The organism is Gudongella sp. DL1XJH-153 (assembly GCF_049310905.1).
Classification (GTDB): domain Bacteria; phylum Bacillota; class Clostridia; order Tissierellales; family Tissierellaceae; genus Gudongella.
The window spans coordinates 1-57,671 of the sequence record NZ_JBMEMN010000015.1 but is presented as its reverse complement, the minus strand read 5'-3'; the positions used below and the strand labels follow the sequence as shown (position 1 = coordinate 57,671).

The 57,671-nt window shown below is 40.7% G+C and carries 48 protein-coding genes, 4 tRNA genes and 2 riboswitches (1 of these 54 running past the window's edge); of the genes, 4 read left to right on the top strand and 48 right to left on the bottom strand.

Annotated elements, in window-relative coordinates; translation table 11 throughout:
- The 7 genes from ACOEN1_RS07495 to panB form a co-directional block, all read right to left on the bottom strand.
- A protein-coding gene (locus ACOEN1_RS07495) for a TAXI family TRAP transporter solute-binding subunit (protein ID WP_422486134.1) crosses the window boundary here: on the bottom strand, window positions 1-170 show its 5' portion. Its footprint begins 799 nt before the window's first position; 170 of the gene's 969 nt are visible here — the first part of the coding sequence; it begins with the start codon at window positions 168-170; its stop codon lies off the left edge, out of view.
- Between the two features lie 31 nt (window positions 171-201).
- On the bottom strand, window positions 202-2,208 hold the full coding sequence (locus tag ACOEN1_RS07490) for a TRAP transporter permease (RefSeq protein ID WP_422486133.1): 2,007 nt from the start codon (window positions 2,206-2,208) through the stop codon (window positions 202-204).
- 133 nt (window positions 2,209-2,341) lie between these two features.
- Window positions 2,342-2,527, bottom strand: coding sequence for a 4-oxalocrotonate tautomerase (locus ACOEN1_RS07485; protein WP_422486131.1), 186 nt, complete (start codon window positions 2,525-2,527; stop codon window positions 2,342-2,344).
- 33 nt (window positions 2,528-2,560) lie between these two features.
- Window positions 2,561-3,835 carry a radical SAM protein gene (locus tag ACOEN1_RS07480; RefSeq protein ID WP_422486130.1) on the bottom strand — a complete coding sequence of 425 codons (1,275 nt, stop codon included), beginning with the start codon at window positions 3,833-3,835 and terminating at the stop codon, window positions 2,561-2,563.
- A gap of 13 nt (window positions 3,836-3,848) precedes the next feature.
- Entirely contained in the window at window positions 3,849-4,775 is a 927-nt protein-coding gene (locus ACOEN1_RS07475; protein ID WP_422486129.1) for an AEC family transporter, read from the bottom strand.
- Window positions 4,776-4,826: 51 nt separating this feature from the next.
- Window positions 4,827-5,849 (bottom strand): alpha-hydroxy-acid oxidizing protein, encoded by a 1,023-nt coding sequence (locus ACOEN1_RS07470; RefSeq protein ID WP_422486128.1) that lies wholly within the window; start codon window positions 5,847-5,849, stop codon window positions 4,827-4,829.
- A 169-nt stretch (window positions 5,850-6,018) separates the two neighbouring features.
- Window positions 6,019-6,870, bottom strand: coding sequence for a 3-methyl-2-oxobutanoate hydroxymethyltransferase (gene panB, locus ACOEN1_RS07465; RefSeq protein ID WP_422486127.1), 852 nt, complete (start codon window positions 6,868-6,870; stop codon window positions 6,019-6,021).
- Between the two features lie 415 nt (window positions 6,871-7,285).
- On the opposite strand from panB, the gene ACOEN1_RS07460 reads away from it, so the two are divergent.
- Entirely contained in the window at window positions 7,286-8,713 is a 1,428-nt protein-coding gene (locus ACOEN1_RS07460; RefSeq protein WP_422486126.1) for a hypothetical protein, read from the top strand.
- A 56-nt stretch (window positions 8,714-8,769) separates the two neighbouring features.
- Here ACOEN1_RS07460 and ACOEN1_RS07455 read toward each other — a convergent pair whose 3' ends face one another.
- From ACOEN1_RS07455 to ACOEN1_RS07315, 29 genes are all read right to left on the bottom strand, one after another.
- Window positions 8,770-9,576: a metallophosphoesterase gene (locus ACOEN1_RS07455; protein ID WP_422486125.1), complete on the bottom strand. Its 807-nt coding sequence runs from the start codon at window positions 9,574-9,576 to the stop codon at window positions 8,770-8,772.
- 125 nt (window positions 9,577-9,701) lie between these two features.
- Complete coding sequence (locus tag ACOEN1_RS07450; RefSeq protein WP_422486124.1) at window positions 9,702-10,178, bottom strand: HAD family hydrolase; 477 nt, start codon at window positions 10,176-10,178, stop codon at window positions 9,702-9,704.
- 149 nt (window positions 10,179-10,327) lie between these two features.
- Window positions 10,328-10,411, bottom strand: a tRNA-Leu gene (locus ACOEN1_RS07445).
- 3 nt (window positions 10,412-10,414) lie between these two features.
- Window positions 10,415-10,490, bottom strand: a tRNA-Lys gene (locus tag ACOEN1_RS07440).
- 11 nt (window positions 10,491-10,501) lie between these two features.
- A tRNA-His gene (locus ACOEN1_RS07435) sits at window positions 10,502-10,578 on the bottom strand.
- Between the two features lie 12 nt (window positions 10,579-10,590).
- Window positions 10,591-10,664: transfer RNA gene (locus ACOEN1_RS07430), tRNA-Gly, on the bottom strand.
- A 115-nt stretch (window positions 10,665-10,779) separates the two neighbouring features.
- The gene (locus ACOEN1_RS07425) at window positions 10,780-11,850 is read right to left on the bottom strand and encodes a DNA polymerase IV (RefSeq protein WP_422486123.1); all 1,071 of its coding nucleotides are present in this window, start codon (window positions 11,848-11,850) and stop codon (window positions 10,780-10,782) included.
- Window positions 11,851-11,861: 11 nt separating this feature from the next.
- Window positions 11,862-12,347 (bottom strand): YfcE family phosphodiesterase, encoded by a 486-nt coding sequence (locus tag ACOEN1_RS07420; protein ID WP_422486122.1) that lies wholly within the window; start codon window positions 12,345-12,347, stop codon window positions 11,862-11,864.
- Window positions 12,340-12,933: an RdgB/HAM1 family non-canonical purine NTP pyrophosphatase gene (gene rdgB / locus ACOEN1_RS07415; RefSeq protein WP_422486121.1), complete on the bottom strand. Its 594-nt coding sequence runs from the start codon at window positions 12,931-12,933 to the stop codon at window positions 12,340-12,342. The genes ACOEN1_RS07420 and rdgB overlap by 8 nt, the downstream gene beginning before the upstream one ends.
- A gap of 12 nt (window positions 12,934-12,945) precedes the next feature.
- Window positions 12,946-13,677: a ribonuclease PH gene (gene rph, locus ACOEN1_RS07410; protein ID WP_422486119.1), complete on the bottom strand. Its 732-nt coding sequence runs from the start codon at window positions 13,675-13,677 to the stop codon at window positions 12,946-12,948.
- A gap of 99 nt (window positions 13,678-13,776) precedes the next feature.
- On the bottom strand, window positions 13,777-14,298 hold the full coding sequence (locus tag ACOEN1_RS07405) for a DUF2179 domain-containing protein (protein WP_422486117.1): 522 nt from the start codon (window positions 14,296-14,298) through the stop codon (window positions 13,777-13,779).
- Window positions 14,299-14,352: 54 nt separating this feature from the next.
- On the bottom strand, window positions 14,353-16,485 hold the full coding sequence (locus tag ACOEN1_RS07400; protein ID WP_422486115.1) for an N-acetylmuramoyl-L-alanine amidase: 2,133 nt from the start codon (window positions 16,483-16,485) through the stop codon (window positions 14,353-14,355).
- A gap of 113 nt (window positions 16,486-16,598) precedes the next feature.
- Window positions 16,599-17,588, bottom strand: a complete 990-nt coding sequence (locus ACOEN1_RS07395) for an AIR synthase family protein (RefSeq protein ID WP_422486113.1) — start codon at window positions 17,586-17,588, stop codon at window positions 16,599-16,601.
- Window positions 17,589-17,665: 77 nt separating this feature from the next.
- A complete protein-coding gene (locus ACOEN1_RS07390) occupies window positions 17,666-18,919 on the bottom strand; it encodes a dicarboxylate/amino acid:cation symporter (protein WP_422486111.1) in 1,254 nt (417 codons plus the stop codon).
- Between the two features lie 73 nt (window positions 18,920-18,992).
- Window positions 18,993-20,423, bottom strand: coding sequence for an Asp-tRNA(Asn)/Glu-tRNA(Gln) amidotransferase subunit GatB (gene gatB, locus ACOEN1_RS07385; protein WP_422486109.1), 1,431 nt, complete (start codon window positions 20,421-20,423; stop codon window positions 18,993-18,995).
- On the bottom strand, window positions 20,423-21,862 hold the full coding sequence (gene gatA / locus ACOEN1_RS07380) for an Asp-tRNA(Asn)/Glu-tRNA(Gln) amidotransferase subunit GatA (RefSeq protein WP_422486107.1): 1,440 nt from the start codon (window positions 21,860-21,862) through the stop codon (window positions 20,423-20,425). The genes gatB and gatA overlap by 1 nt, the downstream gene beginning before the upstream one ends.
- An 11-nt stretch (window positions 21,863-21,873) precedes the next feature.
- Window positions 21,874-22,158 (bottom strand): Asp-tRNA(Asn)/Glu-tRNA(Gln) amidotransferase subunit GatC, encoded by a 285-nt coding sequence (gatC, locus tag ACOEN1_RS07375; RefSeq protein WP_422486105.1) that lies wholly within the window; start codon window positions 22,156-22,158, stop codon window positions 21,874-21,876.
- 20 nt (window positions 22,159-22,178) lie between these two features.
- A complete protein-coding gene (gene ligA, locus ACOEN1_RS07370; protein ID WP_422486103.1) occupies window positions 22,179-24,167 on the bottom strand; it encodes an NAD-dependent DNA ligase LigA in 1,989 nt (662 codons plus the stop codon).
- 17 nt (window positions 24,168-24,184) lie between these two features.
- A complete protein-coding gene (gene pcrA / locus ACOEN1_RS07365; RefSeq protein WP_422486101.1) occupies window positions 24,185-26,377 on the bottom strand; it encodes a DNA helicase PcrA in 2,193 nt (730 codons plus the stop codon).
- Between the two features lie 244 nt (window positions 26,378-26,621).
- Window positions 26,622-28,322: an FMN-binding protein gene (locus ACOEN1_RS07360; protein ID WP_422486099.1), complete on the bottom strand. Its 1,701-nt coding sequence runs from the start codon at window positions 28,320-28,322 to the stop codon at window positions 26,622-26,624.
- 235 nt (window positions 28,323-28,557) lie between these two features.
- Window positions 28,558-30,459 (bottom strand): glutamine synthetase, encoded by a 1,902-nt coding sequence (locus ACOEN1_RS07355; protein ID WP_422486098.1) that lies wholly within the window; start codon window positions 30,457-30,459, stop codon window positions 28,558-28,560.
- 114 nt (window positions 30,460-30,573) lie between these two features.
- Window positions 30,574-31,263: a HesA/MoeB/ThiF family protein gene (locus ACOEN1_RS07350; RefSeq protein WP_422486096.1), complete on the bottom strand. Its 690-nt coding sequence runs from the start codon at window positions 31,261-31,263 to the stop codon at window positions 30,574-30,576.
- 13 nt (window positions 31,264-31,276) lie between these two features.
- A complete protein-coding gene (locus ACOEN1_RS07345) occupies window positions 31,277-33,139 on the bottom strand; it encodes an aldehyde ferredoxin oxidoreductase family protein (protein ID WP_422486094.1) in 1,863 nt (620 codons plus the stop codon).
- A 522-nt stretch (window positions 33,140-33,661) separates the two neighbouring features.
- The gene (locus ACOEN1_RS07340) at window positions 33,662-34,660 is read right to left on the bottom strand and encodes an ABC transporter permease (RefSeq protein ID WP_422486092.1); all 999 of its coding nucleotides are present in this window, start codon (window positions 34,658-34,660) and stop codon (window positions 33,662-33,664) included.
- Window positions 34,661-34,671: 11 nt separating this feature from the next.
- Window positions 34,672-35,709: an ABC transporter permease gene (locus tag ACOEN1_RS07335; RefSeq protein ID WP_422486090.1), complete on the bottom strand. Its 1,038-nt coding sequence runs from the start codon at window positions 35,707-35,709 to the stop codon at window positions 34,672-34,674.
- Window positions 35,709-36,563, bottom strand: a complete 855-nt coding sequence (locus ACOEN1_RS07330; RefSeq protein WP_422486088.1) for an ABC transporter ATP-binding protein — start codon at window positions 36,561-36,563, stop codon at window positions 35,709-35,711. The genes ACOEN1_RS07335 and ACOEN1_RS07330 overlap by 1 nt, the downstream gene beginning before the upstream one ends.
- A gap of 228 nt (window positions 36,564-36,791) precedes the next feature.
- On the bottom strand, window positions 36,792-40,766 hold the full coding sequence (locus ACOEN1_RS07325) for an FtsX-like permease family protein (RefSeq protein ID WP_422486086.1): 3,975 nt from the start codon (window positions 40,764-40,766) through the stop codon (window positions 36,792-36,794).
- Window positions 40,760-41,464 (bottom strand): ABC transporter ATP-binding protein, encoded by a 705-nt coding sequence (locus ACOEN1_RS07320; protein ID WP_422486084.1) that lies wholly within the window; start codon window positions 41,462-41,464, stop codon window positions 40,760-40,762. Before ACOEN1_RS07320 ends, ACOEN1_RS07325 begins: the two co-directional genes overlap by 7 nt.
- Before the next feature lie 14 nt (window positions 41,465-41,478).
- On the bottom strand, window positions 41,479-41,898 hold the full coding sequence (locus ACOEN1_RS07315) for a MarR family winged helix-turn-helix transcriptional regulator (protein ID WP_422486082.1): 420 nt from the start codon (window positions 41,896-41,898) through the stop codon (window positions 41,479-41,481).
- A 157-nt stretch (window positions 41,899-42,055) separates the two neighbouring features.
- Between ACOEN1_RS07315 and ACOEN1_RS07310 the strand changes: the two genes are divergently transcribed.
- On the top strand, window positions 42,056-43,339 hold the full coding sequence (locus ACOEN1_RS07310; protein ID WP_422486081.1) for an MFS transporter: 1,284 nt from the start codon (window positions 42,056-42,058) through the stop codon (window positions 43,337-43,339).
- An 11-nt stretch (window positions 43,340-43,350) separates the two neighbouring features.
- Window positions 43,351-44,160 (top strand): glycerophosphodiester phosphodiesterase family protein, encoded by an 810-nt coding sequence (locus ACOEN1_RS07305; protein ID WP_422486079.1) that lies wholly within the window; start codon window positions 43,351-43,353, stop codon window positions 44,158-44,160.
- 39 nt (window positions 44,161-44,199) lie between these two features.
- Here the strand turns inward: ACOEN1_RS07305 and ACOEN1_RS07300 are convergent, their stop codons facing one another.
- The 12 genes from ACOEN1_RS07300 to ACOEN1_RS07245 all read right to left on the bottom strand — a co-directional run bounded on the left by ACOEN1_RS07300 (window position 44,200) and on the right by ACOEN1_RS07245 (window position 57,068).
- Window positions 44,200-44,505: a YerC/YecD family TrpR-related protein gene (locus tag ACOEN1_RS07300; RefSeq protein ID WP_422486077.1), complete on the bottom strand. Its 306-nt coding sequence runs from the start codon at window positions 44,503-44,505 to the stop codon at window positions 44,200-44,202.
- A gap of 99 nt (window positions 44,506-44,604) precedes the next feature.
- Entirely contained in the window at window positions 44,605-46,275 is a 1,671-nt protein-coding gene (locus tag ACOEN1_RS07295) for a formate--tetrahydrofolate ligase (RefSeq protein ID WP_422486075.1), read from the bottom strand.
- A gap of 174 nt (window positions 46,276-46,449) precedes the next feature.
- Window positions 46,450-47,703 carry a phosphoribosylamine--glycine ligase gene (gene purD, locus ACOEN1_RS07290; protein ID WP_422486073.1) on the bottom strand — a complete coding sequence of 418 codons (1,254 nt, stop codon included), beginning with the start codon at window positions 47,701-47,703 and terminating at the stop codon, window positions 46,450-46,452.
- 11 nt (window positions 47,704-47,714) lie between these two features.
- Window positions 47,715-49,247, bottom strand: coding sequence for a bifunctional phosphoribosylaminoimidazolecarboxamide formyltransferase/IMP cyclohydrolase (purH, locus tag ACOEN1_RS07285; RefSeq protein WP_422486070.1), 1,533 nt, complete (start codon window positions 49,245-49,247; stop codon window positions 47,715-47,717).
- Entirely contained in the window at window positions 49,228-49,857 is a 630-nt protein-coding gene (gene purN, locus ACOEN1_RS07280) for a phosphoribosylglycinamide formyltransferase (RefSeq protein WP_422486068.1), read from the bottom strand. Before purN ends, purH begins: the two co-directional genes overlap by 20 nt.
- On the bottom strand, window positions 49,845-50,879 hold the full coding sequence (gene purM, locus ACOEN1_RS07275) for a phosphoribosylformylglycinamidine cyclo-ligase (RefSeq protein ID WP_422486066.1): 1,035 nt from the start codon (window positions 50,877-50,879) through the stop codon (window positions 49,845-49,847). The genes purN and purM overlap by 13 nt, the downstream gene beginning before the upstream one ends.
- A 22-nt stretch (window positions 50,880-50,901) precedes the next feature.
- The gene (gene purF, locus ACOEN1_RS07270; RefSeq protein WP_422486064.1) at window positions 50,902-52,248 is read right to left on the bottom strand and encodes an amidophosphoribosyltransferase; all 1,347 of its coding nucleotides are present in this window, start codon (window positions 52,246-52,248) and stop codon (window positions 50,902-50,904) included.
- Between the two features lie 14 nt (window positions 52,249-52,262).
- A complete protein-coding gene (purE, locus tag ACOEN1_RS07265; RefSeq protein WP_422486062.1) occupies window positions 52,263-52,742 on the bottom strand; it encodes a 5-(carboxyamino)imidazole ribonucleotide mutase in 480 nt (159 codons plus the stop codon).
- A 163-nt stretch (window positions 52,743-52,905) separates the two neighbouring features.
- Window positions 52,906-53,005, bottom strand: a riboswitch (purine riboswitch).
- Window positions 52,992-53,675 carry a phosphoribosylaminoimidazolesuccinocarboxamide synthase gene (locus tag ACOEN1_RS07260; RefSeq protein ID WP_422486060.1) on the bottom strand — a complete coding sequence of 228 codons (684 nt, stop codon included), beginning with the start codon at window positions 53,673-53,675 and terminating at the stop codon, window positions 52,992-52,994. It overlaps the preceding riboswitch by 14 nt.
- An 11-nt stretch (window positions 53,676-53,686) precedes the next feature.
- Window positions 53,687-54,988 (bottom strand): NCS2 family permease, encoded by a 1,302-nt coding sequence (locus ACOEN1_RS07255; protein ID WP_422486058.1) that lies wholly within the window; start codon window positions 54,986-54,988, stop codon window positions 53,687-53,689.
- A gap of 150 nt (window positions 54,989-55,138) precedes the next feature.
- A riboswitch (purine riboswitch) is annotated at window positions 55,139-55,240 on the bottom strand.
- Between the two features lie 154 nt (window positions 55,241-55,394).
- The gene (locus tag ACOEN1_RS07250) at window positions 55,395-56,045 is read right to left on the bottom strand and encodes a class I SAM-dependent methyltransferase (protein ID WP_422486057.1); all 651 of its coding nucleotides are present in this window, start codon (window positions 56,043-56,045) and stop codon (window positions 55,395-55,397) included.
- Window positions 56,046-56,063: 18 nt separating this feature from the next.
- The gene (locus ACOEN1_RS07245; protein ID WP_422486055.1) at window positions 56,064-57,068 is read right to left on the bottom strand and encodes a hypothetical protein; all 1,005 of its coding nucleotides are present in this window, start codon (window positions 57,066-57,068) and stop codon (window positions 56,064-56,066) included.
- 313 nt (window positions 57,069-57,381) lie between these two features.
- Here ACOEN1_RS07245 and ACOEN1_RS07240 point away from each other — a divergent pair, with 313 nt between their 5' ends.
- Entirely contained in the window at window positions 57,382-57,579 is a 198-nt protein-coding gene (locus ACOEN1_RS07240) for a cold-shock protein (protein WP_422486053.1), read from the top strand.
- The last annotated feature ends 92 nt before the right edge of the window (window positions 57,580-57,671 follow it).

Sequence of the window (57,671 nt, the reverse complement as noted above, 5' to 3'; positions counted from 1 at the left end):
ATATTCTCATTCCAAAGATTTGAGATAGCAGCTCCAATTGGATAGATTGCTCCTGTGGTGGATGCTGTAGGAAATTTTAGATATGTGGTTTCACCTTGCTCGTTGCTGCACCCAGAAATGATAGCTACGGTAAGTGCAATCATCAATGCTATTGATAATATTTTTTTCATTATGGTCTCCTCTCTAAAACTTGTATATATTCTAGGCATTAATATTTTTTGCCTTGTCGCCTTTGTTTTTCTGTAGCTGATATATGGTAAGAACTATCCCAATTCCAACTCCCACTGCATCTGTTCCTCCAGCAGGATGTATTAAAAGAAGCCCTATAAGTATTGATAATATTCTTTCGACCATTCCACTCTTTCTAATATACCATCCTTGCGTTCCCGATGCCAGGAAGTAAATTCCAATTACTGCACCTGCTATGGCAATGGTCGTAGCACCTATTCCAGTGCCCTCGGGAGCTGCTCCCAGAAGTAGTATCGGGTTAATCAGGAAAAAGAATGGAAGCAAAAATCCTGACAAGCCAACCAAAACCGCCTGTGTCGCAGTTTTTCTAAAGTCCGAATCGGCTATTCCCGATGCAACATAGACTGACATTGCAACAGGTGGTGTTATATTTGAAAGTGATGCATATATAAGGCAGAAAAGATGGGCCGCTATTGGAATTGCTCCAACCTCTACCATCACCGGTACCGCCACTGCCGTTACTATTACATAGGCGGCTATTCCCGGTACTCCCATACCAAGAATTATACTCATAAGAGCCACCATTACTCCAGCCTTTAGAAGCTCCCCAGGTCCAACTACTTTAAGCATAAGGTATCCAAACTTTAGACCCAGTCCCGTCAGTGATACTGTTCCCACGATAATACCTATTATAACACAGCTAACACCTACACTGATAACTCCCTTTACTCCATCTTCACACGCCTCTACTATTGTCTTTATTCCCATTCTGGTGTGCCTTCTCAACCAGCTTGATGCTATTACAACAAATATTGAAATTACACAGGCATAAAGCGGAGTATAGCCTATTACCATAAGTCCCAGAAGGGAAATCAGTGGCGCAACAAGATGTCCTTCTGTTTTAAGTACTTTGAGTGCATCTGGAATATTCTCTCTGTCCAGTCCCTTAAGACCAAGTCGTTTTGCTTCAAAGTGAACAGCCATAAGGAGACCAAAGTAATACAAAACAGCAGGCACTGAAGCCGCCAAGGCTACTACTGCATATGATACACCTATGTACTCTGCCATTAGAAAGGCTACAGCTCCCATAACCGGGGGAAGAAATTGTCCTCCTGTAGAAGCGGCTGCCTCAACTCCAGCTGCAAATTCCTTCTTGTATCCGCTTTCCTTCATCATGGGGATGGTAATAATCCCTGTTGTCGCAACATTTGCTACAGCAGATCCATTTATCATTCCCAGAAAACCTGATACAACCACGGAAACCTTGGCTGGTCCTCCGGCTGTTCTCCCTACAAGTGACAGGGAAATATTGTTTACCAGTCTGCTGAATCCACTTAGGTTTAAAAATGCCCCGAAAAGTATAAATATGAAGATATATGTTGCTGCCACACCGATACCACTTCCAAATATGCCCTGGCTACCCCAAAACATATGGCCAATGATTCTTGAAACTGAAAATCCGCCATGCCCCAATTGTCCCGGAATCATCCTTCCAACAAAATTGTACAGAAGAAATATCAGAGAAAACCATACAAGTCCACCGGATGCTCGTCTTGCAGCGAGAAAAACCAATACTATTGCAAGGAATCCAACGAGGTTTTCAAAGTCTGTTACAAAACCACCGGTCATGGCTATTCTATTATAGTTTACTACAAAGTACCCGAACACCAATATATTGAGTCCGATCAGAATATAATCAAGTAGTGTTGGACTGGTCCTATCCCTGTTTTCATTTTTCCATGCAGGATAAAGAAGAAATGCAAACAAGAGCAACACTGATGCGTGTATTGCCCTGAATGATATTGCCTCCATGGTTCCGATTGTTGTGAAGTAGAGCTGGAAAATCACCCAAAGTACTGACAAGACCGTTATGATCCTTGCCCATGGTCCTTTGTAGGTTCGTATTCTGCTCCTTCTGTCCACATCTTCTACTATGTGGTGGACTTCCTTTTCCAGCCTTTCAATCTCCTCATGGGTCAAATGTGAAATTGATTCAAGATCACTGTAATTCTTGCTCATTTTCAGCACCTTCTCGTCCTTTGATACATTCTTAATTCTATTTCACTATAGAGATTAAATCAATCGAAAATTTTAGTCTATAAACTCATTAAACGAAAAGACTACTGTTATTATTCAACAGTAGCCTTCATCATTACATGTCTGATTTTAATACTCCAGCAATTGCAAAGTTCTCGTCTTCCATTTCTCTGATTATAATTCTTACGGCATCCCTTTTGCAATCGACTGTTTCTACAAGTGCATCTGTCACCTTTTCTACCATCGCTCTCTTTTGCTCAACAGTTCTTCCTTTAAGCATTTCAACTTGTAGTATTGGCATCTGTATTCCTCCTTGATATTTTTTAGTAGTTCCCTATGGACACTGTATTACTCCCTGTGCCCAGAGACATCCTCCACATGCAGGAAATGTATTTGACAGACAATCCTTATCATTGCTGTCTACATCTTCGCAACCTCCGCAAAGAACACACGGTGAGAAATCAAAGTCATAGACCGTTTGTCTGAAATCCCTGAAATCCTCCTGTTCCCATATTTCTATTAGTGATTTATCCTTGATATTGCCAAAGGTGTGCTCTTTCATTAACCTTTTATTTCCATTCAAAAAGGTTGTGTAGGAGTGAAGTAGTCCCATACATGGCGATACTTCTCCATCCCACCTTACAAATACAATACCTTCGTTTACAAATCTGCAGTAGTCGTTGTATTCGTTGAAAGCCTCTCCAAGCAGTTTTGTCTTCATCATTGAGGAATATATATCGTATAGTCCTTCCTTTGTGTACTTATTGTAGTCGATTCTAGGAAGGCTTATCTCAGGAATCATTACTTCCTTGGTTCCTTTTCTAATAACATCCTGGCTTCTGTATGCCAGTGGTTTGAAAAGAGTCTTTTTACAGAGCATCTTCTCTTCCATTTCCTGATCGTATGGTATTACGTTGCTGACCGAGATCTTCTCAGCCCAAACCTTGGATGCAAAGCTTTTCAAGCTTGAAAGGTCCTCTGCATTGTCCTTTGTAACTACAAAGGCTATACCCAGTGTAAGCTTTTTATTTTTGCCTCTGTTAAGCCTTTTCAAGGTCATCAGGTTATCATAGACATGAGCAAAATCAGCACCTTCACGGATTTCATTGAACTTGTTCATATCCATGCTATCAACAGATACCCAGACATTTTTCAGTCCCGAGTCCATAAGTTTTTTTATGTTCTCCTCGGTGAGATTGGTTCCATTAGTTGTGATTTCAGTCTTTATTCCCAAATCGCTGATGCTTTTGATCATATGGTAGATATCGGGATGATGTGTCGGCTCACCAAAACCACCAAACATAACTGAATCAATGGTCTTGATTTCCTTTATGTCTTCGACAAGCTTGTCAAATTCTTCCCTCTCCATAAATCCCAGCGTCTCAGTCCATGTCTTTCTTATGCATGTGACGCAGTTAAGATTGCATGCATCTGTTGGTTCTATGTATAATCTCTGAACTGAGTGTATTGACGGAGCCAATATCAGCTTTCCATTTTCCTCGTAAAAGATATATTCCCCGTGTCGCCCCTGATGCTCATTTTCTAAGGCATCCTTGGGTATCTTAAGGGATCCGTCCTTATTCTTTTCAATAAACAGATGATTCTTCATTTTTATCACCTTTCTAAATAGGCATGGCTACTTGTACAAATATTATTATCAAAGTTAAGGTAACTGCACTTAATACTGTTGAAGTCAATACAGCCTGGGATGCAAACTCCGGTCTGTTGTCAAACTCAATTGCCATAAGTGCAACATTTACTGCAGTTGGTGCCCCCATTGCTATTACAATTACCTGAGCTACAATTCCTTCAATTCCCATTACTGTAACTACTGCAAAGGCAATTGAAGGAGCTAGCAGAAGTCTAATGATATTTGAAAGGTAAATCCTCATATTTCCAAAACTGAAATTGGTTTCTCTTAGCTGGGCACCAAGTGTTAGCAAAGCCACTCCAGTATAAGTTGTTGTCAAGAGGCTTATTGACTGCCAAATGGGATCCCAGATTGTCATATTGAGCCTCTTAAATATTATACCTGTAATCATTACATAAATAAAGGGCATCTTGAATATACTGCTTATTGCTCTTCTCAAATTTCCACTGCTGTTTCCAACTGTGAACATTCCTATTGTAAAAAAAGCAATGTTATGTACTATAATAATAATAGCCTGGATTGAAACTGCAATTGGGTTTGTATAGAGCAGATTCATCAATGGAAGACTTAAGTTGGCAGCGTTATAGAAGGTATTTGAGTTGATAAATACACTTGTATCCTCAGATGAGTAGCCTCTTAGCCTGGCAATAACAAATGATAGCACGTAGATTACAGTCATGACAAAGGCAATTGACAAGGTCACTGAAGTCAGGATTTCCCCGCTTAACTCGCTTTCATAAACCTTTACGAATAATAGCGCGGGTAGCAGAAGATAAAGCTGAATCTTGACAAGACTTCGCACATCTATTGGAAATCTTGACCTAAATGCATAGCCTGCAAAAATAGTTATAAATATTGGAAATATTATATTGAAAAATGTATATAAGAAAATATCCATATGTCCACTCCATCTATGTATTCAGGGAACAGCCTGGCTGCTCCCTTTTCATTATTTTGGCAAAACGATTCTTTCTTTGCTAATATCTGAAATGCTGCTGCATCCAGTCATAAGCATGGTATCCTTAAGCTCAGCAATAAGTTTTTCAGCATGGAGCTGAACACCCTCTGCTCCACCTCCGATTGCCATAATTGTAAATGTTCTTCCTATAAGGACGGCGTCTGCACCAAGGGCAATGGCTTTGAATACATCCGCTCCTGTACGGATCCCACCATCAACAAATATCTTGATCCTGTCACCTACGGCTTCCTTAATTTCAGGCAGTAGCTCTGTTGTGGCAGGAGTATTGTCAAGAACCCTTCCCCCATGGTTTGAAACCACAATTCCATATGCGCCGGAGTCTGCTGCTTTTTTTGCTCCTTCGGCCGACATTACGCCCTTTATGATAAATGGTAGCCTTGTACCATCAACGATTTCCTTGAGATCTTGAACTGACTTTGTAAAAACAGGTTTGCCTGATTTCGCCAGATGCACCAGACCTGCTGAATCAATGTCCATTGCCAAGGCTAAAACATCCAGTTCTTCAACAAGTTTTATCTTTTCCAGTACTTTGTCAACGGCCCATGGTTTAAGTGTTGGTATTCCCCATCCATGGACTTCCTTCAGGGGTACCAGTGGTTCATTGAAATATGTATCATTGGCGCCATCACCTGTAAATGCTGCTATACCAGCGTTTTTTGCGCCTACAAGCGTTCTTCTGTTATACTCGCCTTCAGCTATTCTACCACCGTAGTTTATGTCCATTCCACCTATGGGGGCTACAAAAATTGGTGCTGAAAACACTTTTCCGAATAAACTGATGGATGTATCCTGTCCTTCTCCCTTGTATATCAAATCCATTACTACTTTTACACGTTGCAAATAATCGTAGTTCCTTATAAAGCTGTTGCCGGTACCCTTGGCTCCAACACCAGGGACCCAACCTCTGCAGGCCACTCCGTTGCATTCCTTGCACACCAAACACAGCGGTGAGAGAATCTCTTTTGCCTTTTCTCTGATTTCATTATAATCCATAGTCATCCTCCTTCTTTTGATTCTACTAGTTCCTATTATAACATTAGAGCATTAAATATAAAGCACAAATAACTTTCTATCGATATATGCTTAAAAACTCACATTATCTATTGTAGCTTATAGACATCTGTGAGTTTTTAAATAATAGATTATGGAAATAAACTAAAGTCTATCTGAACTCGTCAAATAGTTTCTGGAAGTCTTCAACACTATCTTTTACATGATAAACGTGTTTGTTCTCGGGAAAGTTTCCGCTATCCACATCCTCAATAAATTCCTTGAATGCAGTGACTACTATTTCCGCAAGATTTGTATATTTCTTGGCGAATTTGGGCGTGAAGTTTTGGAACATACCCAACAGGTCTCCACATACAAGAACTTGCCCATCGCATGGTGCTCCTGCACCGATTCCATAAACGGGTATTGCCAAAGTGTTCGCAATAAATTCAGTCAACTCTGGTGGGATTCCTTCCAATAATACTGCCAGGGCTCCTGCTTCCTCTACTGCCAAAGCATCCTTAATAATATCTCTGGCACTGTCCACATGTAATCCTTGCGCCTTGAATCCTCCCATTTGCCCAGAACTCTGAGGTGTCAATCCAATATGTCCAAAAACTATAATTCCTGCATCTGAAATCGCCTTTATCTTACTTGCAACTCTGACCCCACCTTCCAGCTTTATTGCATCACAATTTGCTTCCTTCAGGAATCTTACTGCATTCTTTACCGCATCATCGTCGTTGACCTGGTATGATCCAAAAGGCATATCTCCAATAACAAATGTATTCGGAGCTCCCCTTCTTACTATTTGAGAGTGGTAGATACATTGATCCATGGTCACTGGCACAGTACCATCAAGACCTTGAACTATCATCCCCAGTGAGTCCCCAACTAGAATCATGTCCATCCCGGCTTGTTCTGCAAATGATGCCACGGGAAAGTCGTATGCCGTTACCCATTTTGCTTTCTCTCCATTGTTTTTCATCTTGTGTAAATCTAAAATACTTTTCTTCTTTGACATTTTATCACGCCTCCTTGTAATTTCCATATTTGCAGTTACAGGCCATCATTACAATTCTCTTTATTTCATCTTAATCAAGATAAGTCTAAAAGTCCAGTTCATCTGCAAGCTAGTCAATAATAATTCTGTAATGAAACTGTAACTTGAAAAATGAACATTTTCCCTTAAAAAGGGTATAATTAAATAGTTGATACTTATTCTTCAATTCCGGAAATAATGTGCGAATAGGAAGGAATTACTGGTATTGACCTGGAGCTAAAAGGAGATCTTAATCTTAAGGTTAATGTCCATGGAAGAGATTAGCTGCTATGGCATATAACTCTTTAAATGTGCGGTATAAGGTATCATAACATCAAAAAAAGTAGTTTGATTCAATTTTTTATTGACAAACTTTTTTGCAAAAGGAGGATATTGGATGGAAAAAGAATCATATATTTCTAATTTAAAATTTCCATTATTGATTTTATTAGTCTCAATTTCACTAATTTTTAGTATCAATTCCAAAGCATCAGCATCCAGTTTCAATGAATATTATCAAAAGGTCAATGATCATGTTGCCTATATACAGACAAACAACAGCTTACCTGACAAGGGAAGCTTCTTCTTGAGAAGGATTGTATCAAAGACAGACTATGCTTACTGGACAAGTTTTAGAATTCCAGGTGATTCAGGAACCTTAAGGTACTTTGACAGTGAAAACAATCTTGTACAATTGCCCTTGGTTGATGGTACTCTTCCACAGGGGAGGATCCTTTTTTTATCGACAGATAGATACAATTATATAATCGGTCAGCCTTACACATACAGGGACCTTGGAACTGGTACAAAAGAAGCACTTTCAAGTCAACCCATACATTTAAGGAAGGATGGGGATGGCTGGGTTGCTACATTCCGTTATAACTTAAGCTCAGGAGTTCACGGGATACTTTGGGGAGCCGGGTCAAGTAGTGAGCTTATTGATTTCAACGACGAAGATCAGCTAAGAATGTGGTCAACCTATGACCTGGATAGGAATGCGCGATTGCTTTATGATGGCTACCATTACAAAAGCCCTTCAACATACTATCCTTCAACTCCAAATTCCTACTGGAGGATTCCAAGTGATTACTTAACCAACTCTCTTGTAGGAAGTGGTGGAAGTCTTGCTTCGGAAATAATCGGACGGTCACTACTTATGGTAGCACAAAAAAATATAAATAATGAGGGATTTCTTCCAACTCTTCCACGGAGCAACTGGCTATTTGGTGATTATGGTATAGATGGTGGATTCTTTGATACGAGATTCAATGGAGATACAATTGAAACAAACATAATCGCTTACAGAAAATTTGGGGATGAGGTCTTTAGGAATTATGCAACAAGACTTGCTGATTATTATATGGAGCATGGGAAAAACAAACATTTTCTGGTCAGTGATCCAAACATTGGAGAAGGTTGGCTTGTTGAAGACTACTCTCATCCTTTGGGAAGAAAAAATCATATGTCACTGAATCATCAGCTTCAGGCGATTCATTCATTCCTGTTGCTGTATGAAACAGAAAGAAAACCAGAATATCTGGATTTTGCGCAGAAGATGCTTAATGGGGTTAAGATAACCAGAGACAGGTGGATTAAGCCTGATGGAAACCTTGAATATGCTTATATGCCAGATGGCACAATGGGTCTTATAGATTACGATTACCTGACCTACAATGATCTTCTAAATGTCCAGCAAAGTCTAATTAGAATCAAGGGAGAGCGTGACAGAGACCTTGATATTCTGATTGAATCCAAAAGATTGTGGATGGACAGAAACAATGTTTCAGGCTATAGAAAAACTTCAGAAACAATAAATCCCAGCTGACTCAGCTGGGATAATTCTTTGTTTGATTTGGGACAAAAAGGTCCGTCCCTTGCGTCTCATTTCTTTGAGATTGTAATCAGAGAGAATTGTACCGGATTCATAACTCTTATGGGAAGTACACTGTTGCCGATTCCACTGTCAATATAGAGCATTGTTCCTTCTGGCAACTCCATAAGTCCCTTGTCGTAGTGCGGAAACAATCCCTGACCGGGTGAGACTAATCCTCCAATCAGTGGCAGTCTTATCTGTCCTCCGTGGGTATGGCCTGAAAGAATCAGATCCACATCACCATCTGCATACCAGGATGCTTTAACCGGTGAGTGAGAAAGTAGAATATTCAGTTTATCCCTATCGGCACTGGATAGCATCTCTTGATAATCATGATCCTCAACATAAAACTCTGCGCCATATATTCCAATTGGATTTTCGTCCACTACTATTTCATGTGAACTGTTCTTAAGAATAATCACATTTCTGTCTTCAAGCTCCTTAAGAAGCTCTTTTCTATGTCTGTTTGCAATTTCGTGATTTCCTTCTACAAAGTATACAGGTACTCCCATGGAACGGAGTGAATCCATAAGTTTTAGCGCTACGGTTAGGTCTTCTGTCTTATGGTCTACCAGGTCTCCTGTAAAGGCTATCATATGAGGATTGAATTCCTCAATTTGATCTTTTAGTTTACTTATATCTATTCTTTGGTTTGAATGAGAATCAGTCACCTGAGCAATTCTGATATCTTTTTGAACCTTGTCTGACTGAATAAAAACCCTTTGTGTTCTGAAATCAGTTATCTGATTTCTATTGTATAAAAACAGCCCGATTGCAATAATTGCAATCGTCGGAAGTATTGTATTTATTTTCATACGCTCGCTTGCCTCCTTAGGATCTTGCTTTATCTCTTGATGGTAAGGTTTATTGTAGTATAGCCAGCCTCAAAAAAAGCAAAAATAACCGTCCCTACTGCATTCAAAAGCCCCTACACGACATCTCATCTTCTGAGGGTAGCTTCAATCCTCTTGGGCTTAAGGAATAGTTCGATTGCTGAGTCTATTGATGGCACAAGAATATCTGCAGCCTGCATCAGACCGGCATATGCGCCTTCCATTCCAATTACCGCAATCCCAATATTTGCATTTTTAAGCATGGAAAGGTCATTTCTACCGTTTCCTATTGCTGCAGTTTTTTCAGCTCCAAGTCTATTTACAATTTCTAGTTTGCTTTCCTCTGCGTTCCCTTTATCAAATATATTTACTTCAATCGGTAACCCTTCACATTCCTTTGTAACGGTTCCCAAGGTGTCTGCAGTAAGTACAGTTATATTGAAACCAGCCTTATGGAGCAAGCTCAAACCTTCCCTTGTCCTGATAGACATTTTTCCATCCAGGGCAAGGGTACCGTTATAATCAAATACCAGATTCTCTATTTCAAATGGCTCATCGTAGCCTTGAATTTGTAGCTTTATCATCATATCCCACCTTTGCTTGTTGATATTATGGGACAAAAAGGACCGTCCCTGGCGTCCCGGATTCTCACTTTATAGAATTATTATAACACATTGCAAAAAGGAAAAATGCTCCGACTGCTTTTATAATAAAGCATCCGGAGCATTTTATATGGTGCGGGAAAGAGGACTTGAACCCCCACGTCAATGACACTAGATCCTAAGTCTAGCGCGTCTGCCAATTCCGCCATTCCCGCAAGTGGTGACCCATCCGCGACTCGAACGCGGGACACCCTGATTAAAAGTCAGGTGCTCTGCCAACTGAGCTAATGGGTCAAAAAATAAAATGGGGTGGATAATGGGATTCGAACCCACGACCTCCAGAGCCACAATCTGGCGCCCTAACCAACTAGGCCATACCCACCACGTTTTTTCTTGGAGCGGGTGAAGGGAATCGAACCCTCGCAGCTGGCTTGGGAAGCCAGTGCTCTACCACTGAGCTACACCCGCAGCAACACTTAATGCACTGCTGAAGACACTCAAATTTTCTCCGCACTCCGTTAGCGGATTAACCGCTGACTTATATGATTATAACAGGTTGAAAATACCATGTCAATAATTTAGTTTAAGATTCCTGGATTTTTTCAGCTCCTAAAAATGAAAGCTGTTCCATGCTCTTGTCCATAAGATTACTGATTGAAACACCTAAAAGTCGTAGGCTCTTGTCCCACTCCATTTCACCAAAAAGCATACTGGCCAATTTGAATATTTCATCTCCATCTGATATATAGTGATTAAATGTCCTGCTTCGGGTGTGGCTTTGAAAGTCTTCATCCTTGATCTTTACCGTAAGTGTCCTTCCGTGTATGTTTCTACTTTCCAGGTCCTTTTCAAGTTCAATTGAATATTCTTTCAGCCTTTCAATAAGAAGCTTCTTGTCTCTTGTCTCTCGAAAGGTCCTTTCAACTCCCATGGATTTTCTCTCCCTGGTTGTTGTTATTGTCCTTCTATCCACGCCTCTGATCCTATCGTATATTTCCCTTCCACCTCTTCCAAACATATCCACCAGAAAATCCTCTGGTAGCTGGTAAAGCTGTTCCACTGTGTATATTCCAATATCATTAAGCCGCTTTCTGGACTTGCTCCCAATCCCGTATACCTTGCTGACCTGTAAAGGGAATAATATTTGTGGCATCATATCCTCAGTTATCTTCATAAATCCGTCAGGCTTGTTCCAGTCCGATGCCAGTTTTGCAAGAAATTTGTTAAAAGACACTCCAATTGAAAGGGTCAGTTCTGTCTCCTTCATCACCCTGCTCTTGATCAACTCAGTTATCTCTTCTGGACTCTTGTCCATTCCTGATATATCCATGTAGGCTTCATCGATTGAGAGGGGTTCTATTCTGTCTGTAATTCCTCTGAGTATTTGAAATACCTGACGTGATACTTCCTGGTATCTCGACATTCTACCAGGAACATAGATACCATGAGGGCATCTTTCCTTTGCCATAAAAATAGGCATGGCTGAATGTATACCGTACTTTCTAGCTTCATAATTACAGGTGGTTACAATGCCTCTGTTGCTTCTACCACCTACTATAACGGGGTGTCCCTTAAGATAGGGATTATCCCTTTCCTCAACTGCTGCAAAAAACGCATCCATATCCAGATGCAGAAAGTCCAGTGATGTTGCCATTTATCTCTCTCCTACCCGATTTTCTTGATTTCTCCTGTTATCATTTGGCCGATGTGCAGTATTCCATATGTCCCTTGTGTAAATCCACCTCTTGGAAAAGACGGGCTACCTGGATTCAGCATAAACAAGTCTTCTTCCCTGTGTACTCCAGGCATATGAGTATGTCCAAAGAGTACTGCATCAGCCTTGTTTTCAAGTGCATGGTAATAAAGCCTCTGTAATCCATTCTTGACACCTTGCTTGTGTCCATGGATAAGAAGAATCTTCTTTCCACCAAGTTTAACAATCATTTCTTTTTTGTAGTATGTTGACCAGTCGCCATTTCCACCGATTATATGGGATGGGATCTTGAGTTCTTTCTTGATTTTTTCCCCGTCTTCAACAAAATCTCCAAGGAAAAAAAAGGCATCTGCATCCTTTTCCTTCTTCAATGCCTGAATAATCGGTTGAGTGACGTGATGTGTGTCAGAAACTACGATTACCTTAATGCTACTCACTTAATATCTCCTCCAGTTTTTCTCTCAAGGCATCGATTGCCCTGCTTCGATGGCTGATTGAATTCTTGACACTGGATGGCAGCTGAGCGAAGGTTCTTGAATAGCCATCCGGTACAAACAATGGGTCGTATCCAAATCCATTCTCTCCCATTGGGCTTTGCAAGATTTTTCCCTTGCATTCACCTTCAACTGTATACTCCTGATTGTCTTCTGTTATTAGTGCAATTACAGTCTTGAATGATGCTTTTCTGTCTTTTCCCTCCAGATTTTTTAGCAATGTCTCGTTGTTAAGAGCATCATTTCCATCTTCTCCTCCATATCTGGAGGAATAGACTCCAGGAGCTCCACCTAAAGAATCCACAAACAGTCCTGAATCATCTGCCATAACCATTGCATCCACAAGCACTGACAGTTCCCTTGCTTTTTTTAGACTGTTGTATTGGAGTGTATCTCCATCCTCTACGACACTAAGGTCTTCGATTCCTGCCTCTTGTTTTGTGAGAATCTCTAGTGGAAGATCCTTTAGAATCTCCCTTAATTCCTTTGCCTTGTTTTTATTGTCTGTTGAAAGTATCAGTTTTCTCATATCATTCCCTCACTAAATCAGATCCGTAATCGGTCCAAGAATTTCTTTTTGCAGTTCAATCAATTCACTTGTACCCTTTTCAGCCAAATCAAGCAGCTGATCCAGCTCTTTCCTTGAGAAGGTTGAATTCTCACCTGTCCCCTGTACCTCAACATACTTACCGCCATCTCCCATTACAACATTCATATCCACCATGGCAATATGGTCTTCCTGATAGCACAGGTCAAGAATTGGTCCCTCTGCACCTACTCCAACACTTATTGCTGACAGATATCCTGTTATTGGGAACTCCTTCAGTTCTCCCTGCTTGTATGACTTGTGCAATGCATCGACAAGCGCAATATAGGCACCTGTAATGGAGGCTGTTCTTGTTCCTCCATCAGCTTGTATTACGTCACAGTCTATCCAGACGGTTTTTTCACCAAGCTTTTTCAAATCCACAACTGATCTTAATGATCTTCCAATCAGTCTTTGAATTTCCGTATTTCTGCCATCAATTCTTCCCTTGGTAGAGTCCCTCATTTTCCTTGTTATAGTACTTCCCGGCAGCATCGAATACTCTGCTGTAACCCATCCTGTCCCAGTATTTTTCAAAAAGTGAGGAACCTTGTCCTCAACCATTGCAGTACATATTACTTTTGTATCTCCCATCTGTATAAGTACTGACCCGTATGGGTGCAATAAATAATCCCTTTCTATTTTTACAGATCTCATCTCATCGCTTTTCCTATTGTCTATTCTCATCCAAACAACTCCTCGTTTTAATTATATCTTCATTCTATCAGACATTGGATCTTATTCATATATTCAGGAAACAAAAAACCCCTTTTGCAAGGGGGAATATCATTTTTTCTTTCTTATAAAGTATCCACCACGTATTGGACTGATACTGTTTACTGTTATAAATGCATTCGCATCGATACTGTCCACAATCCTCTTTAATCTTGGAAGATCTTTTCTGTTAAGAGCAACTGTTAGCATCTCTCTTGGTCCTTCTATTCCCTGGCCCTCATAGCTCGTAACTCCAAATTTCTCACTTCTTAGTGTATCAATCAGTATATCGTTATTGGCAGTCTTTAATATTATTTGAGCTGATAGATTTCCAAGGGCAATCTTGTTTTCAATCATAATACCCACATAATTACCCGCCGCAAACCCAAGACAGTATGACAGAAGATTATAGGGATTATCAAGTGAATTTACGACCTTGCCCAGTACCATAACATAAATTCCCACCTCGAAAAATCCAAGAAGTGCGGCTTGAAACTTTCTTCCCTGCATCACCATCAGTGTCCTGACTGTAGCCATGGACATATCCAGCATCCTGGCAAAGAATATCAGGAAGTATCCAAAAATCATTTCCATTAAAAAATTCCCCTTTCAAACATATACAAGGGAAGGCTTAGCCCTCCCCTTTTATTAATACTCTTTAAAATATTGCTCTACTGCGTTTATAATTCCATCAACCACTTGGTTCTGGTAACGATCAGATAATACAAGTGTAAGCTCTTCTGGGTTTGTCATATATCCGGTTTCAACCAGTACTGCTGGCATCTCGGTCTCCCTAAGGACTACAAGCTCCGGTCTTTTGATTATTCCCCTTCCAGTTCTTCCAGTCTGATCAAGAATTCCATTGTAAATGAATTCAGCAAATGGGAACTGGTCATACATTTTCTTGTCACTTTCATATGCAGGACAATATAATATTTCAAGACCGTTTATTGAACTGCTCATTGTTGCATTTGCATGAAGACTTATAAATAAATCTGCATTGTTTTCATTTGCAATTCTTGGTCTACTGTAGAGGTCAATAAAAACATCTGTATCTCTTGTCATAATGACATTGTATCCCCTGGCAAGCAGTGCGTCTCTTAACTTAAAGGATGTTTGAAGGTTTATATCCTTCTCATTAATGTTTCCCTTGACTGCACCTGGGTCTTTGCCACCATGACCTGCATCTACTACTATGGTTGTATTCTGAGGCAAGACTACCTCGTTTCTGATTGCCTGCAATCTGATTACCTGTTCTTCAGGTCTTGAGAGGACGCTATAAACTACTCCTCTTCTGAATCGGATTATAATTTTCGTTTCGTTTCTTCCTCTTTCAACAGATACATCTCTCACCAGCTGGTCTCCAATTTGGAATGTACCATCAGGAAGGTCTGTGGCTGTAACTGGCAATGTTATTTCAATTTCTTTTCTAAGTTCATCGTAATCAATGTCATATTGTGTAGGGAAAAGGTTTCTAAATTCAAAGACACTCTCGGTTCCTCTGTTTTCATATTGGAATGCATCCCATGCATTTTCCTCAGGGAGAATAACGAGTCTGCCTCTTTCAGGCATAACAATAATTCCTGGGTCTCTGGTGCCTTCCATTACATCAAGAACCACCCTGACTACATCCTTGTCAGGCCCATATGTTTTGTTGCTATCAAACTGGGATGCCCTTACTCCCTTAATAAAGTTTAATCTATAATCATATTCCTGGTAAAGCTCTCCAATTATTTTCGTATCCATTATATCTATAACAAGTCTTGTTGGATCGCTAATCTTCATAACATGATAATCTTGACTTTCAACACCGTAAACAACTATTGCCTGCTTGCCATTTACTATTTCCTGTCTTATCATCTTTGGACCAGTATACTCATCTTCATCATCATCTTCATCTTCTTCAGGGTCTTCTCCCCTGACTGGTTCTTCAGGTTTTTCCAGTTGGTCATCCTGGAAAAGCACATAAGCTTCGCCATCTTCCTGAACAATTCTGAAATCTTCCTCTTTATTCAATGTCATAACTATTCTCGTAGTATATGGGCTGATTGTAAACTGTGAATACTGAAGTCTCGATATAAGCTCATCATCCACAATTACATCTCCCGGTCTTGCCTTGCTTCCATCAACATCAAGGATTGTATTTTCAACATCCAAAACAAGCTTGTTTGATGCAGGAAGGAACATGGTCTTGTATTTCAATTCTCCGTCAGTCTGGATTCTAATTCTGTAGTTTCCATTCCATCCTTCTTCAGCATGGATTCCTGAGATTGTTCTCTCATCTCCTGTTTCCTGAGTTTTTGGTGTATTTATCATGGCAGTGTAGCTGCTTGCATCCCAGCCTACCTCATAACCCATTATTTCTGATACAAATCTTACTGGTACCATTGTCTTGGCTTCATTCAAAGATGTGTAGGTAACAAGTTTCGGTATTGAATTCTCTTCAAGCGTCATTGCATTTCCGTTGACAAGAACAACATTGCTGTCTATTGTAAGATCCAATTGGCTTCCCTTATGGGTTACAGTAGCAGTTCTTGTTGCAGCATTCCAACCTACATCCGCTCCAAAACTCTCAGCAACAAATCTTATGGGCACAAGGGTCCTGTCTCCCATTATAAATGATGAAAACTCTGAATTTGTAGACTTTCCATCCATTACAACTGCCACCCTTGGCACTGCCATGGCGCTTCCATTTACGTTTATATCTACGCTGTTTCCAAATGATACTGAAAACAGGGTTATAAAAAGCAATATTATTGATGTCAAAATTATCCGTCTCATAAGTATCTCCTCCGCTTTAGAAAAACATAACTCTACCTAGGTTATTTATATCATTTTAAAGGTCTTCATACAATATCGAAGGGTACAATGTAACCATAATGTAATATGACGGACTATATTTCCAAAGCCCTGTAAAGTTCATCTGTTCCAGGTGATTTTATCTCCTTCCTGTCACCGTTTTTCACACTGAAAATCCCAGCTTCCGTAACCTCTGCTATAAGGGTTGAAGGAACGCCAAGTCCATCAAGTCCCTGGATAAGATTATCTGCACTTTCATCCGGTACAACCATTATCATGCTTCCACTGGATATCAATTTTCTTACGTCCACACCCAGATGATCACAAATTCTCTTTGTAATATCTTGAACTGGCAGCTGATCTTCAAACAAGTCTATACCTTTTCCAATTGCTTTTCCAGTCTCCCAGATTGCTCCGTAGATTCCACCTTCTGTTATATCGTGCATATATTTTACTCCATGTTTCTTAGCAAAGATACCTTCCTTTACTACGCTTAGGTGTCTTCCAAGATCTATTGCTTCCTGGATTTCATCCTGGCTGAACTTATCCCCTAGTTTGCCTCTTAGTTCACTTGCTAGGATGTGCGTACCCTCCAGGCCTATCCATTTTGAAATAACCACCTTGTCTCCTAACTTTATGGACTCATATGTGTAAAGATGTTCTCTTTTCATTCTGGCAATTACAGTTGTGCTTAAGACCATCCTTGTAACGGCGTCTGTTATTTCCGTGTGCCCACCTATTATTTCAACATTTACCTCAGCCGCTGCCTCTCCTGCTTCCTTCATAACCTCTTCAAGTTCCTTTTCCCCTGTCCCATCTGGGCACAAGATGGTCAACAGCAGGGCCACAGGCTCCGCCCCCTTGGTTGCAGCATCATTGCAGGATACATGCACAGCCAAAGCCCCAAGTGCCTTTGTAGCGCCTGTTATGGGGTCTGTACTGACTACACAAAGGTCTCCCCCAAGGTCCATTACACCCGTATCTTCACCAATGCTTGCCCTGACAAGTACTTCGTCACGCTGTAAAGATATATTGTTAAACACTATTTTTTCAAGTAATTCATTAGGTACTTTACCTATCTCCAACCCGCTCGCCTCCTTAATGATATGGTAACAGATAAGTGGCAAAATTAAAAGCCCTGACTGGTGTCAGGGCAATGTTTCTACGAATTAAACACATCTTCGTTCAAACCGCCTTCAGATTTTGCAATAATGGTGGTACATACGGCATCACCTGTTACATTTATTGCGGTTCTGGCCATATCGACAAGTCTGTCGATTCCCATGATCAATCCAATTCCTTCAAGGGGCAGTCCCACTGATTGGAGAACCATTGTCAGCATTATTGCACCTGCTCCCGGGACTCCTGCAGTTCCAATCGATGCCAAGGTTGCTGTAAGGACAATTGTAAGCATCATTGCCAAGGTCATTTCAATCCCGTACACCTGTGCTACAAAAAGTGATGCAACACCCTGCATTATTGCTGTTCCATCCATATTGATCGTAGCTCCCAACGGTACTGTAAATGATGATATTTCCTTGGATACGCCCAAGTCTCTTTCAGTTATTTCCAAGGTTACTGGAATTGTAGCTCCTGAACTTGCAGTTGAAAAGGCAACTGACATTGCAGGAAGGAATTTTTTGTAGAAGGTTCTCAGACTTAATCCTGAAAATATCTTAAACATGGAACCATATACCACTGTAGCGTGAATCAATAAACCGATGTAGACCGTGCCAATGTACTTCATCAGAGGTATCATGGCAGAATATCCAACAGTTGAGAATGTTCTTGCAATCAAGCCGAATACACCTATTGGAGCAAATATCATTACAATTTCAACAAGCTTCATAATAAGGTCATTCAATCTTTCAAACAGGTTTGCAAGATATGCTCCCTTTTCTCCCAAAAGTGAAAGGCTTACTCCTGTCAACAATGCAAATACAATGATCTGAAGCATGCTGCCTGAAGCCATTGCACCTACTATGTTATTGGGAATCATCTCATAGAATGTCTGCACAAGGGGCACCTTGTCCCTCATGGTTACTTCAACAGCCTCTACAGCCCCCATGTCCAAGCCAATTCCGGGTTTAAGAAGTACACCTAGTGTAAGCGCTATTACAATTGCTATGGCTGTTGTTGTCAGATAGAATAGCACTGTCTTTGAACCAACTCTTCCAAGTTTTGTTACATCGCCCATATTTGCGGCTCCGTTAACCAAGGAAATAAATACCAGCGGCACAACAAGCATCATTATGGCACGGAGAAACACTTGTCCCAGAAACAGGAATAATCCGTCAACCAAAACTGTGTCCTTAAGAGTACCCGATGGCATGTTATAAACTAAAATACCTGTAATAATACCGATTACCAAAGCCATCAGAACCTTTGTTGTCAGTCCGTATTTGCCTTTTTTCATGACTCTTCCCCCTTTTCTTTTTATTACATATATTATAACGATACAGCGTCGTAAAGTCAAAGCATAAAATCGTCTATCTTTCCTTGATTTTTTCCATCAACAGTTTATTTACCAGCTGTGGATTAGCCTTTCCTTTTGTTGCTTTCATAATCTGCCCTACAAGGAATCCAACTGCCCTGTCCTTACCGTTCTTGAAATCTTCAACGGACTGAGGATTGCTATCCAGGGTCTCCACCACAATCTTTTCAAGCTCGCCTTCGTCTGAAATCTGTATCAAACCTTTTTCCTCAACAATTGCTCCAGGCGACTTTCCGGTTTCAAACATTTCCCTCAAGACTTTCTTTCCAGTGTTGTTGTTGATCTTGCCATCCTTTACAAGAATAATAAGCTCTGCAAGGTTAGTTGATGATATTGGCATTTCTTCAAAGTCCTTGTCTTCGTCTTTAAGTCTTCTTAAAACATCTCCCATCATCCAGTTTCCAAGTAGCTTTGCATCCTTGACATTTACAAGTGTTTCCTCGAAGAAATGTGCAAGTTCCTGAGATTGTGTAAGCACTCCGGCTTCGTAATCACTCAAATCGTACTCCTCAATAAATCTCATCTTTTTGGCATGTGGAAGTTCGGGTAGATTTTTCCGTATGCTTTCAAGCCACTCCCTGTCTATCTTGATTGGCGTTATATCCGCCTCGTTTGCGAATCTGTAGTCATCGGCAGTGTATTTTTTTCGCATAAGGATGGTTTCTCCTGCTACTTCATCCCATCTTCTGGTCTCCTTATCCGTGTTTTCTCCCTTTTCCATAAGCACTCTATGTCTTTTTTCCTCGTATTCAATTGCCTTTACTGCAGATCTGAAGGAGTTAAGGTTCTTGACTTCAGTTATATTGGTCTTTGTTCCCTCTTCATCGTCTACGACGTTAATATTGACGTCACATCTTAAAGAGCCTTCCTCCATCCTTACATCTGAAATTCCAATGTATTTAAGGGTATTTCTTAATTTCTCGAGGAAAAGCTTGGCTTCTTCAGCTGAGCTGACGTCTGGATTGGTTACAATTTCAACCAGTGGAACTCCACATCTGTTGAAATCCAACAGGGATGTACCATCCTCAGTGTGAAGCTGTTTTCCAGTATCTTCTTCTATATGGATTCGGTCCAGTGTGATCTTCTTTCGTCCGGACTCCAGCTCAATTTCAAGGTATCCACCTGAACACAAGGGATGGTCTGCCTGTGAGATCTGATATCCCTTCGTAAGGTCAGGGTAGAAGTAATTCTTTCTGTCCATCCTTATTGCATCTGCAATTTCGCTATCAAAGGCAATTCCCGCCCTGATTGCATATTCAACCGCCTGCTTGTCTATAACAGGCAATGCTCCTGGAAGTCCAAGGCATATGGGGCAAACTTGTGTATTGACATCTGCACCGTATTGGTTTTTACAATTGCAGAACATTTTCTTATCCGTGGAGAGCTCAACGTGAATCTCAAGACCTATCAATGTCTTCTTAGCCATTATCTCACCGCCCTTTCATAGCCTAAGCCTGCTTTAAGTATTGTGGAATCACCAAATCTCGGCCCTGTAATCTGGAATCCAACAGGTAGGTTATCTAAATCTCCCATTGGTATGGATATACCACAAAGACCTGCAAGATTAACTGGAACTGTATATAGGTCAGCCTTGTACATATCTACTGGTGAATTTATCATTGAATCCAGTTTAAATGGAAGCATTGGTGCAGTAAGGGAAAGAATTATGTCATGATCCTTAAATGCGTTTTCATAATCCTGTTTTATCAGAGTTCTTATTCTTAATGCCTTCTTATAGCTTTGAGCCTGATGACCTGCACTTAAGGCATAGTTTCCCATCATGATTCTTCTCTTTGTTTCTTCTCCAAATGCTTCCGTCCTCGAATTTGTGTACAATTCATCAAGTGTTTCATAATTCTCGGTTCTGTATCCAAAACGAATTCCATCAAATCTTGAAAGATTTGTACTCACCTCTGACGCCATGATTACATAATAGGTTTCCAATGCGTATTTCAGGGATGGTAGTGGTACGTATTCCACGATCGCTCCTGCATCCTCAAATACCTTTACTGTCTCCTTGAATCTTTCCTGTATCTTATCATCGCCTGTAATCCTCAAGTTCTTATACTGCTCAGGCAATGCAATCCTAAGTCCTTTCAAAGAATTTATGCCTTCTATCGAAATATCTCTATCGGCCTTCTTTGATGATGTAGCATCTAGTGGATCATAGCCTGTGACCGTTTGAAGCATCATATGAGCATCGCGGACATCTCTTCCGAAGACTCCAATCTGGTCAAGCGAGTTTGACATTGGAACCACACCATACCTTGATACCAAACCATAGGTAGGTTTCATTCCAACTATTCCACAGAAGCTGGCCGGCTGTCTTACAGACCCACCAGTATCAGAACCTAATGCCAAGGGCAGTTCGTTTCCTGCTACGGCTGCAGCCGAACCTCCGGATGATCCCCCTGGAACCCTTGTGAGGTCCTTCGGGTTTCTTGTAATGCCAAAGTATGAAGTCTCGGTTGAACCTCCCATGGCAAATTCGTCCATATTTGTTTTTCCAATAATTATACCATCTTCATCCACAATTTTTTTTACCACTGTTGCATCATATGGTGGATTGAAATTTTCAAGCATCCTGGATCCGCATGTGGTCCTCAGGTTCTTGGTCAGGATATTGTCCTTAAGTCCAACTGGGAGTCCTGCAATTATTCCTAGCTTTTCTCCATTTTGAAGTTTTTTATCAACTCTTTTTGCAGTTTCCAAGGCATTTTCTCTGTCCATAGTAATAAATGAGTTTAAGTCTTTTTCGACTTTGTCAATTCTATCCAGATGGGCACTTAAGATTTCTGTTGAGGATAGTTCCTTTTTCAGAAGTTTTTCTCTCATTTCCCATCCTTTTAAGCTGGTAATGTCCATAATATACCTCCCTATTCAACAACTTTTAGTATCTTGAAGTATCCGTACTGCGATTCAACTGTGTTTTCCAGAACCTCTTCCCTTGAAAGTGTCTGGCTTTCACCGTTTTCCTTCATGATTCCATCTTCGTCGTTGATGGTGAAGGTAGGTTCAACGTTTTCAGTGTCAACTTCCTTGATTTTCTCAAGAAAACCTATTACCTGATCAAATTTTTCAGTAAACTCATCCAGCTCTTCATCTGTAAACTTAAGCTTTGAGATACTTGAAATATGAACAACCTGGTCTCTGGTTATCATAGCATTCTCCTCCTCTTTAATTACTTCAATATATTTTTAAGCTCCTCTTCCCCAATAATTGGGATATCGAGCTCCTGTGCCTTTTTAAGCTTGCTTCCTGCCTCAGCTCCCACAATTACAAAATCAGTCTTTTTGCTTACAGAACCAGTTACTGTTCCGCCCATAAGCTGAACCCTTTCCTTTATTTCATTTCTTGTAAGGCCTTCAATTGTTCCGGTTATGACTACTGTCTTGTTTGTAAATATTGATTCTCCCTGAACTTCTACCGTTTCGTGATGAGGTTCTACCCCTTCTTTAAGAAGCTTGTCTATACCTTGCTGGATTCTGTCATCATGGAAGAATTCAACGATGGACTGGGCTACAATTTCTCCAATATCTGGTATCTGAATCAGTTCATCAATACTAGCATTCATGATATCCTGGAGAGATCCGTACCTGTCAGCCAAGTCCCTTGCTGTCTTTATTCCTACATTGGGAATTCCCAATGCGTATATAAATGAATGAAGGCTTACATCCTTGCTTTTTTCAAGTGCATCTATCAGGTTTTGTGTCTTCTTTTCCTTGAAGCCGTCCAATTCTATTATATCATTGTATTTCAGCTCGTAAATATCCGGGAGGTCCTTTATATCCAATTTTTCTACAAAAATCTCTGCTGTTTTTTCGCTGAAGCCTTCGATGTTCATTGCATCCCTGCTGGCAAAATGCTCCAACCTTGAAACCAGCTGTGGCTTGCAGGATAGTGAATTTGGGCAGAATATGTGAACTCCGTTTTGATACAGCTCACTTCCACATGCTGGACAGTGTGTGGGTTTTTCTATGTCTGAAACTGGTTCATCAGTTGGCATGCTGCCAAGGATTTCAGGTATTACATCATTTGATCGCCTTATCAGCACCCGTCCATTGAGTTTTACACCCTTTCGTTCAATGTCATCGTAATTGTTGAGCGTTGCTCTCTTTACAGTAACGCCGCCGATATCCACCGGGTCGAGTATTGCTGAAGGTGTAACCTTTGCAGTCCTTCCCACATTCCATTGTACTCCAATTACCCTTGTTGTGGTTTCCTCAGCTTCAAATTTGTATGCAATTGCCCATCTGGGAAATTTATTTGTATATCCAAGGATTTCCCTGCTCCTTAGATCATTAAGCTTTACTACCATTCCATCCGTAAGGACATCCAGACTTCTTCTTTCTTCCTGTTGTCTGTGAATTTCCTCCATCAGCCTGTCAACTGACTGAAAAACCTTGATATATGGAAAAACAGGCAGTCTGTTTTCCTTCAGAAAATCAATCATTTCCATATGGGTCGAGAAACTTTTACCTTCAATATATCCAGTGTTGTAAAAGAAGGCTGCAAGCTTTCTTTTTTCTGTTGTTCTCGGGTCAAGATTCCTTAAAGCTCCTGCTGCTGCATTTCTGGCATTCTTTAGTGGCTCATCAGCCGTCTCGTTATAGCTTTGTAGCACAGACAAGGGCATTAATCCTTCCCCTTGGATTTCAACCTTTCCCTTAAAGGGAATTCTCATCGGTATTGATCTTATTGTTTTAAGCTGGGGCAGAATTGCTTCTCCCTGTATTCCATTTCCTCTTGTTGCTCCCTGAATCAGGGTTCCGTCATCATAAGTGAGATTTACCGTAAGGCCATCAAATTTAAACTCCAGTACAAATTCAGGCTCCGGTAGACTGTCCTCATTATCACTATTGTATTCCCTGACAACTCTCTGGATTCTTTCAGCCCATGATCTTAGTTCCTCTTCACTTTGGCTTTTATCAAGGCTCCACAATCTTCCTCGATGTATATGCTTCTTAAATCCAGGCAGGACTTCTCCTCCAACCCGTCCAGTGGGAGAATAGTCATATTGGATGCCTAGTTCATCTTCTAGTTTAACCAGCTCGTCGTATAGTCTATCGTATTCCGCATCACTGATTTCCGGCTTATCCAAGGTATAGTAGCTGTAATTGTACCGGTCGATAAGCTGGATAAGCTCATCCAGTCTTTGTTTTTCAGCCATGCCAATCTCTCCTTTGATTAAATTATGGTCAATGGTGCCATTGACAGCATAAGGGTTTTTAAGCCTCCGCCGTCAAAGGCTATCCTTACCTTCTTGTCGTCATTGACCTCTTCAATGCTTACTATCATTCCATTGCCGAATTTTTCATGCTTCACTTTTGTTCCCACTGAAATCGGGACATCCGATGTCTTCTTCCTTATTGGCTTTGGAATGAAGTTGTCCTTGTTATACTCCATGGATCTTTTTACTTCCAGAGGATCCTTGGCTATTTCCTTCTTCTTTTCCTCCGACTTATCTATTTCAAGGGTATCACCCATCTCATCCAAAAAGCTTGATGGAATCGTATAGTCTGTTCTTCCATATAATGTCCTTGCCTTGGCACTTGTAATAAAAAGCTGTTCCTCTGCCCGGGTCACTGCGACATAGCAAAGCCTCCGCTCCTCTTCCAGTTCCTCAAGAGAATCCATGGCTCTTGAAATGGGGAAGAGTCCTTCCTCCATCCCAACGAGGAATACCACGGGAAATTCCAGTCCCTTGGCGCTGTGTACAGTCATCATGGATATTACATTGTCGTCTTCCACTGTCTTGTCTACATCGGAAAGAAGAGATACGCTAGCCAGGAAGTCCTCAAGGGTTGACTCAGGATTCTTCTGCTCAAATATCAAAGCAACAGAAAGGAAATCCTTGATATTTTCAATTCTCGTTCTTGCCTCAATTGTCCCTTCCTTTTCAAGATCTGCAATGTACCCTGTTGATTCCATGGTCTCCTTGATAAATTCCTTGATTCCCATAAGTTCCTTTTTAGCCATAAGAATATTCATCGAATCTGCAAAGGGTGATATGGAGTTTTTTGCTCTTGATGAAAGAACGTCAATCTTTTCCCTGTCAAGTACTGCACTGTATAGTGATTCATTTCTCTCCTCGGCATAGGCTTCCATCTTTTCTATTGTAGCCTTTCCGATTCCCCTCTTGGGTGTATTTATTATCCTTTTCAATGCTATGTTGTCATTTGGATTCTGAATGAATTTAAGATATGCGATTATGTCCTTTACTTCCCTGCGGTCGTAGAACTTCAGTCCACCGATAACCTTGTATGGAAGTTCTTCAGCCATAAAGGCCTCCTCAAAAGGTCTTGACTGTACATTTGTCCTGTAGAGAATTGCTATATCCTTCAACTTGTATCCCTTGTACATAAGGTGATGGATCTTTTTTGCAACAAAAAATGCTTCTCCCTCAGAGTAATCCAAGGGTGTGTAAACAGCACTGCTTCCTTCATTCTTGTCAGTCCAGAGATTCTTGTGCTTTCTTTGGGTGTTCTTCTGGATAACCTGATTGGCAACCTTTAGTATAGCTTCAGTTGAACGATAGTTCTGCTCAAGAAGTATTACCTTGGCACCTGGAAAATCCTTCTCAAATTCCAGTATATTTGTTATATCAGCATGTCTCCAGGAATATATGGCCTGGTCTGAATCGCCCACTACGCATATGTTGTTGTGATATCCTGAAAGAAGCTTTACAAACTGGTACTGAACCTTGTTTGTATCCTGGTACTCATCCACAAAGATGTGCTTGAATCTCTCCTGGTATCTTTTAAGTACCTGTGGGCTGGTTTTCAGAAGTTCAACACCTTTTATCAGAAGATCATCAAAATCCAGTGCATTGTAGAATCTCAGCTTTTTCTGATACAGGGCATAGGCTTCACCGATATTTCTCTCCCTGAAATCTCCGTAGTTGTCATTGATATATTCATCAGGGGTTACCTGAGTGTTCTTCAGTTCACCGATCTTTGCCAAAAGGCCGTTTTCCTTGTACATCTCCTTGTCAAGATTCAACTCCTTCATGCATTCCTTGATCAGGGTCTTCTGATCATCCCTGTCGTATATGGAAAAGTTCTTGTCATATCCGATTTTTTCAATATCTCGTCTTAACATCCTTACACAGATGGAGTGGAATGTTCCCATCCACATCTTGTCAACATCCACCGCAATAAGGTTTGCCACCCTTTCCTTCATTTCATTTGCAGCCTTGTTGGTAAATGTTATTGCAAGGATTTCGTAGGGAGATACTCCCTTATGGTCGATAAGATGTGCAATTTTGTGGGTAACAACTCTTGTCTTACCGCTTCCTGCACCTGCCATAATAAGTAAAGGTCCTTCAGTGTGAAGAACCGCCTCCTTTTGTCTATCGTTAAGTCCCTTTATATAATCCATTTGTCACCATCCTAACTATTCTCTCTACAATTATATAGTATTGACTGGAAGATTTCCACAAAAAAGCACTAATAGAAAAGGAACCGGTTCGGAGTGTTTAATTAACACCACCTAATCCGGTTCCTTCATAGAATAATCAGTCTTAAAGTTCTTATGATTTCATTCCAAATTTTACATCAAGGAAAACTCTCCTTAAAGGAAAAACCCCAGATTATTATTCCGGGATTTTTCTACTTAGGGGAAATTACTCTATTTTCAAATCGATATCTTTCCTGTTTTCATATGATGCCTTTATTGCAGCTATGATATCACCGTGTGAATCATTAAGACTCATTGTTGCAGCTGATGTCACATCTGCAAGCATTGCCTTCTCATCATCTGTAAGTGCATCATACTTGGCTTTGTCTTCTGCATCATCTGAACCGTCTTTTAAAGGTCTTCCGTTTCTGTCGGATGTATACTTGTCAAACCAATCTTCAAGCTCTTCTGCAGTCATACCGATAAATGCTTCTTCAAACTTATCCATATGTTCAACCCATGTCTTGCCGTTGCCCATTACATATGAGTCGCCTCTTTCTCTCTTTGTCATCCATCCATCGATTTCTGCAAAGAAGTTCTCCTCTGTATCAGGAGTCTTTCCATCTACAACCTCATCGTGATCTTCATCGAAGTTATATCCACCCTGACCTGGGAATCCGCTGAAGTGTGGCATTCCATCGCCATCATAGTTTGGAGTTGCAATTTCCATTTGATCAACATGAAGTGCAACAAGCTTTCCTTCTTCGTCAAATAGTGAGTTTGCCACTACCTGGTTTATACTCCATACCTGAACTTCCTCATTGTCAGCTCCTGGACCCTTTCTTCCCATGCTGGCGATTCCAAGACCATATGATGAAGCTTCCTCAATTTCAAGGGGCTTTCTGTTTTCATATGCAAGTTCAATTGCAGCCACTATGTCACCGTGTGAATCATTAAGACTCATAGTTGCAGATGATGTCACATCTGCAAGCATTGCCTTCTCATCATCTGTAAGTGCATCGTACTTGGCTTTGTCTTCTGCATCCTCTGAGCCATCCTTTAACGGTCTTCCGTTTCTATCTGAGGTGTAATCGTCAAACCAATCTTTAACTTCTTCAACGGTCATTCCAGCAAATGCCTTCTGGAATCCGTCCATATGCTCAACCCATGTCTTGCCGTTGCCCATTACATAGGAGTCGCCTCTTTCCCTCTTTGTCATCCATCCATCGATTTCAGCAAAGAAGTTCTCCTCTGTATCAGGAGTCTTTCCATCTACAACCTCATCATGATTCTCATCCCAGTTGTATCCACCCTGGCCTGGGAATCCGCTGAAGTGTGGCATTCCATCGCCATCGTAGTTTGGAGTTGCAATTTCCAACTGGTCAACATTCATCTCAAGAATTCTACCTTCGCCATCAAAGAGTACGCTGGCAAGAACCTGGTTGATGCTCCAAACCTGAACTTCCTCATTGTCAGCTCCTGGACCTTTTCTTCCCATATTAGAAATGCCGAATCCAAGGTATACATCAGATGCTGTAACCTCTGATGGGTCTTCTGGCTCCTCTTCAACTGGAGCAGGATATGTATCAGGGTCAATTGCATTGTTTACAGCATATATTATGCCATCACTCGTATATGTAGCGCCAGAAACAGCATCAACCTCGGTTGAATTCGCTTCCACTATTGCAGCTGGAGTCTCTTCAATTGCAGGATCACTGATTCCCGGTGTTTCGCTGTGTGAAACAATTTCAACACCTTTTATTGTGTCACCTGCCATCATGACTTTAACCTCAATCGGTCCTCCAAATCCCTCACCTACACCTGTAAGAGTAACTGCATCAGCAGGCTCCTCCTCAGGAGCTGTTGAACATGCTGCCATGCTAAATGCCATAGCAAAGGCCAAAAGTAAAACCAATAGCTTTTTCAAAATGACTCATCTCCTTTTATTGTAATATTATTAACGTTATATCATTAACAAATATACCATATTTTGGTAATGTAATCAATGGTTGTTTATGTTACAAACGTTGTAATTTCAACATATATGGCATATGTTCTTAACAAACGCCTAATTACGTACAGCTGCATCTGTTTAATATTTAATACTTGCTTTCAAATACTTTGTTAAAAAACCGCCACTGATTTTCCAGTGACGGTTTCTATTAGATATCTAGAAGATTCTTTTTATATAGGCTGTAAAGCATTCTCAAATTGTCCATCTTGACATAAATACTTTTCTGAAGCTCAGATGCCAGATCATAATTCTGCTTCTCGATTGCCTCTTTGATTTGAGTAAACATTGAAGTCCTGCTTAAGCTGTCCTTCATCAACTCAATTCTTAAATCTCGTATTGCCAGCCAGTTTGATATATCCAGATCCGATGCATTTGCCGGATCGTGCAATGATTTATATCCCCTGATTTCCCTTATGGAATCAGGAATTATCCTATGCTCTATTTCTGTAAACCATTTGTTAATTGCAGCAGACTGGTAGCTCTCGATTATGCTGTGCCTGAATACATTGCCATTCTTGAGAATTGAAAGCTTTTCCGGATACAGTTGGAATGCCTTTATGTTTTCATACACTGTTGAAGGGACTTTTCCAAAGAAGTCTTCCCTTTCCTTTTCTGTATAATCATCAAATACATTTACCTCACTTCTGTAAGCTCTTCCCTTTTGAAGATATATACCTTCATCTTCTGGAGTTTTCGACAACTCATCCAAAAGGCTGTCCTCATCCCTGTTTTCCTTAAATACATGGTTGATTCCATCATCCATGGCCATAAGCATGGAACTCATGCAAAGGAATGAATTCGTATGTGGGTTTGGACTTCTAAGTTCAAATCTTGTAGCTAGAGGGTTGTTCTCATCCCGAATCAATCCAATTAGAATGGTTCTGTTCCTTGAAGGAACCTCTACACTTCTTCCCAGGGATGTTACTATGCATACAGGAGCTTCGAATCCCGGCTTAAGTCTCTTGAATGATTCATTTGATGATGTTATAAATGGATTCATGATCTCATAGTTCTTGAGAATTCCCATCAGTGCCCCATATCCAATTGGACTCATATAATGCTTCTTGTATGGATGGAACAGATTTATTCTCTTCCCGGATTTCAACTCAACGGCAACACCCATATGCGTATGCTCACCACTTCCTGCAACACCTGGAATTGGCTTAGCAAGGAAGGTTACATCCATTCCCTTTGCTCTGAAGGTTTCCTTTATAATATTCTTAAGAAAAATCTCGTTGTCACCTGTCTGTATTGCCGTGGAATACTTCCAGTCAATTTCAAGCTGCTCCATTATCCCTGAAAAGCTTCCATCATGCTGGAGTCTGGCTTTTACTCCTCCAACTTCCTTGTGACCCATCTCAGGCTCCATACCATAAAGCTCCATAAATTGAAGAGAATTTTCAAGAGCAGTTCGAACAGCTCCTCTGGTCTTGGCCCAGTACTGTTCATTTAACTCCTGTGAGGTTGTTAGTTCCTGAAGCTCTCTGTTTGAGTCAGGTGTTCTTACCCAGAATTCAAGTTCAGTGGCGGCTGTTACGTGAACACTCTTGATTTCATCTGGCAGAAATCCATAGGCTTTTGTTTGTTCAGGATTGTTTTTCAAAAGCTCTTCGATATGACTCTCAAAGTAACTTGTAGCATCCTTCAATATATGTCTCGAGTCAACAGGGATGCCATCGTGGTAGAGAAAGCAAGGAATCTTAAGTGTTCCAACCGGTCTACCTGAGTCCTGATCGATATTCTCGAAATTGTAGTCAACAAACCAGTTAGCTTCCAAATCTGATTTCATGTCTATTTTTGCATTATCCAATGATGCTATTTTGGGAAGATAAACTGACGAGCCATCTGTCTGGACCGCAATACCATCCAAAAACAAATCCATGTCTTCCATAAATACCTTTACAGGTATCTTCTCTTCTGTCTCATGTCCGATCAAATCAACGCCACCAAGGGAGACAAATCTGATCTGGGGATTATCCTCAAGGATTCTATATAAATCCTCCTTGTTGTGATTTTCATGCCTGATTAAGTAACACAAATCTTTTCTCATTTTATCATCTCCGGTAGCAAATTTTTTATACTTTATTATTTTATTACTCCACAGTGTGATTGTCAAGACTTTTACTTTATCATGCGAAAGGACCCCATCTGGGGTCCTAGGATTCTATTCAAGTTCAATTATACTGGTGCTGTTTGAGAGCGTATCAATGTAGAGGATTTTTTTTCTTAGTGTTTCCCCTTTATCTAAAAGGAGTTTCAAGGCTTCTGCAACCTGATAGGATGCAACCAGTGCAGGAGTAAAGGATGGATTCCCCAGTTCATTCTCAATACCCTTTGCATCTGGATCAGAGTAGATGGTTGATAGGGTGTCATCTCCAGGCATTACTACACTGACCTGTCCATACCAGCCACCAATTGCTCCGTGAACCAATGGAATCTCCAGTTGTTTGCATATTTCCTGAAGGAGTAGTCTGGTCCTTGCGTTATCCACACCATCCAAAAGCAAATCTGCTCCTTGGAGAAGCTCTTTGCCATTGTCAATGGATATTCTGTCATGAACTGCGACAACCTCCACTTGGGAATTTATTCTCTCAAGTATCCGCTTTGCCTCTATTGCCTTCGGCTCTCCAAGATTGTCTTCGTTGGAGAATCTCTGTCTGTTGAGATTGCTCTCTTCGAATACATCCCCATCTATTACTATTACCTTGCCTACTCCCAGTCTTACGACAAGTTCGGCCAAATACCCTCCAAGCCCTCCGGCCCCCACAACTCCAACAGTTTTTTCAGCTAAGATTTTCTGTTCATCATGAGAGATCAAGGACTTGTTTCTATCATATCTATGCTCAAGCTTCAAGATTCAGACCCCCTTACTCTTTTTTGTGGAAGTCCTCCACAAGATAGTCCAACGCTCCCATTTTCTTTAAGAATTCTTCCGAAGGTATTCCGGTCTCATAATCCCATCCAAGCTCATTGAAGAAGTTCTGCCCAAGAAGCACATTGTCGACTTCTACACCTTCAAGAGGTCCAGCCTCCAAAGGAGGCTTTCCTACCGCTCTCTGGGTTATTCCCATGTCCTTTGGTAGAATTCCTTCTCTAATGTTAAATGCATGTCTCATTGTATAAATTCTAAGTCCAGCCTTGTAGCTTTCTTCCTCTCCGAATGAGAATCCTCCGATTGTTTCCACATAGCTGTCCACTATTCCTTCAGGTGGTGTTCCGAATCTAGAGAAAATACACATTCCTGCTACATTCATTATTTCTCTCTTCGATGTAAGGTCTACATCCTGGTCACCAGTTCCCTGGTAGTCATACTTTGGTCTTGTTTCCTTGCCTCCCATCTGAAGACTGCCCACTCCTCCCTTGACATGTCTTCCTGGAGTTGGGTCAAACTGATATGTTCTTGCCAGACCCGGTGCAAATCTAGGGTCGTGCATTGGCAGCTCGATACCCGATGCAGTCTGGAGATATTCGTGTCCCTTTTTGAAATAGTCTGCTGCATAAGCTGAGCCATTTGAAAGAACTTCTCCACAACCCTCAGCATCAGCTATTTTCTGAGTCAATGCCACAATTGCTTCACCATCGCCCCACTTTAGGTCTATGCCATCAAGTTCCTCGAGCGATAATACACCTTCATCATAGCATTCCATTGCCCAGGCTATTGTCATTCCTGTCGAAATAGTATCTATTCCATATCTGTTGCATATATCATTTGCTTTTATCAGGGCATCTTTCTCATCACACAACATTGTTGACCCGAAAACAGATGCCGTTTCGTATTCAGGTCTGTCAGTGGTTCCAACAGGCCATCTTCCTTCATTTACCTCATATTCTGCTCCACATCCCAAGGGACAGCTAGAACAGGCATACTTCTTGGTCTTGTACCTGTCCATCACCTGTGCTCCAAGTGCTTCTGCAGATTCTTCACCATAATCAATAATGCCTACACCTTTCCAGTTCATAACAGGACTGTCGCCACTTAATGCAGCAGCTGCTGTTCCAGCTCCTGTTCCGTGATCGCTGAATCTTTTTGTTCCCGGATTTTCCTTCATTGTCTTAAGAACAAGCTTGTTCACTTCTTTTAGTCCCTCTGAATCCGCCACGTGGACTTTTCCGGTACCCTTTACAAGAACTGCCTTCAGGTTCTTTGAACCCATAACCGCTCCTCCACCGCCTCTTCCAGGTGCCCTGTGCCCATCGTTGATTGGACATGCAAGGAGTGATTGTCTTTCTCCGGAAGGTCCGATTGCAACAATTTTTACTGTAGGTTCATCATGCTCTTCCTTAAGGGATTCCCAGACTTCCTTTGTATCCATTCCCCACAGATGATTTGCATCCTTTATTTCCACCTGTCCGTCGTTTATCCATATGTAGACCGGCTCCTTTGAAACTCCTGAGATAAAGAGGGCATCAAATCCCGCTTTTTTAAGCTCCGGTCCGAAGAACCCGCCGGAATTGGAGTCATTCCAACCCCCTGTTACTGGAGACTTGTGTACCATTGTAAATCTTCCGCCATACATTGCACCGGTCCCATTGGTAATCCCAGTAATAAATCCGAGAATATTGTCCGCACCAAGTGGATCAGCGCCTGCCGGCATTCTTTCATAGAGTATCTTTGCTCCGAACCCATATCCTCCTATGTAGTCCTTCACAAATTGCTCATCAAAGGTTTCCGTTGTTGTTTCTTTCGTACTTAAGTCGATAAATAAAAATTTTCCATTGTATCCATTCATAATTATCACTCTCCATATCATTATTATACAAAATTTGTCTAGTTGATGCAATTCTCTGACAAGTTAGTTGATTTCCTGGGTTTACAAGGAAAGTATAATGAATCCCAGGTAATTAGATATCTCGGTTTCACTCGATATGACATTTGTGTTTAGTTGTACGGTAGCAAGAATAGCAAGGAAAGTAATAATCAAACCTTAGATACTAGATATCTCGACTACGCTCGATATGACAGTTGTGTTTGGCTCTACGGAATCAAGCAAGTAAAGTAATAATGATTAGCGAACATATGGAAAGATTAGCAAGATTTTTCACTCGAGATGAGAAAATTGTTCTGGTTTGCGTGATTACCAATCAAGTTACTACCCTTCTCGTGTTGATGAACGATTTGAGCGAATAATCTACTTCACGCTTAATCGATAGCAAATCAATTTTCGAGTTGTGTGTGATAAATCCCTAATCTTGAATCCGAGAGCGATTCATTATACTTTCCGGGCTTACCTAGAATTCTTTGAAAAAATCCATTAATTCAACCCTTCCCTAATCCTCTTATTCAAAAGCAGGAACACAATTCCAGTCAAACCAAGAATAATTACAGTATTAATCATTATCCCTCCCCAGGTTGCCTGCTTGAGTATTATGGCATCCATCGACTTAAACGCCCAGTAGAAAGGCGACCAATACAACAGAAAGTGCCACTTTGCACTTAGGAATATAGCGCCGAAAACCGAGGCCAAAACAGGCGTAAATACGGCCTTCATACTAGCCATTCCACCCATTATATCGTCATTGGTAACACCAATCAGAAATCCAATCAGAACGCTTATAACAGCAATGCTAAGTGTAACAACAATGACCTTTAGGATATCAATATCCCCATAATCAAGTATCAGGAGAGTTGCGATCACATGGAAAATTGGAACAACAAAGCCTACAAAGCTCTTACCCATTACGTATTCCTTCCTTGTCACCGGAGAAACATTCATGGCAGCCAGAGTGTTTGATGTCTTTTCCTCAATCAGATTAAGCACTATGACCATTCCTCCCATGACACTCATAAATATCACTAGAAGACTCCCACCATACTGCTTCATTGGGGATAATGTCCAACCCACATCAGAAATTCTTACCTCTGCTGGAATGTCAAGGCTCCCAGTTTCCTTTGAATTAATGACAAATTCAAGAACCTCACCAAGATCCTCTTCATTTCCCTGCTGGATAATCGTATAGCTCTCACCATCCCAGTAGACTCCAAGATAATCATCGGTTTTTGTTACTCTTTCATCCATATCTTCCCTTGAATCAACTCTTTCAACCTTTCCATACTGTACCAGATACTCCTCCATTTGGGAGGGTACAGATGGATCAATAACAACATTAAGGCTGATGATATCATTTGAAGCAGTCAAAGCTTTAAGAATAAAGGCAAGAATCAAAGGGAAAATGAGGATATACAAGATTGTAGTCTCCCTGAAACCGATTTTCATATCAATACCAGCTACTCTCATAATCTTACTGAACATATCCTCACCCCCTACGCGGTTATGGTCTTCTTAAATCTCTGGTTTGCCATTGCAAAAAGTATAATTGCCAGAACGATAAAAAGCAGCGAGCTTCTGTAAACATACCCTGCATCAGGATTCTCCAGAAAAACCTCACGAAAGGAGAAAACCATTGGATACGATGGCAATATTTTTATAAACCAGGGAGAAAATCCTGGTAAAAAGTAAGGAATCGCCCCCATTAAAAAGGTCATGATTGTAAGATACATCGCACTCATGGACTTCATGATATTGTCATAAAAGCTTGAAAGAAGAAGTCCTGCCGAAGTTCCAAATACATTGCTGGCAGCCAGAAGTACAAATAGTTGGAGGTAGTGTACTTGATTCCCCATAATAAGAAACACTGTCAACATTCCCGTTGCAAGACCTGTAACCAGGATCACTCCAACCTTGCCCAGCAGATACTCCCAAATTCTAGTTGGTGTCACAGCCAAAGCCTTGATCGTCCCTTCTTCCTTATCCATAAAAATATATGTGGACACTATAAACAAACCCATAAAGGCCGTATTTACCATCAAAAATACTGGTAAAAGATTTATCCTGTCTGACAGCTTTTCATTGTCATCCTCCAAGGTGAGATACTGAATCTTGCTTTCAAACAATTCAAATTCAGTTGCCATATATGCCATAATACCTTCTTGCAAGAGTTTTTTTGCCTCTTCTCCTTCGTAGCCTTGAAGAACTATATCATACACCATTTTTCCTTCTTCGTGATACAGGGAGAATCCTATACTGTTTCTGTCCTTTTTGAGCATTCCAGGTATCAAACTTTTATCCTCAACCTCAACCAGATTTTCTTCCTCCTGAAGTCCCCTCAATTCATCTTCAGTCAAATACTCCTTTACTGAATCCGATATATATACATAACCAGTTAAATTTGGCGAAAAGTCATCCGGTAAAACAAAAACGAATACCAGGACTATTACTAGTGCCATTATTATTTCAATGTAAATATATAAGGATTTAAAGGAAACCTTCAGGTCCTTCAAGAAACTATACCAGGCTCTCATTATACCAACCCCCTGCCTGTTACCTTGATGAATATCTCTTCAAGGGTAGCTTCCTTGGTATGCATTAACTCGATTTCTCTGGTGTTGATGATTTCATTCAGTCTGTGTCTGTCCTCCTCTTTTACAATTGATAATGTCTCCTTCTTCGTCGATCCATCCAATCTGTATTCCACATCGACAAACTTCTCACCGTATTGAATCTTAAGATTTCTCGGTGAATCGATAAGCTTCAGTACTCCATCAATTATGAATCCCACTCTGTCACAAAGCTCATCTGCTATAAACATATTATGAGTTGTTAGAAATATTGTCCTTCCTTCTCTATGTTTATCCTTAATGATGTCTTTGATTTGACTGGCAATTGCCGGGTCAAGACCTGTTGTGGGTTCATCGAGAAACCACACTTCCGGATCGTTGATCATGCTTCTTACAAAGGTAAGCCTGTGCTTCATTCCCTTTGAAAATGTTCCCGCTTTCTTGTCTGCCACATGATCAAGACCTGCAAGCCTAAGAAGCTCAAGGGAGTCAAGTGTCGGGACATCAAAGAGTTTTTTGTAAAAATCCAGGTTTTCTCTTGCAGTAAGCTTCTCGTAGACATTTGACTGTTCAAAGCTGACTCCTATTTTATTAAACATCTCTCTTGGAGGTTTCTTCATGTCAAATCCAGCAACATCAGCTTTACCTTGCTGCATTGGTAGCAGACCGGTCAATATACCCTGGGTCGTTGATTTACCTGCTCCAGATGGACCGAGAAATCCAAATACTTCTCCTTCCTCTACCTTAAAGCTCAGGTCTCTTACTGCAAAGATCTTGTCCTTAGTATAGGAATAGTACAGCTTTTCAACATTGATCATATTTGGTTCCCCCTTGTGGCTGCTATTCGATTTCTTATGTATCAAGATTACTTATACCCATTAAACAGAATTCACAATTCAGAGATCACAATGAAAAAACAAAGATTCTTCACTGCGCTCACCACGACAACTACTCTGTCATCATGAAATAAACAGTAAAGAATCCCTTTCTATATCTGTATACCAGACTAATAATTGTAAATTGTGCTCTTTGAACTGTGAATTAGTTCAATCATTTGCCTTCATTGATTCAACCATTTCAATGTTTCTTATCTTCTTGCTCATAAAGACATTGACAATAAACGAGAACACGACAGTTATAACTGCTGAAAAGACATAACTCATAAATCTTATATCCCTGCCGAACATAAAATCTGGATCCTCAATTGTCTTGATTATAAATTCGTGCATGTATCTTCCAAGGAACAGCCCCACTATAATTCCAATAATAGTAAGAATCGCAATCTCCCTGAATATATGTGATGAGACCTCCTCGTTGTGGAAGCCAAGGACCTTCAAGGTTGCCAGTTCCTTCTTCCTTTCATTGATATTTATATTTGTCAGATTGTACAGCACAATAAATGCAAGCAGTCCGGAAGCAACGATAATGACAAAGACAATATAGTCTATACTCCTTATAAGGTTGTCAAAGCTTGTCCTGGTCTGGCTCACCAATTCAACATTTAGAACCGATTCCTCCAAAAGCAACCGCTCCACAAGACTGTCTTCCTCCTCATCAGTCATATCCTTTGTCCTTAGAAGAGCACTGTTGACTGGCGAAGCTCCAAAAACTGACTCATACTTAGCGGAATCAACATACATATAGTTTCTTAGATAGTTCTCTGTAATATGTGTTACCTTAAGCTCTCCACGGTTTTCATCAGCATCCTCATATACAATTGTATCACCGATGGATATTCCAAGAACCTCAGATAGTTTTTCCGTGATTATTACATACTCTGTTCCAGGGACAATAATTTCACCTGCTTCTCTATCCTTTGTTAGTATAAATTCTGAAAGCTGTTGTGAGTCGTGAAATACCATGGCATTTAAATCCAGCAGATCATTGTCGTATCGTATAATTCCTTTGTCGGAATATATCCCTGCATAGGATTCGACATTCTCAAGATTATCAATTAACTGATCCAGTGACCTATCGGCAAATTCCTCTTCATCAAGCTCTACACTTATCTGGTATCTGAATATATCGTCAAACTGAGCACCGGCAAAATCACGAATTGAATTCCTCATACCAAATCCAATCATCAGCAAGGCTGTACATCCTGATATCCCAACAACCGTCATGTAGAAATGCTTCTTGTACCTGAAAATATTTCTGGCTGTCGACTTCATATTGAAGCTCATCTTACGCCATAAAGGTCCAAATCTTTCCAGCAATATCCTCTTGCCTGCTTTTGGAGCTCTTGGCAGCATCAGTGTTGCCGCCTTCTCTCTCAAAGCATCATTTGCTGCATAGACCGTTACTGCAACTGTACTCAAGACTGCTATGCCTGATGCAATCAGCGCTATCTTAGCATTATATTCTGAAATAAAAGGTGGAAGGTGGAACATTACACCATAAGCATTCCAGATTACCCTTGGAATCAGTTTGAATCCGACCAGCTGGCCTGCAGCACTGCCAAGAATACTTGCAAGACCACAATAGGCTACGTATTTACCGATTATGGATATCTTCCTGAATCCCAGTGCTTTGAGAATACCTATCTGAGTTCTTTCCTCCTCTACCATTCTAGTCATTGTAGTCAGTGAAACGAGAGCTGCTACAAGATAGAAAAATATTGGAAAGAATTTGGCAATGGCAGCAACCTTTTCTGCATTCAACTGGAAGTTTACAAAGCTCATATTTGATTCACGATCCAGAACATACCACTCCGGCATCTCCAGTTCAGCTATCACCCTTTCAGCATCCATAAGCTCTGCATAAGCATCCGCAAGCTCTTCTTCTGCCTTGTTCTTCTCCTCAAAGTACTCCCTTTCTCCATCCTCAAGCTCAATTACTCCGTCCTTGTATTCCTTCCAGCCATCCCGGATTTCAATTTCTGCATCAGCGATTTCCCTCTCAGCATCTGCGACCTCTTCTCTAAGTGTCACTTTTGCATCCTCAATTTCAACAAGACCGTCCTGATACTCCTTCCATCCATCCTCTACCTCTACCAATCCATCGTTGTATTCCTTCCAGCCATCGTCAAGCTCTCTTCTTCCATCCTGAAGTTCCAGTTCTCCTTCTCTTATTTCCTTTTCGGCATCCTGAATCTCCTGTTTAGCATCATCAAGCTCTTCCCTGGCTTCCTGGAGTTCTTCCTCCCCTTCTTCTATTTCCTCCTGAGCATCCCTTAGCTGAGATCTTCCATCATAGTATTCATCCCAGCCATCATCAAGCTGTCTTCTGGCATATTCCAATTCTCTTTCTCCAGAGAGAATCTGGTTCCAGCCTCCAATAAGCTCTTCTGGATTTGGAAGCTGGCCAAGTTGAGCTTCCAAAGCTTGAAGCTCTTGCTCCAGAGGCTCCAGCTCCTGCTCCATTACTGTGATTTGTGAATCCAAAGTCTGTATTTCAAGCTCAATAGCTTCAATTGATTCCTGGTTGCTGTCGGGATCTTCCTCTAGAGCTTGTAGCTGCAGCTCAAGTTGACTCCTGCCTGCCCTTGCATTCTCAAGATTATCTTCAAGAAGCGATATCCCATTTTCTACCTGCTCAACACCCTCCTCCAATTGGGTTCTGGCTCCATCAATTGTACCCCGAAGAACAGCTTGTCCCGAAGCTGTCCCCACCAGCTCCTGGGGAGTGAATCCCTGTATCCCGAATTTATCTGCTATCTGGGATACTCCTGCCAGCAGCTGGTCCTTTCCTTCCTGCAGCTCCTCTACTCCATCTGAATACTCATCTTCACCGGCTTCAAGCTCTCTTCTGCCACGCTCAAGCTCCCGCTCTCCTTTTGCCAGCTCCCTCTTTCCATCCTCAATCTTTCCTATACCCTTCTGGTACTCATCTTCTCCATCCTGGTATTCCTTAAGGCCATCCTCGTATTCTCTTTTTCCATCCAGGAACTCCAAATACCCTTCATAGTATTCCTTTTCACCATCCTGAAGCTCAACATATACATCTGCCAGTTCCTTTTCAGCATCTTTCAACTCAATAAAAGCATCAGCCAGCTCCTGCTCCCCATCTGCAATTTCCTTCTCTGCATCTGCCACTTCATCCCTTAGGGTTACCCTTGCATCTGAGAGCTCTTTTTCTCCATCTTGGAGCTCCTTAAGTGCGTCTGAAAGCTCCACTCTTCCCTCGAGGATATCCTTCCATGCATCAGCGAGCTCCTGGTCTGCCTCTGATTTTCCATCATTGTATTCCTCCCAGCCATCAGCAAGCTCACTTTCCGCTTCATCAAGGATTTCCTCATATCTTGCTGCGGATCTTTCCTCAGATATACTCTCCAGCTTATCCAAAATACGCTTGATCTTAACTCCATACTCATTTGAGAAGGCATCCATTGAAATGGCACCCTTTGCTGTAATATATAGGTCCGTCCAGTTATCCAAGGCATAGCTGGACTCGTCTGAATAAATAATCGATCCCAGTTTACCACTTCCAACGTTTGTCACTTCACGTTCCGTAGAGAAATGAAAGGTGTTTCCCACAACTCCGACAACTTTGTAGGTAAGGACATGAAAATAATCCCCAATATCCTCGTAATCCTCATTTTCGGGGGAAATGGTTATTGTAGATCCCAATGGAATATCAGAAAGATATGAACCACTTCTTTCTACCAGAACTTCATCAGCTTTTTCAGGCATCCTTCCCTCAAGAAGCTCTAGCCTGTTTATATTTGCTTCACCCTTTATCAAAGGCAATCCGTATATCCTTGTAACCAGGGTCCCATTCTGGGATGTGTCCACAATCATATCCATAACGTATGCGGGCATGACTTCATTGACCTCCTCCAGCTGTGAAACTGTATGAAGGTCATTTTCTGTTATGCCCATTGTACCTTTTATAAAAATGTCAGCCATATTATTCCTGTCATAGTATTCATCAACGGAATTATGCATATCAGGCGTTGTAACAAGAAGTCCCGAAAGAAATCCAACACCCAAAGCTACGATTCCAAATATGGCCGCAAAACGTCCAAAGCTTTGGACAAACTCCCTGGATACTATCTTTCCATAAGCGTTTTTCACTACCATTCAATCCTTTCAATTGGCAACGGTGATGGATTGGTACTCATTTCAGATACCTGCCCATTTTTCAGGTGTATTATCCTGTCAGCCATCTGTGATATAGCCTGATTATGGGTTATAAGGATTACCGTCTTGCCGAACTGTCTGCAGCTGTCCTGGAGAAGCTTTAAGATATTCTTCCCTGTTTCATAGTCAAGGGCTCCAGTAGGCTCATCGCACAGTAGTATCTTTGGATTCTTTGCAAGGGCTCTGGCTATTGAAACCCTTTGCTGCTCCCCACCTGAAAGCTGTGCTGGAAAATTATCCATTCTATCTTCCAAACCCACCTGAGTCAGAACTGTAGCTGGATCAAGAGGATTCTTGCAGATCTGGGTTGCAAGCTCAACATTTTCAAGTGCTGTTAGATTTTGAACAAGATTATAGAATTGAAAAACAAATCCAACGTCATATCTTCTGTAATCTGTAAGCTGTCTTTCATTCAAATTGCTTATTACAAGACCCTCCAGCGCTATTGTCCCTCCATCAGAGGAGTCCATTCCTCCAAGAATATTTAGAACAGTTGTCTTTCCAGCTCCTGAAGGTCCAACAATTACGCAAAACTCTCCCTTATCTATGGTGAAGCTTATATCCTTTGCAGCTTCAATTTTATGCTTTCCCATATAATAATACTTTGATACATTTTCAAGAACTACAAAGTCTTTCATCAAATACTCCTCTCTTACTCCATAAGGCCTGCTGATTTATTGATAATTCTAATAAGGTCAAGTGCTTCATCTTCACCTATTTCTTTAATGAAAATATCGAGATTCTCATTTACTGCATTCTTCTTCCTTTCCAGATGCTCCTTGCCCTTCCTTGTTATCATCACATCAACTCTTCTTCTGTCCACTTCATTTGCCTTGGTAACAACAAATCCCTTCTTTCTTAGTGTTGTAAGAGTAGCTGTAGCCCTTGGCCTGGACATATGTAGTCTTTCACTGATTTCTGAAGGGCTGGTTTCTTCTTCATCCCTGGTAGCAAGGTAATATAGGACATAGAGTTCCCCTTGAAGAAATTCCACAAGCTGGGAGAAAGCCTCCATGTAGTAAACCTTTCCAAGTGCCTCAATTAGCTGGTTTTTAAGTTTATAATCATCCATTTCATACCTCCATAGTTAATACTATTAATTGTTAACACTATTAATTATATCATGATACTGGTCAATTTCAATTAAATATTATTGATTATCAACAAAATAATTCAAAGTCTCTCCAAATGCTGTATAATCTAATTATACAAATCAGGGAGGTGCTAACTTGAAACTGAACACCAGGCGAACATTCTTTATCGGTCTTGCTTTCCTATCAATTTCTTCATTCTGGCAACTATACGACAATATCATTCCCTTGATTCTTCAGAACACCTTTGGAGTCGGGGAAACTTTTACAGGCACAATTATGGCTATGGATAATCTTTTGGCACTTTTTCTGCTGCCAATTTTTGGAGCCTTTTCTGACAGGGTGGATACACGCTTTGGAAAAAGAACCCCTTTTATAGTTCTTGGAACCATTGGTGCTGTTTCCTTTATGCTTTTGATTCCAATATCAAGTAATCTTGGCAGCTTTCCCTTGTTTTTTGTTTCTCTTGGAGCTGTACTTCTCTTTATGAGCACGTACAGGTCACCAGCTGTTGCCTTGATGCCAGACCTTACACCTAAGCCATTGCGCAGTAAGGCAAACGCAATTATAAATCTTATGGGTGCAGTAGGTGCAATTTTTGCACTTGCAGTAATATCACTTCTTGTTCCTGACAAGCCTAATCCAAGCTATTTCAGTGTTTTTCTGGTCATAGCGCTCTTAATGGTCTTCTCAGTCACTGTTCTTGTTAAGACAATCAAGGAAAAAAGATTGTCTGAAGAGATGAAGGAGTTCAATGATTCTCAAGATCTTGAAGATGAAGAGACAAACGGCAGTGGCAGCGATGAAATGCCTGCTGATGTTAAAAGAAGTCTTTATTTTATACTGGCATCAATATTCCTTTGGTTTACCGCATATAATGCTGTTACTACAGCATTTTCAAGGTATGCCGGAAGGGTCTGGGGACTCCAAGGCGGAAGCTTTGCAAATGCACTTCTGGTTGCCACAGGCGCTGCAATACTAAGCTACATTCCAATTGGAATTATCGCAAGTAAAGTTGGTAGAAAAAAGACCATAATTGCAGGGATTACCCTTATGAGCACATCTTACTTTCTTGGATATTTGTTTATTGAATACTCTCCTGTTATAAATGCAGTATTTGCACTAACCGGAATTGGATGGGCTGCCATAAGTGTAAACTCATATCCAATGGTTGTGGAAATGAGTAAAAGTGCTGATGTCGGAAAATATACAGGTCTCTACTACACTTTTTCAATGTCTGCACAGATTTTCACACCGATTCTGTCCGGATTTTTCCTTGAAACTGTTGGATACAGAACACTATTCCCATACTCCGTGTTTTTCTCCCTGGCGTCCCTACTTACCATGCTTATGGTTAAACACGGGGATTCCAAGCCACCAAAGAAGGGCAGTTCACTAGATAATTTTGATGTTGAAGACTAAAGGAGGATTTCATGTTTATTGCAATAGTAGGAGGATTGCTGGCTTTGTACCTTTATGCAATCAAGCCTGCTAATCCTGATGGAAAAATTTTTGATCCCTTCCTGGGAAGATACTATGCGCACAGGGGTTTGTTCGATAACAAAGCTGATACCCCTGAGAACTCCCTTAAGGCTATCAATAGCGCTGTCCAGAATGGATACGGGGTTGAATTTGATGTTCGACTGACAAAAGATAAAATTCCAGTTGTCGTTCATGACAACAAACTTCGCAGAATATCAGGTGTCGATGGGCTGGTAACTGAAATGACCTTTAAAGAACTTCAGGAAATCCAGTTGTTTGAGTCAAATGAAGAAATACCTACCCTTTATCAAGTCTTGGACGTCATTGATGGCAAAGTACCTGCAATTGTTGAGTTAAAAAAAGATCAAGGTCGAGATTCAAGCATATGTGAAATTGTGGCTCCTATCCTTGACAGATATAGAGGTCATTATATGGTTGAGTCCTTTAATCCAGTCCTTATGATTTGGTACAAAAAAAATAGACCCTCCGTCATCAGGGGACAGTTGTCCACAAATCATTTGAAGGATGGAAAGAAAGGATTGCTTCTTAACATCTCTCTTCAATACCTTCTATTGAATTTTCTTGTAAAGCCCGACTTCATTGCCTATAACCACCATTACAGAAACAATCCATCACTGATTATTAACAGGAAAGTCTTTAAGGCCATAACAGCTGCCTATACTCTGAAGTCCCAAGAGGAACTGGATAAAAATAAAGGTATGTTCGATCTATTAATCTTTGATAGCTTTATTCCAGAATGAAACAGGAAAAGGATTTCTCAACAGAGAAATCCTTTTAAACTATTCCTTTTCAATTAATCCAAGTTTTTCGAATACAATCTTGTAACCATCTGCTCCGTAGTTTAAGGATCTGTTGATACGACTGATGGTTGCAGTTGAAGCGCCTGTTTCCTCTTCAATTTCATTATAGGTCTTGTTTGCCTTCAATAGTTTCGCAACTTCAAGTCTTTGTGCAATAGCTTGCACTTCCTTTATTGTACAAATATCTTCAAAAAACCGATAACACTCATCCATTGTTTCCAGCTGTAATACGGCTTCAAACAAGCTATCTGCCTGCTTACTCCTGATTTTAGAATTATAGTCCATTTCATCCTCTCCTATCTTGATTTAATTTACTTATATATTAGCGTATAAAAGTGAACTTGTAAATAAAAAGCTGGGATTTTCACCCAGCTAATTTTTTATCTAGAATAATCCTACTATCTCACCTGACTCAAGAATGTCTATACTATCAGCTGAAGGAACCTTTGGAAGTCCAGGCATTGTCATAATATCTCCTGTAAGAGCTACTAGGAATCCTGCTCCCTTTGATACTTTAATGTCTTTTACTGTTATTCTAAATCCTTCAGGTCTTCCTAGCAATAAAGGATCATCTGATAGTGAATACTGTGTTTTAGCCATACAGATCGGCATCTTGTCAAATCCAAGTCTTGCAATCTCGCCAATTTGCTTTAAGCACTTATTTGAATAGTCCACGCCATCTGCTCCATATACTTCTCTGGCGATAGTTTCAATTTTTTCTGTTATCGTATCATTTACATCATAAAGAGGCTTGAAGTTGGCTTCGCCTTTTTCTACAACTTCCACTACCTTCTTGGCAAGTGCTACTCCACCTTCTCCACCTTTTGCCCATACTTCTGAAAGTACGGCAGTTGCTCCAAGCTCTTCACACTTGTTCAATACGAAATCAAGCTCTGCCTGAGTGTCCGTTGGGAAGTTGTTTACTGCAACAACAGCTGGAACTCCAAATTTTTTAACGTTTTCTATGTGCTTTTCAAGATTTTTAAATCCTTTTGACAAATAATCAAGATTTTCTGTTCCTAATTCATCTTTCTTAGCTCCACCATGATGCTTAAGTGCCCTTACTGTTGCAACTATTACAGCTGCATCTGGCTTAAGATTACCGAATCTGGCTTTGATATCAAAGAACTTTTCAGCTCCAAGGTCAGCTCCGAATCCTGCTTCTGTAACTGTGTAGTCAGCAACTTTCAGCCCTAGTTTAGTTGCGAGCATTGAGTTGCATCCATGGGCTATGTTCGCAAATGGTCCACCGTGGATCAATGCAGGTGTATTTTCAAGTGTTTGTACAAGGTTAGGAGCAATTGCATCTCTCAATAGAAGTGCAACTGCACCTTGAGCATTAAGGTCTTTTGCATATACTGGACTTCCATCGAATTTGTATGCTACAATCACTTCACTTACTCTCTTTTTAAGGTCTTCAAGATCCTCTGCAAGACAGAATATGGCCATGATTTCAGATGCAACTGATATGTCGAAGCCATCTTCTCTTGGCATACCATTAGGCTTTCCACCAAGTCCTACTACAACGCTTCTTAATGCTCTGTCGTTCATGTCCATAACTCTTTTCCATACAATTCTTCTTGGGTCGATACCAAGCTTGTTTCCTTGGTGAATATGATTGTCAAGAAGTGCTGAAATAAGGTTGTTTGCTGTTGTGATTGCGTGGAAGTCTCCTGTAAAGTGAAGGTTTATATCCTCCATAGGTACCACCTGAGCGTATCCACCACCAGCTGCTCCACCTTTAATACCGAAGCTTGGTCCAAGTGAAGGCTCTCTAAGTGCCGTTACAGTCTTTTTACCAATTTGGTTCAGTCCCATTGAAAGGCCGATATTGGTAGTTGTTTTTCCCTCTCCTGCTGGAGTAGGGTTGATTGCTGTTACAAGTACCAATTTCCCATCTGGCTTGTCCTTGAACTTCTCAAACACATCCAAAGAGATCTTTGCCTTGTATTTACCGTAATTTACTATGTCATCTTCTCCAATGCCTAAGTCTGCTGCTACATCCTTTATAGGGATCATCTTTGCTTCCTGTGCTATCTGAACATCTGTTTTCAAGTAAATTCCTCCTCTTAATTGTAGTATCTCCAACTCTTTTATTTATACCCCTAAGGATATAAAAATATAGTTGGATTTTTTTGTAATTTGGAATGGAAAAAGCTCATACTGTGTACCATTATAACAGATATGAGCCAAATTTAAAATATTTTTAATTGTTAAATAATTCTCTAGCTACCTGAATAAGCCAATGTCTCGCCTGTATCCCATGTCTTTGAATGAGATTTCTTCTATTGCGTCGTATACTTTCCTTCTTGCATCCTCCATCTTTCCGAGAGCAGTAACTGATAGTACTCTCCCTCCGTTTGTTGCAAAATGGTCTCCATCTTTTTTTGTTCCATTGTGAAATACCATTATTTCATCATTTTCATATGGCAATCCATATATTCTATGACCTTTTTTATAATAGCCTGGATATCCTCCCGAAGTAAGAACAACGGTCATGCATGCCTCTTCAGACCATTTCATATGTTCAGAAGCAAGATCACCCACTATTGAGTGGATAAATATATCAACTAAGTCAGTCTCTAATCTTGGAATTACAACCTCTGTCTCAGGGTCTCCAAACCTAACATTGAACTCAAGTACCTTCGGCTGACCATCAGTTATCATAAAACCAATAAAAAGAATGCCTGTGAAGTCGTGCCCATCTTTATCCAGACCTGTCTGGATTTTCCCCAGAACATCTTTTCTAACCTTCTCGTTGAAGTCTTCCGTAAAAAGAGGGCTAGGAGAATAGCATCCTACTCCACCGGTGTTTGGTCCTTGATCATCTTCAAAAATCTGTTTGTAGTCCTTCGCACTTTCCATGGGAAACAGTCTGTTATGTGATACGAAGCAGAGAAGTGACGCTTCCGTACCGTACAGAAATTCCTCAATTACTACCTTTTGACCTTCATCACCAAATATTCTGTCCAGAAGCACTTCCTTAAGGGTCTGAATCGCAATCTCTCTATCTTCACATATTACTACTCCCTTACCAAGGCACAATCCATCAGCTTTTATAACAAGTGGATAGGAGAAGTCTTTCAAGCCTTCAACCGCTGCATTGTAATTGGTGTAACTCTTGTATTTTGCAGTGGGAATCCCATGCCTTATCATAAATTCCTTGGCAAAATCCTTGCTTCCTTCGAGTTTTGCACTGAATGCATCGGGACCAAATACGTTGATTCCCTCTTCTTCAAACATATCTTTGATACCAAGTACCAGCGGTTCCTCTGGCCCTACTATGACAAGGTCGATTTCATTCGCCTTCGAAAACTCAAGAAGCCTTTCCAGGTCATTAGATTGAATGGAAACATTTGTAGCCACAAGGGATGTTCCACCATTTCCAGGTGCACAGTAAAGCTCCTTTACCTTCTCAGATTGCTCCAGCTTCCAGCACAACGCATGCTCTCTACCACCGCTACCAATTACCAATACCCTCATACAATCCCCTCCTAGTGTCTAAAATGTCTCATCCCCGTAAATACCATGGACATCTGGTTCATATCTGCTTCTTTTACAACCTCTGAATCCCTTACTGAACCTCCCGGCTGAATAACCGCTTCTATACCCGCCTTTGCAAGAGCCTCGATGGAATCCTTGAATGGGAAGAAGCCATCAGAAGCAAGAACAGCTCCCTTTGCTTCTACACCTGCTCTTTCAACTGCCTTTTGAACAGCCCAAAACCGATTGACCTCTCCAAGACCAATTCCAAGTGTTGCACCATTCTTAACAATTACTACACCATTTGAGGAAATATGCTTGGCAATCTTCCATGCAAATACCATATCATCCAGTTCGTCTTCCTCAGGAAATCTTTCAGTAACAATTTCCATATCATTCTGAAGCAGCTCCTTGTTTCTTTCCTGGTAGAGCATTCCACCTTCAACCTGTTTGGCCATGGGCTTGGTGTAATGTGTGTCCATAATTTCAGATATTTGAAGCAGTCTAATATTTTTTTTCTCTTTAAGTAACTCAAGGGCTTCCTCTGAGAATGAAGGAGCAATGATTATTTCAAGAAATATCTTTGACAACCTTTCTGCAAGCTTCAGAGTCACCTCTCTGTTTAGAGCTATGATCCCGCCAAATATGGATTCTGTATCGGACTCATATGCCTTTTCAAATGCTTCCACAATATCATTGCCAATTCCTGCCCCGCAAGGATTACCATGTTTAACAGCAATTGCAGCAGGCTCCTGAAATTCCTTGATAATTGATATTGCTCCGTTTGAATCATTTATATTGTTGAAGGATAGTTCTTTTCCATGAAGCTGTTTTGCCCCTGATATTGTACCTTCTGTTTGATTGTAGTCAGAGTAAAAGGCAGCCTTCTGATGTGGATTTTCACCATATCTCAGCTGATCTCTTTTCTTGTAGGGCAAAGTAAGATATTGTGGGAAGGTCTCCTGGCAGAGATCGTTGAAATAGTTTGCAATAAGTGCATCGTAGTAGGCTGTGTAATTGAATACCTTTCTTGCCAGTTCAAGTCTCGTTTCAGGTTTTGTATCTCCGTTTTGTTTCAGCTCAAGAAGAACCTGGTTATAGTCAACCGGGTCAATTACAACAGTAACATCCTGAAAATTCTTTGCTGCTGCCCTAATCATTGAAGGTCCACCGATATCGATGTTCTCAATTGCATCTTCCAGGGTGACTCCATCTTTTTTTACGGTCTCCTCAAAGGGGTAAAGGTTGTTTACAACCATATGAATCGGGAAAATTCCAAGCTCTTCAATAACCCTTCTATGTTCCTCATTATCTCTTTGAAACAAAATCCCGCCATGTATTCTGGGGTTCAATGTCTTTACCCTGCCATCAAGTATTTCAGGAAACTTGGTAATTTCATCCACTTCCTTTACCTTGATTCCATTTTCTGATAAAAGCCTGTAGGTCCCACCTGTGGATATTATTTCCCAGTCCATCTGGACCAGGTTTTCCACAAATTCAATTATTCCTGTTTTATCGTAAACACTAATCAACGCTCGTTTCATCGTTACCTCCAATGTTTTCATTATCAATCCTGATACAGCAGTCACCAACAGCTTTCACCAAAATTTTATGCTCCACCTCCAGGACCCTTTTCTGGATTGTTTCAACCGTATCATCCATAAGTACCGGAACAGACTCCTGCATTAGTATCGGTCCGGTGTCTGTGCCTTCATCCACAAGATGTACAGTTGCCCCGGTCTTTTTTACACCGGATTCCAGTACTGCCTTGTGAACTCTTTCTCCGTAAAAGCCCTTCCCACAGAAATCTGGAATCAGAGATGGATGAATGTTTATAATCCTGTTTCTGAACTCCTCTATAAACAAAGGTGAAAGAACCCTTAAGTAGCCAGCAAGAACGACAAGCTCAACTCCTTCTTCCTTAAGATTCCTCAGCAGTTCCTTGTCATATGCTTCACCAGGAAACTTTTTTGGATCTAAATACTTGTTTCGAATGTTCATCTTCTCTGCTCTTTCAAGGGCATATACACCCTCCCTGTTTGAAATCACGAGGACAACTTCTCCAGATATTTCACCGTTTTCACAAGCATCCATAAGAGCCTGTAAATTGGTACCTCCTCCTGAAACAAGAACTCCAATTTTTACTTTGTGCATAACTCTACTCCCTTTTCACCATGAACCACTTCTCCAAGTACGTAGAACTCATCATTTTGTTCAACAAGATAATGTGCAATTTTTTCTGCTTCTTCAGGATCTGCAACAAGAACCATTCCCACGCCCATATTGAATGTCCCATACATTTCTTCATCTGTAATCTCTCCCCATTCTTGGAGAAGATTAAATATTTTGGGTGTCTTTATTACATTTGCATCCACTTTTGCCTTTAATCCTTCTGGCAGAATCCTTGGAATATTTTCATGGAAACCTCCACCTGTTATATGGCTTAGCCCCTTGATATTGAATTTTTCAACTAATGGGAGAATCTGCTCGCTGTAAATTCTGGTTGGTACAATAAGCTCTTCACCAATTGTTTTATCTAGCTCATCGATAAAAGTATCGACAGAATATCCCATTTTCTCAAATACTATTTTTCTGACAAGCGAAAAACCGTTACTGTGAAGACCACTTGATGGAAGCCCCAGAATCACATCACCAGATCCGATGTCTTTGCCAGTGATAATCCTGCTTTTATCTACAGCACCTACGACAAATCCTGCCACATCGTATTCACCATCCTGATAGAACCCTGGCATCTCTGCAGTTTCTCCTCCTACAAGGGCACATCCTGCCTTGACGCATCCGTTGGCAACTCCCTCAACTATGCTTGCCATCTTTTCGGGAAGGAGTTTACCTGTTGCTATATAGTCCAGGAAAAACAAAGGTTTTGCTCCCTGGCAAAGGATGTCATTGGCACACATTGCAACACAGTCTTCCCCGATTGTGTCGTGTCTATCCATCATAAATGCCAATTTAAGCTTTGTTCCAACGCCATCAGTACCAGACACCAAAACCGGCTCCTTCATATCCGAAATGTCCAATTGGAAAAGACCTGAAAATCCTCCCAGATCAGATAGGACTCCAGGTATGTGAGTCTTTTTAATAAAACTCTTTATCATCTGTACCTCTTTATAGCCAGCTTCCTTGTCTACTCCCGAATCCTTATATGTCAAAGACATTTACAGCCCCTCCTAATAATTTCTATTCAACCCTTTCCACCGGATAGTTTCCTGAGAAACATCCCCTGCAGAATCCATTTTCCTCACCTGCTGCCTTAACCAGCCCCTCAAGTGAAATGAAGTACAATGACTCTGCACCGATTTCTTGCCTGATTTGTTCTGTATCCATATGGCTGGCAATAAGGTTCTCCTCTGATGGAGTATCCACTCCAAGATAACAACTGTGAGTAACAGGAGGTGATGCAATCCTTACATGTATCTCCCTGGCACCTGCATCCCTCAACATGGCAACGGTTCTCTTTATTGTTGTACCCCTTACTATTGAATCATCCACAAGAACCAGACTCTTGCCTTTAATATTCTCCCTAAGGGCATTCAGTTTTATTCTCACGCCCTGCTCACGAATTGCCTGTGTAGGTTCAATAAATGTTCTTCCAACATATCTGTTCTTGATTATTCCCTCTGTATATGGAATTCCTGAACCCTCAGCATAACCTATTGCAGCTACTATTCCCGAGTCAGGGGCTCCGATAACGATATCCGCTTCTGTTGGGAACTCCCTATAAAGCTGTTTGCCTGCTTCGGACCTCGAAATGTAAACACTTTTATCATCTATTATGCTGTCTGGCCTTGCCAGATAAACAAGCTCGAATATGCACATGCTTCTTTTTTCAGGACTCCTTTGAATTGTAGTAAGGCCATCCTTGTCTATCATCACTATTTCACCAGGCTCAACATCCCTAACAAGCTCTGCACCTATTGTATCAAATGCTACAGTTTCTGAAGCAACAATATAGTCACTCCCGATTTTGCCAATGGAAAGAGGTTTCAGACCATGTGGATCCCTTGCAGCGACTATCCTGTCGTTTGTCATTGCAACCATTGCATACGATCCCTGGACATCCTTGAGTGCATCCACAATTGCCTGATTAAAATCGTTCTTATGGTATTTTGCTATAAGGGCTGCAATAACCTCTGTATCAAGATCAGTTTGAAATATGGCGCCGGAATCTTCCATCTCTTCTCTGACTTTCATGAAGTTAACAATGCTTCCGTCCAGTGAAATTCCCAAGGCACCCCTTTTGTAACCAACAACCAAAGGCTGCGCATTGGCCTTGTTCTTTGCCTCAAAGTGGGCAGCATACCTTACATGCCCAATTGCAATATTACCTCTTAATCTATCAATAGTCTCATTGTTGAAAACTTCATTTACAAGTCCAAGCTCCTTAACATAATCAACAAATCCATTGTTATTGACAGCTATTCCTGAACTGATCTGTCCCCTGTGCTGAATTGCATAAAGCCCATAGTAGACATAAGGTGATACATGTTCATTCGAGTTGCTGAATACTCCAACTACACCACTCATCAATTAACCCCCAATTATCCCTTAAGCTGCTGATCAGCAGCAATAGTATCCTGAGCCATTTTCTCCTTGTACTCCTTGAATTTCTTTCTTAATTCCGGATACTTTATTGAAAGCATCTGTACTGCAAGAAGTCCGCCATTTTCTCCTCCATCAATTGCAACGGTTGCAACAGGTACTCCCTTTGGCATCTGAACAACTGAAAGCAAGGAATCCAATCCATCCATTGTTGAAGATTTTGCAGGAATACCAATAACAGGCAAAGGTGAAATTCCCGCTAGAACCCCTGCTAGGTGCGCTGCTTTTCCTGCAATTGCAACAATGACTTCTGTTCCGTTTTCTTCAGCGTTCTCTGCAAAATCCTTTGCAACATATGGAGTCCTGTGTGCTGAAATTACCCTAAGCTCATATTGGACTCCAAATTCATCAAGTATCTTTGTAACCTTGTCACCAATTGTCTTGTCTGAAATGCTACCCATTATTATACTTGCTTTCATTTGAATCCTCCTCAGTTTTTATTAGCAGTATTATACCAAAACAAAATGGCAAAGCCCAGACGGGCAGGTTATCAGAAACCTACCCGTCTGGGCTTTTCTCCCTTCGGTGTAATACCCCTAAAGGTATCTGTACCGCTCGGACCAGCTGAAAACTTCTCACGGAACCCTAGGTACACTTTCTCATAGACAATGATTTACGGTCATTGGTAGAAACGTCCTCCCCTTATCAGAGGACATATATGAGTTTTATTAGTTCAACATCAGTTGCTCAAGCTTAAGGGGTTCGATGTACTCGTTTCCCTTGAAGGCTCTCATATTTCCACCTGAAATTTCATCAATCAGGGCAATATGATTGTCTTCGCCAACTCTGCCAAACTCAAATTTTATATCGTAAAGCTCAAGATCCTTCTTTGCAAGCTCTTCCTTTACAACTGCTCCAATCTCCTTGGTCAGTTCAACAAGAACCTTGTACTCTTCCTTGGTCATGATATGGAGCATCTCGAGTGCCTCATCAGTTATAAGAGGATCATTTTTGTCATCGTCTTTAAGTGTTACTTCAACATATGCATCCAGCTTTTGACCTTCTTCTGCATACATTCCGTATCTTTTCAAGAAGCTTCCAACCGCCCTATATCTGCAGATAACTTCTACTCCGTTGCCAAATAGGCTTGCAGGTAGTACTGTCATTGTATTGTTTTCTATGTCAGAATTCACAAAATGTGTAGGAATTCCTTTCTCGTTCATCTTATTGAAGAAGAATGTAGTAAGCTTCAAACCCGCCTTTCCGGCTCCCTCAATGCTAAGCCCGACAGTATTGGCTCCAGGATCAAATACTCCGTTTTCACCTGTTACATCATCCTTGAACTTCAACATGTAATTTCCATCCTTCAGTTTATAGACATCCTTGGTCTTTCCCTTGTAAACTAACTCCATTGGATTCCCTCCTAAATAAATATAAACTTCAAAACGAACAATATTGCAAGTACCCACATAATCTTTGAAACTTCCTTTGTACGTCCAGTAAGAAGCTTAAGGATTACATATGAAACCATACCAAATACTATTCCATCTGCAATGCTGTATGCAAATGGCATCATTACGATTGTCAGAAAAGCAGGAATTGCTTCAGTGTAATCAACAAAGTTGATTTTTGTAATTGGTGACATCATAAACAGTCCAACGATTACCAGTGCAGGTGCTGTTGCAGCTGAAGGTATTATTGTAAAAAGTGGTGCAAAGAATAGTGCTATTGCAAACATTCCAGCTGTTGCAAGGGATGTAAGACCAGTTCTTCCGCCCTCTGCAACTCCAGCTGCACTTTCCACATAAGTGGTTACGGTACTCGTTCCCAGACATGCACCCACGATTGTTCCAACTGCATCTGCCATAAGTGCCTTGCCTACTCTTGGCAATCTTCCCTTTTCATCAAGCATGCCTGCTTTTGAGGATACTCCTGCAAGAGTTCCTACAGTGTCAAAGATATCAACAAAAAGGAAAGTAAATACAACTACCAGCATTTCAAGTGAGAAAATTTCCTCAAAGCCCACAAACTTGAATGCTATATCCGCAACCGATGGTGGAAGACTTACAATGCTAAATCCCTCTGGAATAATTGTAACTCCCATAGGGATCCCTATTATTGCGGTTGCGATAATACCGATTAGTATTGCGCCGCTTATTCTTCTTGATAAAAGATATCCTGTTATTATTATTCCAATTATTGCTACTGCTGCAGGACCTGAAGTCAGTTCCCCAAGGGCAACTATTGTTCCTTGACCTGTCTGCACAATTCCAGCACCGCTAAGTCCGATAAAAGCTATGAAAAGACCTATTCCTACTGATACTGCGTGCTTAATGTTCAATGGTATTGAGTCAAATATTGCTTCTCTTGCCTTTAAAACCGATAACAATATAAAGATTAGTCCTTCGATCAGTACTGCAGTTAATGCAAACTGCCATGTTTTACCCATGGGTCCAAGTACAATTGTAAATGCAAAGAATGCATTAAGACCCATTCCTGATGCAAGAGCAAATGGATACTTGGCATAAAGTGCCATGATAAGTGTAGCAACTATTGCTGATACCGTGGTTGCAGTAAATACTCCACCTGCATCCATTCCTGTAGCTGATAGCATTCCAGGGTTTACTGCCAGGATGTAAGCCATTGTCATAAATGTTGTAATACCTGCTAGAATTTCTGTCTTTACATTTGTGTTGTTCTCTTTGAGCTTAAAAAACTTTTCCAACGAAAGTTCCTCCTTAAATTTTTTTCGCGGAAAAAATATAGCCCAGGTGGGTAGGTCTAGCGAAACCTACCCGCCTGGGCTTTTATCCCTTCGGTGTGATACAATCCTGTACCTGTACCGCTCGGACCTGCTGAGAAAATCTCACGGAACCCTAGGTACACTTTCGCTCATAGTGCAGTGATTCTCGGTCACCAACTAGAAACATCCCAACCGTATTATGGGACCTATATGAGCCATATTTAATTCACACTATGAGTTTAACAGTTTGATTCCTTTGTGTCAACCAAATAATATAAAACATATTCCCCATTTGAACGTCTTCATTTAGCCATTTAAACAACCACACAAAATCAAAATCCTTTGATTTCCAATGGTTTGAGAAAATTACAAATTTTATTGTTTAAATTTATTTTATTTTAAATGTTGAATATCTATGATTATTTGTATAAAAAAACTCAAGACCAACTTCCCTTGCAATAACCTCCATGGTTCTTGGAGTGAAGAAAGATATGTGACTCTGGTCTCTTATATAAAACCAATCCGCGAATTTTTCCCTTTCAACAGGATGAAAAAGTGTCATTATCGCAATAATGCCATCATCTCTAAGTAGCTTCCTAAACAATCTAAAATACTCCAGCGGATCATCCATATGCTCAACTACCTCAGTTGATGTAATCAAATCATAGTTTTTACCAATATAAATCTTCTTGGTTGAATAGAATTTATCGTAGATATCCATTTCATATCCATAGTCTCTTTCCATTATCATTGACAATACAGGTTCTGGCCCACTCCCGAAATCCAGGCCTTCCCTGCCTTCTCCTGCAAAGGGCACTATGCTGGCATTGATAAAATCCTTGAAGTAATTTACGTATCTCTCATCTAGGATTGAATTGTTGTGATTCTCATATACTTTGAACTCATCTTCTCGACTTACATGAACGGAAGAGTCCTTCCAGATGAACTCACAGTTGTTGCACTGGTGAAATATCATATGAAACTTTTCATGATTAAACTCTTCTGTCTCATGGCCGCATATTTTACATTCATTACCCATCTATCTTCTCCATCTGTTCTAATTTGTCTTGTCAACTCTTCTTTTTGCAATTGCTCTAAGTTCAGGCTTATTGAACATCCTATCCATTTCACTGGCTGTGTATGCAAGCTTTATTGTATGAACATCACTGGACTTTGAAGCCATATTTATAATTTTTTCCCATGATTCCTCAACTGGTTGAATCTCTTCTTCCGATACACTCAGCTCTTCAACTGTCAGAAGGTGAGAAATAATGCATGTGGTCATTATGTCCAATGCAAAAGAGAAGTCCTCAAAGAATTCCTTAAGCACTACCAAGGCATGCAGACCCGTTATACAGTGAAGAACAACTATGCTATCAGTATCCCTATATGCAGGAATAAGAAGATTAAGAAGAGCATCTATTTTTTCTTCAGGCTCCCCTTCTATAATGAAACCAAGTTTTATATACATTGGATTTGAATACAATGCCTTTAATTTCTTGCCCATGGTTTCTTCATCTTGGAGCAATCTCTTAATATTGGGATTGTTAAGGAGGTTTTCCATCTCATGGATAATTCTGTCTCCCTCCAGTGACACCTCAAATGCCCCTGCTCCCTTATATCCTGTTATATAATATGCAATGGCTCTTCTTAGCTCATGGATGTAATCCTCATCCTCATGAAGACCCTCAACAGCATATGCAGTTCTGATCAAAGTGTGGAACAAGCCTGAGGACATTCCAAATTTAAGCTTGTCCAGAACCATGAAGGTATATTCCTTCCAGTTTTCCAGAGTCAATTCTTCCTTGACAAGCTCCAGACACGCTTCATATCCATCTCTGTTCTCTACGCATTTCCAGATATCATCTGTCTTTTGGATATCCTCTTTTATAGGATCAATGGAGGCCCTCTTTATATATCTATCGGAAAATTCTTCAGTTCCACTTAAATCCCCTGTCAACTTGTAATAGGCAAGCTGTCCCATAGGTAGGTGATTAACCAGATTACCCTGATATGGTGAATAATCCTTTCCGTAACGATTTACTATCTCAGCAATGCTCATATGGCTCCTCCTTACACATAATCCGTCATTAATATAAATCTCTCTTCTTACATTTTATCAGATTAAAGCCTCTTAGTAAACTTAACTACTTTATATAGTTTTTAGACCCGCTTGAATCCTTCATATCTATTTTTTTAAAAAATAAAACTTGCATTATTCTGCATCCTGTGTTAGTCTTATGTAGAACTTGAATTTAGAGTAATAGCAACACAATAGATATTTCCAAGCGGCAGTACCTTTGGTACACCTGTAACGAAATTTTATTAGTTAGTTATTTACTAAGATTCAACAAAAAAATTTCGGAGGTGCATTTATGCAAGGTACAGTAAAATGGTTTAACGCAGAAAAAGGATTTGGATTTATCACAGGACAAGACGGAAAAGATGTTTTCGCACACTTTTCACAGATTCAAAAAGACGGATTCAAAACACTTGAAGAAGGACAAGAAGTAGAGTTTGACGTAGTAGAAGGTCAAAAAGGACTTCAAGCAGAAAATATCGTTAGTCTATAATTAACGAATATTAATGGGGTAATCGGGAAATGACCGATTTTACCCTCACAAACAAAAAATGAAGAGAACCCGTAAGATTCTGGGCTTTTTAA

Coding starts and splice junctions, on each gene's coding strand:
- pcrA (WP_422486101.1), bottom strand. CDS start 26,377: ATGGATTATATAAAGGGACTTAACGATAGACAAAAGGAGGCGGTTCTT.
- ACOEN1_RS07305 (WP_422486079.1), top strand. CDS start 43,351: ATGTTTATTGCAATAGTAGGAGGATTGCTGGCTTTGTACCTTTATGCA.
- ACOEN1_RS07490 (WP_422486133.1), bottom strand. CDS start 2,208: ATGAGCAAGAATTACAGTGATCTTGAATCAATTTCACATTTGACCCAT.
- ACOEN1_RS07300 (WP_422486077.1), bottom strand. CDS start 44,505: ATGGACTATAATTCTAAAATCAGGAGTAAGCAGGCAGATAGCTTGTTT.
- rdgB (WP_422486121.1), bottom strand. CDS start 12,933: ATGAGAAAACTGATACTTTCAACAGACAATAAAAACAAGGCAAAGGAA.
- ACOEN1_RS07475 (WP_422486129.1), bottom strand. CDS start 4,775: ATGGATATTTTCTTATATACATTTTTCAATATAATATTTCCAATATTT.
- rph (WP_422486119.1), bottom strand. CDS start 13,677: ATGAGAATAGACAATAGGAAAAGCGATGAGATGAGATCTGTAAAAATA.
- ACOEN1_RS07390 (WP_422486111.1), bottom strand. CDS start 18,919: ATGAAAAAAGGCAAATACGGACTGACAACAAAGGTTCTGATGGCTTTG.
- ACOEN1_RS07480 (WP_422486130.1), bottom strand. CDS start 3,835: ATGAAGAATCATCTGTTTATTGAAAAGAATAAGGACGGATCCCTTAAG.
- ACOEN1_RS07450 (WP_422486124.1), bottom strand. CDS start 10,178: ATGATAAAGCTACAAATTCAAGGCTACGATGAGCCATTTGAAATAGAG.
- purN (WP_422486068.1), bottom strand. CDS start 49,857: ATGCACAAAGTAAAAATTGGAGTTCTTGTTTCAGGAGGAGGTACCAAT.
- panB (WP_422486127.1), bottom strand. CDS start 6,870: ATGTCAAAGAAGAAAAGTATTTTAGATTTACACAAGATGAAAAACAAT.
- ACOEN1_RS07405 (WP_422486117.1), bottom strand. CDS start 14,298: ATGGAAATGATTTTTGGATACTTCCTGATATTCTTTGCCAGGATGCTG.
- ACOEN1_RS07335 (WP_422486090.1), bottom strand. CDS start 35,709: ATGAGAGCCTGGTATAGTTTCTTGAAGGACCTGAAGGTTTCCTTTAAA.
- ACOEN1_RS07340 (WP_422486092.1), bottom strand. CDS start 34,660: ATGTTCAGTAAGATTATGAGAGTAGCTGGTATTGATATGAAAATCGGT.
- gatB (WP_422486109.1), bottom strand. CDS start 20,423: ATGGCTAAGAAGACATTGATAGGTCTTGAGATTCACGTTGAGCTCTCC.
- ACOEN1_RS07320 (WP_422486084.1), bottom strand. CDS start 41,464: ATGAAAGACTTTGTAGTTCTTGAAAATGTATCAAAGTATTATTATATG.
- ACOEN1_RS07355 (WP_422486098.1), bottom strand. CDS start 30,459: ATGAGAAAAGATTTGTGTTACTTAATCAGGCATGAAAATCACAACAAG.
- ACOEN1_RS07330 (WP_422486088.1), bottom strand. CDS start 36,563: ATGATCAATGTTGAAAAGCTGTACTATTCCTATACTAAGGACAAGATC.
- purF (WP_422486064.1), bottom strand. CDS start 52,248: ATGAGTGGTGTAGTTGGAGTATTCAGCAACTCGAATGAACATGTATCA.
- ACOEN1_RS07455 (WP_422486125.1), bottom strand. CDS start 9,576: ATGAAAATAAATACAATACTTCCGACGATTGCAATTATTGCAATCGGG.
- ACOEN1_RS07470 (WP_422486128.1), bottom strand. CDS start 5,849: ATGGATTATAATGAAATCAGAGAAAAGGCAAAAGAGATTCTCTCACCG.
- purH (WP_422486070.1), bottom strand. CDS start 49,247: ATGAAACGAGCGTTGATTAGTGTTTACGATAAAACAGGAATAATTGAA.
- gatA (WP_422486107.1), bottom strand. CDS start 21,862: ATGGACATTACCAGCTTAAAAGGATGGGAAATGAGAGAAAAACTTCTG.
- purE (WP_422486062.1), bottom strand. CDS start 52,742: ATGAAAGCAAGTATAATAATGGGTAGCATTTCAGACAAGACAATTGGT.
- ACOEN1_RS07245 (WP_422486055.1), bottom strand. CDS start 57,068: ATGAGCATTGCTGAGATAGTAAATCGTTACGGAAAGGATTATTCACCA.
- ACOEN1_RS07325 (WP_422486086.1), bottom strand. CDS start 40,766: ATGGTAGTGAAAAACGCTTATGGAAAGATAGTATCCAGGGAGTTTGTC.
- ACOEN1_RS07460 (WP_422486126.1), top strand. CDS start 7,286: ATGGAAAAAGAATCATATATTTCTAATTTAAAATTTCCATTATTGATT.
- purM (WP_422486066.1), bottom strand. CDS start 50,879: ATGTCTTTGACATATAAGGATTCGGGAGTAGACAAGGAAGCTGGCTAT.
- ACOEN1_RS07315 (WP_422486082.1), bottom strand. CDS start 41,898: ATGGATGATTATAAACTTAAAAACCAGCTAATTGAGGCACTTGGAAAG.
- ligA (WP_422486103.1), bottom strand. CDS start 24,167: ATGGCTGAAAAACAAAGACTGGATGAGCTTATCCAGCTTATCGACCGG.
- ACOEN1_RS07250 (WP_422486057.1), bottom strand. CDS start 56,045: ATGGGTAATGAATGTAAAATATGCGGCCATGAGACAGAAGAGTTTAAT.
- gatC (WP_422486105.1), bottom strand. CDS start 22,158: ATGATAACCAGAGACCAGGTTGTTCATATTTCAAGTATCTCAAAGCTT.
- ACOEN1_RS07345 (WP_422486094.1), bottom strand. CDS start 33,139: ATGAATGGATACAATGGAAAATTTTTATTTATCGACTTAAGTACGAAA.
- ACOEN1_RS07260 (WP_422486060.1), bottom strand. CDS start 53,675: ATGGAGTTAGTTTACAAGGGAAAGACCAAGGATGTCTATAAACTGAAG.
- ACOEN1_RS07485 (WP_422486131.1), bottom strand. CDS start 2,527: ATGCCAATACTACAAGTTGAAATGCTTAAAGGAAGAACTGTTGAGCAA.
- ACOEN1_RS07400 (WP_422486115.1), bottom strand. CDS start 16,485: ATGAGACGGATAATTTTGACATCAATAATATTGCTTTTTATAACCCTG.
- purD (WP_422486073.1), bottom strand. CDS start 47,703: ATGAGGGTATTGGTAATTGGTAGCGGTGGTAGAGAGCATGCGTTGTGC.
- ACOEN1_RS07425 (WP_422486123.1), bottom strand. CDS start 11,850: ATGGCAACATCACTGGACTTTCTGCATCTGGATATGGATGCGTTTTTT.
- ACOEN1_RS07240 (WP_422486053.1), top strand. CDS start 57,382: ATGCAAGGTACAGTAAAATGGTTTAACGCAGAAAAAGGATTTGGATTT.